Here is a 55,601-nt window from a genome sequence, read left to right as displayed (position 1 = left end):
GCCCAGCATCGGGGCGGTCTGGAAGGGCTGAAAAAGCTCGACCAACTGATGCAGGGATAGCAACAACAGCCCCAGGCCGATGAATACCCGGCCCAGGTCGCGGGTGCGTCCAGGCGGATAGCGGCGGAACAGCCAGACGCCGGCAAGAATAAGAATGGGGGCAAGCGAGGTCAGGTCGAACGACAGCAGTTGCACGATCAGCGTGGTGCCAACGTTGGCGCCCAGCATCGCGGCCAAGGCCGGCACCAGGCCGACCACGCCGCCCGCGGCGAAACCGGTGATCATCAGGCCCGTGGCCGTGCTGCTTTGCAAGGCGGCAGTAATGCCCAGGCCTGCCGCGAAAGCGCGCAAGCGTGTGCCCAGGGCTCGGCCCAGCGCCGCACCCAGAGCCGCGCCGAAGGCACGCTGGACACCGGTTTGGACCATGTGCACGCCCCACAGGAGCAGGGCGACGTAGCCGGCGAAGTCAAGCAGGGTGATAAGACCAGACATCCAGGGGTGTTCCCGTTCTTTTTATGACAAGTAATAATTTTGTAATGATCGCATGCTTGCCGGGGTGGCGAAACCCGCGGCAGCGATACAGCATACGCTGGCCAGGTTTCCTGCGCGCGGTGTTGCCAGCGCGTATCATTGCCTGACTATTCGTTGATGTATTGGAGTGTGTGGCGTGGCCGTTTCCGTATTTGATCTGTTCAAGATTGGCATAGGCCCGTCTAGTTCCCATACGGTGGGGCCGATGCGGGCCGCCTTGCTGTTCGCGCAGGGCCTGGAACGCGACGGCCTGATTCCCCGGGTTGCGCATGTGCGCGCCGAACTCTACGGTTCGCTGGGCGCCACGGGCAAGGGGCACGGCACCGACAAGGGCGTGCTGCTGGGGTTGATGGGCGAAGCCCCCGACACGGTAGACCCGGCCGCCATTGAAGGCATGATCGCGTCGGTGCGCGCCAGCCGCCAACTGCCGCTGCTGGGCCGCTACCCCGTGGCTTTCGTCGAAAAGGAACACATGGTGTTCTATCGGCGCGAAGCCATGGCCGAGCACCCCAACGGCATGAAATTCCACGCGATCGACGCTAACGGCGAGTCGTTGCGTGAATCGCGCTACCTGTCGGTCGGGGGCGGTTTCGTGGTGACGGCGGGGGCTTCCAACAGCCAGGTGATCGCCGCCCACAACCAACTGCCCTATCCGTTTCGCTCGGGCCGCGAACTGCTGACCATGTGCCGCGAGAACGGTCTGACGGTGGCGCAGTTGATGATGCAGAACGAGCTCACCTGGCGCGAGGCATCGGACACGCACAGCGGGCTGGACCGTATCTGGCAAGTGATGCAGGACTGCGTGGCCCGCGGTTGCGGCATCAACTACCCCGAAGCCGACGGCGAACTGCCCGGCCCGTTGCGGGTACGCCGCCGGGCGCCCGAGCTTTATCGCAACCTGACCCAGCGCGCCGAGCGCACCCTGTCGGATCCGCTGTCGGTCATGGACTGGGTCAACCTTTACGCCATGGCGGTCAACGAAGAGAACGCCGCCGGTGGCCGGGTCGTCACGGCGCCCACCAACGGCGCGGCGGGCATCATTCCCGCGGTGCTGCACTATTACGACCGCTTCGTTCCCGGCGCCAACCACGACGGCGTGCGGGAATTCCTGCTGACCGCCGCGGCGATAGGCTTGCTGTACAAGTACAACGCGTCGCTGTCGGGCGCCGAAGTGGGCTGTCAGGGCGAAGTGGGCGTGGCCTGTTCGATGGCCGCTGGCGGTTTGGCCGCGGCGCTGGGCGGCTCGGTCGAGCAAGTTGAGAACGCCGCCGAAATCGGCATGGAACACAACCTGGGCCTGACCTGCGACCCCGTGGGCGGGCTGGTGCAAATCCCCTGTATCGAGCGCAACGCCATGGCGTCCATCAAAGCCGTGAACGCGGCCCGGATGGCGCTGCGTGGCGACGGTCAGCACTATGTGTCGCTGGATTCGGTCATCAAGACCATGCGCGAAACCGGGGCCGACATGAAGACGAAGTACAAGGAAACCGCGCGCGGCGGCCTAGCGGTGAACATCGTCGAGTGCTGATGGCAGGGGGGATGCTCCCTGCGGAACCTGCAAAAGAAAAGTCCCTCGGCTGAGGGACTTTTTTCTGCCTGCCAACCGGGTGGTGTCAGACCACGCGGGCGTTCTGCAACGCGGCGATGCGCGACGGAATCGGCGGGTGCGAGGCGAACATGGCCGCCAGGCCGCCACGGCCGGTGATGCCCGAGGCTTCAAAGGACTTGGGCAGATCGCCCGGCTCCAGGCCGCCCAGGCGGGCCAGCGCGCGGATCATCGGTTCGCGCGCGCCCATCAACTGGGCCGAACCGGCGTCGGCGCGGTATTCGCGTTGGCGAGAGAACCAGGCCACGATGATCGAGGCCAGCACGCCGAAGATGATTTCACAGACCAGCACGGTGATGTAGTAGCCCGGGCCGATGCCGCGTTCATTCTTGAACACCACGCGGTCGATGAAGTAGCCGACCACGCGGGCCAGGAACACGACGAACGTGTTCACCACGCCCTGGATCAAGGTCAGCGTGACCATGTCGCCGTTGGCGATGTGGGCCACTTCGTGCGCCAGCACGGCAGCCACTTCCTCTTCGCTCATGCTTTCCAGCAGGCCGGTCGACACGGCGACCAGCGAGTCGTTCTTGAACGCGCCGGTGGCGAACGCATTGGGCGCGCCTTCGTAGATGGCGACTTCCGGGCGGCCGATGCCGGCGCGGTCGGCCAGTTGGTGCACGGTGTCGAGCAGCCAGGCTTCGCGCTGGCTGCGCGGCGCATTCGGGTCCAGCACTTGAGCGCCGGTGCTCCACTTAGCCATCGGCTTGCTGATCAGGAGCGAGATGATCGCGCCTGTGAAACCCACCACCACCGAGAAGATCAGCAGCGCGTTCAGGTTCAGGCCGTTGGCCGTGATGTAGCGGTCTACGCCCAGGATGCGCAGCGTGGCCGACAGCACGAGCATGACGGCCAGGTTGGTGACGACGAACAAGACAATGCGTTTCATGTTTTTTGTGTTCCTCTGCGAGCGGGAAATCCCCGGGTTCGACATGACGGCGGCCCGCCAGTTCCCCGACTCGCCGGCACCGCTCCCGATGGCGAAGAGTATAGTATCGCTTTCCCCTAGTTCCCCCCACTTTTCCCTTAGCGCAGAACCCCAATGCAGGCTCTCTGGATGTTGTTGGCGTCCGCCATGTTCGCCATCATGGGGTCGTTCGTGAAGTTCGGCACCGAACACGGCGCCTCGTTGCCGCAGATCGTGCTTTTTCGTGGGCTGCCTTCCGTTCTTCTCTTGCTGCTGTGGGCGCGCGCCGGCCGCCAATCCATCGTTCCGACCAGTTGGAAGCTGCACTTGTGGCGCAACTTGTCCGGCGTGACGTCGATGTGGCTGGGGTTCTTCGCCATCTCGCACCTGCCGCTGGCCACCGCGACCAGCCTGAACTACACCGCACCGCTGTTCATTGCCTGTTGGATGTTGGGCTGGGGCGGTGCGCAGCGCGACCCCGTCCGCATCATTGCCGTGGCCTTGGGTTTCCTGGGTGTGATCGCCGTGTTGCGGCCGAGCATCACCGACGACCAATGGCTGGCGGCGCTGATGGGGATGGGGGCGGGCGCCATGTCGGCGGTCGCCATGATGCAGATTCGCCAACTGGGTCGGATCGGCGAACCCGAATGGCGCACCGTGCTGTTCTTTTCCGTGGCGGTCTGCGTGTCCAGCGTCGTCGGGCTGTGGTTCGAAGGTTGGGGCGTGGCGGACTGGCAGGGCTATGCGTCGCTGGTGGGCGTGGGCGTAGCGGGCATGTTCGGCCAGCTTGCCATGACGCGGGCCTTTGGCGTGGGCTCGGCGCTGCTGACGGCGGCGCTGCAATACAGCACCATTATTTTCGCGGCCTTGCTGGGCATGGGCTTTTGGGGCGACCACCTGGATGGTCTGGCCTGGGCCGGCATGGGCTTGATCATTTCCGCGGGCCTGTTGTCGGTATGGCGCACCATGCGCGATCCCAAGCCGGCCTGACGGGCAAACCCGCTAGACAGGAGCACACCGAATGACGATGACACTGATTTCCGCCGCCGATCTGGCGGGCCGGCTTGACGCCTCAGGGCCTGGCGCTTCCGACATCCGCGTCTTCGACGTGCGTCACGACCTGACCAACCACGCGGCGGGCCGCCAGGCATACGATGCCGGCCACATCCCCGGCGCGCGTTACCTGGACCACGAAACCGAGCTGGCCGCGCCGAGCACCGGCAAGAATGGTCGTCATCCGCTACCCACGCGCGCGGAGCTTGGCGCGCTGATGGCCGCCCATGGCGTGACGCCGCAAACGCTGGTGGTGGCTTATGACGCCAGCGGCGGCATGTACGCGGCGCACCTGTGGTGGATGCTGCGCTGGCTGGGCCACGCGCGCGTGGTGGTGCTGGACGGCGGCTGGCAGGCCTGGGTGGCGGCCGGGCTGCCGACCACAACCGATGCCGCCCCGGCCGTGCGTGCCGGCCAGCCCGTTGAGCCCGGCGCGCCGCTGGTCGCTTCGGTTGACGCGCAGGCCGTGCTGGACAATATCGACCGGCCCGCCTTTACCGTGATTGACGCGCGCGCCGCCAACCGCTATCGCGGCGAAGTCGAACCCATGGATCCGGTGGCCGGCCACATTCCCGGCGCGCTCAACCGGCCCAACGGCGAAAACCTGCAAGCCGACGGTAGCTTCAAGTCCGCCGAGCAACTGCGCGCGGAATTCGCTGGCCTGCTTGGCGGCCGCGACCCTGGCGCCATCGTGCACCAATGCGGCTCGGGCATTACCGCCTGCCACAATCTGCTGGCCATGGAAATCGCCGGCCTGTCGGGTTCGCGGCTGTACCCCGGCTCGTGGAGCGAGTGGTGTAGCGACCCGTCGCGCCCGGTGGCCAAGGGCGCCTGAGGCGCGCGGCGCCACAAAGCCAGGGCTTGCACCCTGGCTTTTTTTCGTCTTGACCGTGCCGTGCCAGGTTGCCCGCGCTACCAGATCGCCGCCAGCTTGATCCGCCCGGACACGCTTTCCGCGATTTCAAGAAAGTGGTCCAACGGGGGCGTTGCCAGCCCCGGAACCTTGGCCATATCGTCCCAGCGGCGCAGGCGGATCGCATCGGGCGCGCCCGGCATGCTGGCGAAATCCACCGCCTGGCCCGCATCGAAGCTGCCCCCTTGCAGCGCCAGGCTGCGCTTGGAATCCTCCGACAGTGACGCTTCGTATTGCGGCTCGACATAGCAAAGGTAGCGCTTGGCCTCCACATGCAGGCGGATCGGATCCAGCACGGCCGAGCTGAACAGCCCGCGCAGAAACGGCAGCACGAAATACTGGTGCTTGTCGTCGACGCCGCGCAGGGTGGGGGTGCCGGGGCGGTCGGCGATCAGGTGGCCCAGGTCATGCAGCAGGCAGGCGGTAATCAGCGAAGCGTTGGCGCCATGGCGTTCCGCCAGCGATGCCGTTTGCAGCGCATGCCGCAAATGGCTGACGGACTCGCCATGGTAGGAACGGTGTCCACGTTCCAGGAAAATCTGTTCGATGTCTTGCAAGGTCAAGGCCATGGTTGTCTCCTGAGTGGCCGCAAGGGGGAGGGGGCGGGCAGTGAGCCGTAACGGTCAGCCGGCTGCCGGCGCCATCTCCAGAAAGCGCGCGATCAACTGCACCGGTTGGCGCTCGCGCAGGCAGTACAGGTATTCGTGCATCACGATCTCGGCGCCCTGGATGTCCAGGGCCGCCAGATCGGGGTGGGACGGGATTTCACGCGAGGGGATCAGGCTGATCCCCAAACCGCACAGAATGGCTTGCCGGATGGATTCCCGGCTGCCGATCTCCAGCGTGCGGCGCACGCTGACGCCGGCTGCCGCCAGCGCGTCCTCGGTCAACTGGCGCGTCATGGAGCCGGGTTCGCGCAGCAGCAGGGCGTGCTCGGCCAGATCGGCCAGCCGAACCTGCCCGCGCCGCGCCAGCGGATGGTCCCGATGGGTGACCACGCGGATCGGATCAGCCGCGATCATCCTGCGGTACAGGTGTTTGTCATCCATCAGAAAGGAAGACGTGGCAATCTCGATGCGGTAGTCGTGCAGCGCTTGCAGCATCGACTGCGAATTCCCGATGGTGACCGCCAGGTCGATCCCCGGGTAGCGCTGGTTGTAGCGGCGCACCGTATCCATGATGTAGAAGGGGCCGGTGGCGCCAATGCGCAGATTGCCTTCGCGCAGGTCGCTGGCGTCGCGCAGGCGGAAATCGATCTCGGTTTCCTGTTGCACCAGCTTTTCCACCATGGGCATCAGGCTTTGCCCCGCGTCCGACAGCCGCATGCCGCGGCCCTGCCGGTGGAACAGTTCAATGCCATAGCGCGATTCCAGCTGACGCAACTGCCCCGTCACGGTCGGTTGGCTGACACCCAGTTGGGCGGCGGCCTTGGTGACGGTGCCGCAGCGGGCCACGGCGTAGAAGGATTTGAGTTCGGCGACAAGCACGATGAGGCGGGCGGGAAAGGGACGCAATGCGCAAGACCGCCAGTACACCAAAATAATTTGATGTTTTTATTACTGCATTTGCGCGAAGTGTCATAAACGCTCAATACGCGCCTTCCATACTGGCTTCGTTCCCAGTCCGGAGGCAGCATGCCCCAACCCGATCGCGCCTTCCTCACAGTTAGAAATCTGGTCAAGCGTTTTGGCAGCCACACCGCGCTGGCCGACGTCTCGCTGGATATCCGCGCCGGAGAACTGGTGTGCCTGCTGGGCCCTTCCGGCTGCGGCAAGACCACGCTGCTACGCGCCATCGCCGGCCTGGAACGCCAGGACAGCGGTGCAATCGTGTTGTCGGGCCGCGATATTTCCCACGCCGAACCGCAAGAACGCGACTACGGCATCCTGTTTCAGTCCTACGCGCTGTTTCCCAACCTGACCGTGGCCCAGAACGTAGCCTATGGTTTGAGCGGCAAGCGCGCCCACCGCAACCACGTCGCCAATCGCGTCGAGGAAATGCTGAGCCTGGTGGGCCTGGCGGGCGCGGCGGACAAATACCCCGGACAGATCTCCGGCGGCCAGCAGCAGCGCGTGGCTTTGGCACGCGCGTTGGCGCCGTCGCCGTCCCTGTTATTGCTGGACGAACCCATGTCGGCGCTGGATGCCCGGGTGCGCGAGCACCTGCGGATTGAATTGCGCGCGCTGCAAAAGCGTTTGTCGATCACGACGCTGATGGTGACGCATGACCAGGAAGAGGCCATGGTGATGGCCGACCGCATTGCGGTCATGAACGGTGGCGTCATTGAACAATTCGGAACGCCGCGTGAACTCTACCGCCAGCCGGCATCGGCCTTTATCGCGGATTTCGTGGGCGAGGCGAACTGGCTGCCGTTCGAACGCATTGATACCCATCGCGCCCGCGTCGGCCGCCAGGAACTGGCCGTGGACGAGGCGCTGGACGGCAAGTCCGGCAAGTTGTTCGTGCGCCCGGAAGCGGTGCGCGTCAGCATGGCGCGCTCGGAAGAACCCAACTCGATGCTGGCCGATGTGCTGGACGGCGTATTCCTGGGCCGGGGCTATCGCCTGGCCTTGCGCCTGGAAGGCGTGCCCGGCTCCACCGTGCATTCCATCGTGTCCCCTGAAATCGGAGACGCCCTGTTGGGCCCTCACGCCGCCAGCCGTTGCTGGGTGGAGCTGCCGCGCCATGCGATTCGCGCCTACGCTTGATTCCACCGTGACCGGATCGCCTTCCGTGGCCGAACTGACCCCTACCCCCTCCGCCGCTTCGGCCTCCGCGCCGGCCGTGCCCGCTTTGGGCCGCCGTCCCATGCCCGCCTGGATAGGCTCGCTGGGCCTGACGGCGGGGCAGGGTGCGCTGGTGTTGTTTCTGGTGCTGTTCCTGGCGCTGCCGCTACTGGCCATCCTGGCCAAGTCCGTGACCGACAGCGAAGGCGCCTGGGCCGGCCTGTCGGTGGTGTCCGGCATCATCGGCGCGGATGGCTTTCTTGCCATGGTCGGGCGCAGCCTGACCGTGGGCGTGGTGACGATGCTGCTGGTGGTGCCGTGCGCCTATGGTTTCGCCTACGGCCTGACCCGCACGCGCTTGCCGGGCAAGGGCCTGCTGCGCACCATCGCCTTGCTGCCCTTGCTGGCGCCCTCGCTGTTGCCCGGCATTGCGCTGATCTATCTGCTGGGCAATCAGGGCCTGCTCAAGGGCCTGACAGGCGGCGCCACCATCTACGGCTTCTGGGGCATTGTGGTGGGCGAGGCCTTCTACACGTTTCCGCATGCGCTGATGATTCTGCTGACCGGTCTGACGCTGGCCGACGGCCGGCTGTACGACGCGGCGCGGGCCATGGGCGCGGGCCCGTGGCGCACCTTCCTGACCGTGACCTTGCCCGGCACACGCTATGCCGTGTTCTCGGCCTGCTGCGTGGTGTTCACGCTGACCGTTACCGATTTCGGCGTTCCCAAAGTGGTGGGCGGCGACTACAACGTGCTGGCCATGGAAGCCTACAAGGCCGTCGTCGGACAGCAGAACTTTCCCAAGGGCGCGGCCATCGGCATTTTGCTCTTGCTGCCCGCCTTGCTGACCTTTGTGCTGGACCGTCGCCTGCGTGCCCGTCAAGGCGCGCAGATGAGCGGGCGCGCCCAGCCCTACGCAGCAGGCGCCAACCGACGCCGCGATGCCGCGTTCCTGCTGCTGACCGGCGTGCTGGCCGCCTTCCTGCTGCTGATCATCGGCGTGGCCGTCTGGGCCTCGTTCGTGAAGATGTGGCCGTACAACCTGTCGATGTCGCTGCGTTCCTATGACTTCGACAACATGGACGGGGGCGGCTGGCTGGCCTGGCGCAACAGCCTGCAACTGGCGCTTTGGACCGCCTTGATCGGCACGGCCGTGGTGTTTGTGGGTGCCTGGATGATGGAAAAAGTGCCGGCGCGCGGCTCGGTGGCGCGCGGCCTGCGCGCCACGGTTAGCATGCTGGCCTTGATGCCGATGGCCGTGCCGGGCCTGGTGCTGGGGTTGGGCTACATCTTCTTCTTCAACAGCCTGATGAACCCGCTGAACCTGCTGTACGGCACGATGCCGCTGCTGGTCTTGTGCACGGTGGTCCACTTCTACACCAGCGCGCATCTGACGGCGGCCACCGCGTTGAACGCCCTGGATCCCGAGTTCGAAGCCGCGTCCGCGTCGTTGAAGGTGCCGCGCATGACGACGTTCCTGCGGGTCACGCTGCCCATGTGCCTGCCCGCCGCGCTGGACGTTGCCCGCTACCTGTTTGTTTCCGCCATGACGACCGTGTCGGCCGTGGTGTTCCTGTACAGCCCGTCCACGGTGCTGGCCGCCGTCGCCGTGCTCAACATGGACGACGCCGGCTTCATCGGCCCGGCCGCCGCCATGTGCACGGTGATCATGGCCAGTTCCGCCACGGCGGCCCTGTTGCTGCATCTGGCAAGCCGCGCGCTGGTCGCGCGCAGCCAGGCATGGCGCCGGCCCGTGGCCCTTTGAACGCTTATTTCTAGGATGACCCTCATGACTGTTTCAACCTTGCCCGTCCAACTGGAAGCCGTCATCTTTGACTGGGCCGGCACGCTGGTCGATTTCGGTTCGTTTGCGCCCACCAAGGTGTTTGTGGACGCCTTCTCGCAGTTCGGCATGGAGGTGTCGCTGAAGGAAGCCCGCGGCCCCATGGGCATGGGCAAGTGGGACCATATCCGCGCCCTGTGCGACCAGCCCGCCATCGCCAGCCAGTACCAGGCCCAGTTCGGCCGCCTGCCTTCCGATGACGACGTGACCGCCATCTACGATCGCTTCCTGCCGATGCAACTGGAAAAGGTGGCGCAGTATTCAGCGGCCATTCCGGGCGCGGCGGAATTGCTGCGCGCCCTGCGCCAACGCGGCTTGAAGATCGGCTCGTGCTCGGGCTACCCCGGCAGCGTCATGCGCCGCGTGGTTGAACGGGCCGCCTCCGAGGGCCTGGAGCCGGACTGCATCGTGGCCAGCGACGATGTGCCGCGCGCGCGCCCGGCGCCTGCGATGGCCTTGAAAAACGTGGTCGAGCTGGGGCTGTCGGACGTGGCCGGCTGCATCAAGGTTGACGACACCGCCCCTGGTATCGAGGAAGGGCGCCGCGCCGGCATGTGGACGGTGGGGCTCCTGCTGTCCGGCAATGCCGCCGGCCTTACCTTGGATGAATACCTGAGCCTGGATGAGAACGACCGCGAGCGCGCCCGGGTTGAGGCTCGCGCTGAGCTGTCGTCCGCGCACCCCCATTACCTGATCGACACGGTGGCCGACCTGCCCGCCGTGATCACCGATATCGAAGCCCGACTGGCGCGAGGCGATCGACCCTGAGCGCAAACCCTCTGCCCTGGCCATCCGCCCGGCGTAGCCGGACGTAGTTCCACTTTTCGTTTTACCGCGACCGCGGTCGGCAATGTCCGACCGTGGCGGCGACCTTCACCCTTTTTTTCCGCCAATACACGGAGTTACTCATGAATCGCTACAAGCTGCTTGCCCTGGCCGCCGCCCTGACGGGTGTAATGGGCGCCGCCTCCGCCGAGACCACGTTGACGGTCTACACCGCGCTCGAAGCCGACCAGATCAAGGTCTACCAAGCCGCGTTCGAAAAGGCCAATCCCGACATCAAGATTCAATGGGTCCGCGATTCCACGGGCATCATCGCCGCCAAGCTGCTGGCCGAAAAAAGCAACCCCAAGGCGGACGTGATCTGGGGCCTGGCCGGCACGGCGCTGGGCCTGATGGACAAGGAAGGCATGCTGCAACCCTACGCCCCGAAGGGCCTGGACCAGATCGCCGCCAACATGCGCGACGCCAAGGCGGAGCCGTCGTGGGTCGGCATGGACGGCTATGCCGCCGCCGTCTGCTTCAACACCATCGAAGCCGAAAAGCAAAAGCTGCCCAAGCCGACCTCGTGGCAAGACCTGACCAAGCCGGTCTACGCGGGCAAGATCGTCATGCCGAACCCGGCGTCCTCGGGCACGGGCTTTCTGGACGTCAGCGCCTGGCTGCAGATTTTTGGCGAAGAGAAGGGCTGGGCCTATATGGACGCCCTGCACAAGAACATTGGTTCGTACACGCACTCGGGCTCCAAGCCGTGCAACATGGCGGCCGCGGGGGAATTCCCGATCGGCGTGTCGTTCGACTACCGCGCGGCCAAGCTGAAGGCCGACGGCGCGCCGGTCGAAGCCGTATTCCCGTCGGAAGGCCTGGGCTGGGAAGTGGAAGCCACCGCCATCATGAAGGGCACGAAGAACCTGGAAGCCGCCCGCAAGCTGGCCGACTTCTCGGCCAGCCGCGAAGCCAACGAGCTGTACAAGGCGAACTTCGCGGTGCTGGCGATTCCGTCCATCGCCACGGCCAACCCGAACCTGCCGGCCGACCTGACCAAGCGCATGATCAAGAACGACTTCGTGTGGGCCGCCACGAACCGCGAACGCATCATCGCCGAGTGGACCCGCCGCTACGACGGCAAGTCCGAGCCGAAGAAGAAGTAAGGCGCTGCCCGCGATGAAAACTTACGACGTGATCGTGGTGGGCGCGGGCATGCTTGGCATCGCCCACGCCTGGGCGGCTGCCAAGCGCGGCCTGTCGGTGGCGGTCATTGAGCGCAGCCGCCAGGCGCACGGCGCCACCATCCGCAACTTCGGCCAGGTCATCGTGACGGGCCAGCCGCCCGGCATGATGCTGTCGCACGCGCAACAGGCACGCGAGCTGTGGCTGGAGCTGGCCGCCAAGGCGGGCTTTCATGTGCGGGCCAACGGCGCGCTGGTGCTGGCGCGCAACGCCGACGAGGCCAGTGTGCTGCAGGAATTCGCCGACATGCGCCTGGCGCAGGAAGGCTATCGCGCCAACCTGCTGTCGGCGCGCGAGGTGGCCGGCCTGTACGGCGGCCAGCTTGCGCACCACTGTCTGGCGCTGCAGGGGCATGACGACCTGCAGATCTATTCGCGCGAGGCCTTGCCGGCCATGACCCGCTACCTGGCCGAGTCGCTGGGCGTGACCTTCATTACCGGCACGCTGGCACGCGCCGTGGAAAACGGCCTGGTAGGCACCACGGCCGGCGACTTCCAGGGCAAGCATGTCTTCGTGTGCCCCGGGCATGATTACCTGACGCTGCTGCCTGAACGCTTCGCGCCGCTGAACCTGGAAGTCTCGCGTTTGCAGATGCTGCGCGCGGCGTTCGAGACCAACGCCATCGCCTTGGACCGCCCGGTGCTGACTGGCCTGTCGTGCGTGCATTACGGCGCCTTCTCGGACCTGCCCACGGCGCAAGCGCTGCGCCAGGTGATCCAGGAACGCACGCCGATGCTGGTTGAAAACGGTATCCACCTGCTGATCAGCCCCACGCCGAATGGCGAGCTGATCATCGGCGATTCGCATCACTACGGGCAGGATGCGTTCCCGTTCAACGATGAGGCGGTCGACAACGCCATGCTGGACCTGGCGTCGCAGGCCTTGGGCGCGCGCTTGCGTGTGCTGGAGCGTTGGCAGGGCGTGTACGGCGCACACGGCCCGGCGCCGTTCTCGGTGATGCCGGTGGACGCGGCCACGACGGTGGCGGTCATGCATTCCGGCGTTGGCATGACGGTGGGGCTGGCGATCGGTGAACGCACGGTGGCGGGCGTGATGGGACATTGACCGGCGACGGGCGACCGGCGACCGGCACCGGCACCGGCAAGCATTTGCCGCGTGCAATGAAAAGGGCCTCGCGAAAAATTCGCGAGGCCCTTTGCTTTACGGATGCAAGCCCGGGTTCAGAGGTCTTGCATGATGCGTCGATACCATTCATGGAAGTGCTGCATGCCGTCTTCCATCGGCGACTGATAAGGACCGGCTTCATTCACGCCGCGCAACATCAGGGCTTTGCGGCCGGCGTCCATGCGTTCGGCGATCTCATCGTCTTCGATGGCCGTCTCCATGTAGGCGGCACGCTGGGCCTCGACGAATTCGCGTTCGAACGCCGAGATTTCCTCGGGGTAGTAGAACTCGACGACGTTCATCGTTTCTTGCGGGCTCTTCGGGTACAGCGTGGACAGCACCAGCACGTGCGGGTAGAGCTCGATCATGTGGGTCGGAAAATACGTGACCCAGACCGCGCCGAAATCGGGCGCATCGCCTTCGCGGAACGACAGCAGGCGGTCGTGCCATTGCTTGTACACGTCTGAACCCGGTTGGGCCAACGCATTGTGCACGCCTACTTTTTGCAGGCTGTACCAGTCGTTGAATTCCCAGGTCAGGTCGTCGCAGGTAACGAAACGGCCCAGGCCCGGGTGGAACGGCCCAACGTGGTAGTCCTCAAGGTAGACCTCGATGAAGGTCTTCCAGTTGTAGTTGCACTGATGCACTTCAACGTGGTCGAGCACGTAGTCGCCGAAGTTGAACTCGGGGCGCGAGAACAAGGGGGCCATGTCCGATGCCGGATCGCGCGGGCCTTCAAACAGCAGGCCGTGGCAATCGCGCAGGCGAAACTTCTGCAAATTCATGCAGGGTGTGGTCTCGAACTGAGGCGCGCCCAACAACTCGCCCTGGTTGTTGTACGTCCAACGGTGCAGCGGGCAGACAATATTGCCGCCGGTTGCCTTCAGATTGCCTTGCGTATTGCAGTTGCCGGCCACATTGCCGGCTTCGCCGCCCAGCATCAATGCCTGACGGTGGCGGCAGACATTTGAGATGAGTTCAACGCCTTGCTGGTTACGAACCAGCACGCGCCCTCCGTTCTCTTGGACCAACGACCGCCAATCCCCAATCTCGGGCACTAATTTCTGGTGTCCGACATACTGCGAGGATTGCTTGAAAATGAGTTCTTGCTCGCGGGCAAAGAGGGCTTCGTCAAAGTAAGCGCTGACGGGTAGCTGGGTGCGAGCTGGCACGACATGTGCCATCCGACCGATGTCGGTCATGATTCCCTCCGCTCGGATAAAAAAGCCAGGACGGTTTGAGCTCTGCCTAGCGTTTTTGTTCAAGCCCAGCGTTTTCAGGAAATTGTTCTGAAAACTGCTTGGAGCTCAACGATGAGCTTGGCTACATACGTGCTGGCGCGAAGAAAAATCGGTGTCTGGCCGATCAAATAAGCCGTGAATTGTACCCCAAGGGCCTCCCTCACGCCCGCGAAGATGGACGAGGGTTCGTCCAGTGTTCACGGGGCTTGCCAGCCTGCTGCCAACGTCCGATTAACCCTTCTCGCCGTAGGTCTTTCAGACGAGCTTGCGGGTAGCGGGATGACGCCTCAGCAGCCAGCAACTGGCGGCCGACAAGGCAAAGACCGCAAGGGTCAGCAAGGGCACTGTCCAGGCGTCGCGCGGGTTGCCCGAAATGGCGCCCGCCCGGCGTGCCACATCCAGGAACACGGGGTGGATCAGGTAGATGCCGAAGGTCAGGGGCGCCAGGGCGGCCAGGCGCGGCAGCCGGGGCGTGTCCACGATCCACTGGAACGCGGCCAGTGACATGAACGGCACGGTCAGGCTGAAGTAGTCGTAGAAGTACGTGTCCAGCTTATGGCCATCGGACATCAGGTTCACGCCCAGGGCGGTGGCGGCCACGCTGGCCAGCAGCACCAGACCCGGCCGGGGAACGCGCATGTCGCCGTCGAAAATCAAGCGGCCGGCCACGAAGTAGCCCAGATATGGCAGGAACCACGTCAGGAAGAATCCGTGCGGCGCGCCCAGCGCGCGCCGGTACAGCGCGTCCAGGATCGCCACGCCCAGAATGCCCACCACCCACAGCGCGCGTCCGCGCGGCGTGCTGCGCGCATACAGCATGCGGGCCAGCGGGGCGAACAGGTACAGGCCCACAATCATGTACAGGTACCAAAGGTGGTAATACGGTTCACCTTGCGCCACCTTGCGCGGCCAGAACGAAAAATCGATACGGCCGTCGTCCCACCAGTCCAGACCGGTGCGCCAGGCCAGGTAGAACAACGTCCAGAACAATAGCGGCGCGCAAATACGTGCCATGCGCCGGCTGTAGAACTGGCGGGCATCCTGCGGCTTGTTCGGGTCCAGCAGCAGAGCGCCGCTGACCATCACGAACACGGGCACGCACCACCGCGCCGCCGAGTCGTAAAGATTGGCGGCCAGCCACGCGCCCTTGCCGTAGGCAGCCGGGTCACTGACGATCAACGCCGCGCTGTGCAACAGGACGACGGCCACGGCCGCCAACCAGCGGGCGGCATCCAGGCGGGCATAACGGTCTTCGGTCAAAGGCATCGGGCTCCCGCTGGGTGTTTGCTGCTTTTCACCTTAGCAGTCGAGCAGGTACGGCTTCTGTATCCAGCGGTTAGGCAAGGCGTAAAAAACCGACAGGCCCCGGGGGGTGCTGTCGGTGTAAAAAGTGGCAGGCGCTTGGCCCGCCGCCGTCTCGCGGGCCGGCGGGGCCGCGAGACGATTTGTCACGAAACCAGTTGCGCGTGTCGTATCGACTTACTGCACGACGATATTGGCTTGCTTGACCAGTTGAGACACGATGGGTTGTTCGGCCTTGATCTGTTTGTCGAGCTCGGCGGCCGTACCCGAACGCGGGTCGATGCCCATGTCCAGCATGCGCTTCTTCACGCCTTCATCCTTCAGCGTTTCGGTCAACGCGGCCTGCAGCTTTTCCAGCACCGGAGCCGGCGTGCCCTTCGGCGCAACAAAGCTGAACCATGCCGTCATGTCGAAGCCTTGATAGCCCTCTTCGGACAAGGTCTTCAGCTTGGGCAGCGTGGCCAGGCGCGACGGGCTGGTAATGGCGAACACCTTGACCTTGCCTGCGTCCGCCTGCGGAATGCCGGTGGCGACCATGTCGAAGAACAGGTCCACGTCGCCGCTGATCAGGGCCGGCAGGGCTTGCGTGGCGCCCTTGAAGGGTACGTGCAGGATGTCGATGCCCGCGCGCGACTTGAACAGTTCACCCGCCAGGTGCGACGAGGTGCCGGGGCCGAAGGTGGCGAACGTCAGCTTGCCCGGGTTCTGCTTGGCATAGGCCACCACGTCCTGCGTGCTGTTGAAGGGCTGCTTGGGGCTGGACAGCAGCACCAGGGGGCCGACGCCCACCATGCCGATACGCGCGAAGCTGTCCGGATCGTAAGGCAGGTCCTTGTACAGATAGCGGTTCGTGACGAGTGTGGAGTTGGTGGCCATCAGGATGGTGTAGCCGTCCGGCTGCTCGCGCGACACATAGGCCGCGCCAATGGACGTGCCGGCGCCCGCCTTGTTTTCCACGATCATGGACTGGCCCAGGGTCTTGGCCATGCGTTCAGCCAGGATGCGGGTCAGCACATCGGTGGCGCCACCGGCCGGGAAGGGCGAGATGATCTTGATGGGTCGGGCCGGATAGGTCTCGGCTTGCGCGCCCAGCGCGGCCGCGCCCAGAACCAAGGTAGCCAGTAGTTTGATGCTCGTGCGAATCATGTTTTCCCCTTGAAATCGCGTGCGTGAGTGGATCGCCGGGCCTGGCTTGGCGGCTGCGCGGTGAAGCGCCTTGTGCTGCTTGCCAGGTCTCCTTGGATGCTTTAAATTCCGATAAATGGAATTTAGTTTTGTCATTCGAAATAAACTATAAAAACGAAGCGTAGTGAAATGCAATCTTTTTCTGACTCCAAGCGCGTCGTCCATGCCGCCGCCAAACCGGATGAACGGCTGGAATTGAGCCAGCCTGCTCGTCGTAAACGCGCGGCCGGCGTGGGCGAGGGCGCAAGTTCGCCGGATTTCATTACGGCCCTGGCGCGTGGCCTGGATGTATTGCGTTGTTTTCGTCATGGCGTGACGGCGCTGGGCAATCTGGACCTGGCGCGCTTGACCGGGCTACCCAAGCCCACCATCAGCCGCATCACGTACACACTGACCGAGCTGGGCTACTTGCGCTATCACCCCGACACCGGCAAGTATTCGCCGGGCTATGGCGTGCTGGCGCTGGGCTTCGGCCTGTTGGCCGGGCTGGAAGTGCGCGAACTGGCCAAGGCGTCGATGAGCGACCTGGCCCGCGACACGGGGGGCGCGGTTGCGCTTGGCGCCTTTGATGGCGACGCCATGACTTACGTCGAAGCGATCCACGGCTCGTCGGCCTTGTACCTGCGCCTGCCCGTGGGCTATCGCGCCAGCCTGGACAGCGCCATGGGCCGGGCGTATCTGGCCAGCCTGCCCGAAGGCGCTTGTGATGACGTGATGGCGCGCCTGGGCCAGGCGGCGCCGCCTGTCGATGCGATTTTGCGCGCGCGTGCCGAACTCCAGGAATCGGGCTGCTGTTTCGCGCTGGGTGAATGGCAGTCGGGCATCAACGCCGTGGCGGTGCCGTTCACCTCGATTACCGGCGAAGGCGTCTTCGTGATGAGTTGCGGCGGCCCGGTCAGCCTGCTGCCGGAGCCGGATTTGCGCGCGCGTGTGGGGCCGGCATTGCGGGCCGCGATCGCTGGCTTGGCGGGGGCGCCGGCCTGATCCTTCCCGTGCGTCAGGGTCTGGTTTGGCTATCTCGTACAATTCACAAATTGATCCACCCCTAGCGCCCTCGGAGACCCGTTTGGCCAAGTCCGCACAAGCCGATCCGCAGATTGATGACCGCCCCCTGCCTCAAGATTTCGAAACGGCCCTGGCCGAGTTGGAGTCCTTGGTGGCGGCCATGGAAGACGGCTCGTTGCCGCTTGAGCAATCACTGACCGCCTACCGGCGCGGTGTGGCGCTGACGCGGGTTTGCCAGGAACGCCTGGCGCAGGCCGAACAGCAGGTCAAGGTTCTGGAAGGCGACCTGCTGCGCCCGCTGGACCCGGCGGCGCTGGATGACGAATAAGAATCAGATGAAGCAAACTCAACTCCCCTTTGCGGAGTGGTTGCAGGGTCGCGTGCGGCACGTCGAAGACGTCCTGGACGACCTGATGCCCCCCGCGGACGTGCTGCCTGTCCGCCTGCATGAAGCCATGCGCTACGCCGTGCTGGGCGGTGGCAAGCGGGTACGCGCCGCCATGGTCTACGCCGCTGGGCAGGCCTGCCCGGTCAGCGGCAGCGTGCTGGCCATCGAGGCATCGCTGGACCGCGCCGCGGCCGCCGTTGAATTGATCCACGCCTATTCGCTGGTGCATGACGACCTGCCCTGCATGGACGACGACACCTTGCGTCGTGGCCGGCCCACCACGCATGTGCAGTTCGACGAAGCCACCGCCATGCTGGCGGGCGACGCCTTGCAGCCGCTGGCTTTCGACTTGCTGGCCTCGATGCCCATTGCGCCCGCGCTGATCGTGCAGGCGACCCAGTCGTTGGCGCGTGCCGCCGGCAGCCAGGGCATGGCGGGTGGTCAGGCCATTGATCTGCTCAGCGTTGGCCATTCGCTGTCGCGCGACGAACTCCAGACCATGCACAGCATGAAGACGGGCGCCATGCTGGCGTGCAGCGTGGCCTTGGGTGGCATCGTGGCGGGCGCCAGTTCGGCCTCGCGCCAGGCGCTGGACGCCTATGCGCAAGCCATGGGCCTGGCGTTCCAGGTGGTGGACGATATTCTGGACGTCACCGCCGACACGGCCAGCCTGGGCAAGACGCCCGGCAAGGACGCGGCGGAAAACAAACCCACCTACGTATCACTGCTGGGCCTGTCCGAGGCGCGCGCGTTTGCCGAGGAATTGCGCGTGGCCGCGCAGGCGGCGCTGGAGCCTTTGGGCGACGCGGGCTTGCGTTTGGCGCAATTGGCTGATTTCATCGTCCTTCGAGACCGCTGATCCGTGATAAGCCCGGCCTGGGTTCAGGCCGGGGCAACGAACCCCATACAAGCATGACGACTGATTTATTGGACCGCATTCAATCCCCGGCCGACCTCAAGCGCCTGGATCGCCGCGAGCTGAAAAAGCTTGCCGACGAACTGCGCGGCTTTGTGCTGGAGTCGGTATCCAAAACGGGCGGACACCTGTCGTCCAACCTGGGCACGGTCGAGCTCACGCTGGCCCTGCATCAGGTGTTCGACACGCCGCATGACCGCATCGTCTGGGACGTGGGGCACCAGTCTTATCCGCACAAGATCCTGACCGGCCGCCGCGCCGGCATGGCCAAGTTGCGGCAGCAGGGCGGCATTTCGGGCTTTCCCAAGCGCAGCGAATCCGAATACGACGCCTTTGGCACCGCGCACTCGTCCACGTCCATCTCGGCGGCGCTGGGCATGGCGGTGGCCTCGCGCAATGCGGGCGTGCAACGCCAGCACATTGCCGTCATCGGCGACGGCGCCATGTCCGCGGGCATGGCGTTCGAAGCCATGAACAACGCGGGTGTCACGCCCAACATCAACCTGCTGGTGATCCTGAACGACAACGACATGTCGATCTCGCCGCCGGTGGGGGCGCTGAACCGCTACCTGGCGCGCCTGATGTCGGGCCGCTTCTATGCCACCGCCAAGAACGTGGGCCGCGCGGTCTTGCAACACGTGCCGCCCGTGCTGGAACTGGCGCGCCGGTTTGAAGAACATGCCAAGGGCATGGTCACGCCGGCCACGCTGTTCGAAGAATTCGGCTTCAACTACGTCGGCCCCATCGATGGGCACGATCTGGACGCGCTGGTGCCCACCTTGCAGAACCTGAAGGCGCTGCAAGGCCTGCAATTCCTGCATGTGGTCACCAAGAAGGGGCAGGGCTACAAGCTGGCCGAGGCCGACCCGGTGCTGTATCACGGCCCGGGCAAGTTCGACCCCGCGGTCGGCATCCAGCAATCCAAGGCGCCCGGCAAGCGCACGTTCACGCAGGTGTTCGGCCAGTGGCTGTGCGACATGGCCGAGCAAGACCCGCATCTGGTCGCCGTCACGCCCGCCATGCGCGAAGGCAGCGGCCTGGTGGAATTCGAAAAGCGCTTTCCGCTGCGCTATTTCGACGTGGGCATCGCTGAGCAGCACGCCGTGACGTTCGCGGCGGGCGTGGCCTGCGAAGGGCAAAAGCCCGTCGTGGCGATCTACTCCACGTTCATGCAGCGCGGCTACGACCAGTTCATCCACGACGTCGCGCTGCAAAACCTGGACGTGACGTTCGCGCTGGACCGCGCCGGCATCGTCGGCGCCGACGGCGCGACCCACGCCGGCAATTACGACATCGCTTTTCTGCGCTGCGTGCCGAACATGGTGGTGGCCACGCCTTCCGACGAAAGCGAAACCCGCCTGCTGCTGTCGACCTGTTATCAGCATCCGGGCCCGGCCTCGGTGCGCTATCCGCGTGGCGCTGGCTGTGGCGCCCCGGAAGGCGCGGGCTTGGACACGGTGCAAGTGGGCCGAGGCGTGGTGCGGCGCGAAGGCAAGAAGATCGCCATCCTGGGCTTTGGCACGCTGGTGCAAGCGGCGCTTGCCGCTGCCGACAAGCTGGACGCCACCGTGGCCGACATGCGTTTCGTCAAGCCGATCGACCTGGACCTGATCCTGGACCTGGCGCGCCGCCACGACGCACTGGTCACGATCGAAGATGCCTCCATCATGGGCGGCGCCGGCAGCGCGGTGCTGGAAGCGCTGAGCGCCGCGGGCGTGCAGATTCCGGTGCTGCAACTGGGTTTGCCGGATGTCTTCATCGACCATGGCGACCAGTCTGCCTTGCTGGCGGGCATCGGACTGGATGCCGCTGGCATCGAGCAGTCGATCCGCAATCGCTACGCCGATCTGCTGGCTTGAAGCTGGCACGGCATCCGGTCGGGGGCGGCGCCCTCGTTCGGATTTGCAACACACTGTTCTACCCCAAGCGACCTACGGAGAGAAGGGTTTTCCCTGGCGGTCCCGGGGCTTTGGGCGATAATGGCCCCCTCTTAAAGTTTCCTAGGCCTTGCGCGAGCGACTGGTTGCCTAGACAGGTAAGCTGAAATGAATTCTCCGATCGACCCCGCCATCGTGATGCCCGACGTCCAGAGCTCGGCGGACACCCGGCACATCCCGATCCAGCGCGTGGGTATCCGTGGCGTGCGCCACCCCATGCTGATTGAAAGCGGCGATGGTTCGCCCCAGGGCACCGTCGCCAACTGGACCTTGACCGTGGCGCTGCCGCCCGAAGAAAAGGGGACGCATATGTCCCGCTTTGTGGCGCTGTTGGAAAAATATCGCAGCACGCCCATGACGCCGGCCTTGTTCCGCGCCATGGCGGCAGACATGCTGCCGCTGCTGCACGCAGAGCGCGGTGACATCACCGCGGCGTTCCCGTACTTCATCAACAAGTCGGCCCCCATTTCCGGCGTGCAAAGCCTGCTGGACTACGAAGTCCAGTGGATCGCGCGCGCCCAGGGCGACAGCGTTGAATTCGAGCTCGTCGTGCAGGTGCCGGTAACCAGCCTGTGCCCGTGTTCGAAGGCCATTTCGGAATACGGCGCGCACAACCAGCGTTCGCACGTGACCGTGTCGGCCATCTTGAACGGCGACATCAGCATGGACGGTGTCATCCGCCTGATCGAAGAAGAAGGCTCGTGCGAACTCTGGGGCCTGCTCAAGCGCCCCGACGAAAAGTACGTGACCGAACGCGCCTACGACAACCCCAAGTTCGTCGAAGACCTGGTGCGTGACGTGGCCGCGCGCCTGACCGCGCACCCCGGCATCGCCCGCTACCGCGTTGAAGCCGAGAACTTTGAATCGATCCACAACCACTCGGCCTACGCCGTCGTGGAAGGCTGAGCGTCCCGTGCACCATCCGGCGGCCAACGACTGGCCGCTCATCGCGGGGCTGCAAGCCTGGGAATCGCGGCTGGCCAATAACTTGGCCGGCCGCGGTCGTTTGGGCGTGGCGCTCTACGAGTTCTTCCGCTTTGGCGTCAAGCAAGCCTGGGCCTGCCTGTTCGGTGGGCTGATGTGCGCGCTGCTGCTGGGCACGCACTGGTGGTATCCCAAGGACGCGCTGCTGGCGCGCTACGACTTTCTGACCATCGCCGCGCTGGGCATCCAGGTCTTGTTGCTGGCCTTGCGTATGGAGACCTGGAGCGAGGCCCGCGTGATCCTGATGTTCCATGTGGTTGGCACCGGCATGGAAATCTTCAAGACGGCGGCGGGGTCATGGATCTACCCCGAGGCCAGCGTGCTGCGCATCGGCGGGGTGCCTCTGTTTACCGGCTTCATGTATGCGGCAGTGGGCAGCTATCTGGCGCGGGTGTGGCGGCTGTTCGATTTCCGGTTTCGCGCCCATCCTCCCATGGTCGCCACGGTGGCCTTGTCGGTGCTGATCTACCTGAACTTCTTCGCGCACCACTTCATCATGGATTTCCGGTGGTTGCTGTTCGCGCTGACGGCCGTGCTGTTCGCGAGAACCTGGGTGTATTTCCGCATATGGCGCGTCTACCGTCGCATGCCCTTGCTGCTGGGCTTCGTGCTGGTGGCCTTGTTCATCTGGTTCGCCGAAAACATCGGCACCTTCGCCAACGCCTGGCGCTATCCCAACCAGTCGCACGCCTGGCAATGGGTGTCCATCGCCAAGCTGGGCTCGTGGTTCCTCTTGATGATCATCAGCTACGTGATGGTCAGCGTGGTCAATCGGCCGCGTGAAATCGCTGTTGCCGATTTGCCGCAAGGGGTCGAGACGGGCGGTGTGAAAGCCCCGTCCCTGATTTCCTGACACCCCAGCCGCTTGCGAAGCGATGCTCAATCGGTAATAATCGAGGGCTTTCTTGCTCGACCGCCCATGGTTTTTGGGTAGCGGGCTGCCCCTTGCGGGCTAGTTGTCTTTTGCGTGTGCGGCTGAAATGTAGCCATGCATGCAACCACCCATGATGGAAAGCGCGGGTGCAAGACGCTTGGCCAGCAAGACATCCTCAAGGAGTTTTACTCATGCGTCACTACGAAGTAGTGTTTATTGTTCACCCCGACCAAAGCGAGCAAGTGCCCGCCATGGTCGAGCGTTACCAAGCGCTGGTCACGGGCCAAGGCGGCTCGGTTCACCGCCTGGAAGACTGGGGTCGCCGTCAACTGGCCTACCCGATCCAGAAGCTCGTCAAGGCTCACTACGTTTGCCTGAACATCGAGTGCGGCCAAGCCACGCTGGATGAGCTGGAACACTCGTTCCGCTACAACGACGCCGTTCTGCGCCACCTGGTCATCAAGACCAAGAAGGCCCAGACCACGCCCTCGATCATGATGAAGTCGGTTGAGCGCGAAGAAGCCCGTAAGGCTTCGGCTGAAGCTGTCGCGGTTCAGCCCGAGTAAGCAGGGCTCACGCAGAGCTCAACTCATGAAGTCCCCTCGGTGCCTGGCAGGATGAATAAGCTGGAACTCAGCGCCCGCGTTCTTGAATGCGAGCCTTTGCGCCACACTCCCGCCGGTCTGCCCGCACTGGAAATGGTGCTGGCGCACGAGTCCGAAGTCATCGAAGCCGGCCACCCGCGCCGTGTTGAATTGACGATCACGGCCGTGGCATTGGGCGATCTGGCGTTGCTGTTGAAAAACACCGCGTTAGGGTCTGAATTGCTGGTGCAGGGGTTTTTGGCTCCCGTCCGCAAAGACTCGGTGAAGATCAAGCTGCATCTGCAGCAGGCGCGCAAGATCAGCGGTAGCGCAGGACGCGATCCGCAGGTGGCTTGAAAGGGTTGAGCAAGAGGTGCGAGAGCGCCTTCTGAATACGGATAGGTTATGGGGTGCTGGGCCCGGTTTTCAAAAAACCCCGGGTAAAACCCGCCCCCTCAAACATAGAGGCACATATCATGGCTTTCTTCGGAAAACGCAAAGAAAAACGCAAATTCACGCAGCAGAACCCGCTCTTCAAGCGTCGTAAGTTCTGCCGCTTTACCGCAGCCGGCGTCGAAGAGATCGACTACAAGGATCTGGACACCCTGCGCGACTTCGTGCAAGAAAACGGCAAGATCATCCCGGCTCGCTTGACCGGCACCAAGGCAATCTACCAGCGCCAGCTGGACACCGCCATCAAGCGCGCGCGCTTCCTGGCCCTGTTGCCTTACACCGACAACCACAACTAATCCGGGGCACTGAAATGCAAGTTATTCTGCTCGAAAAAGTCCTCAACCTGGGCAACCTGGGTGAAGTCGTCCGCGTGCGTGACGGTTACGCCCGCAACTTCCTGATTCCCCAGCGCAAGGCCCGTCGTGCTACCGACGCCGCCCTGAAGGAATTCGAAGCTCGCCGCGCCGAGCTGGAAAAGGCCCAGGCTGAAAAGCTGGCCGCCTCCCAGGCTCTGGGTGAGCGCATTGCCGGCTTCCAACTGAAGATCGCTCAGAAGGCCGGCGTTGACGGTCGTCTGTTCGGCTCGGTGACCAATGCCGACATCGCTGAAGCGCTGAAGAAGGCTGGTTTTGAAGGCGTTGAAAAGGGCCAAGTGCGCCTGCCCAACGGCCAACTGAAGTCGGTTGGCGAGTTCCCGATCCAGGTCGCCCTGCACGCCGACGTGGTTGTCGACGTCACGGTTCAGGTCGAAGGCGAACTGTCCTAAGCCGGTACCCGCAGTAAAAAGAAGCCGGCCCGCGTGCCGGCTTTTTTCTTGTTGTCTGGCTGTCCTATGCTTGTCGTCTTGTCGGCGTCACGCATCAGACGCCACCTTGCTTCGCACAGAGGACCCCTTGACTCAGCCGCCCGTCCATCGCAACGCGCCGCCCGGCCTGCGCGCCTGGCTCGACAGTGTTGACGCCCTGCGTGAACCGTCGGTGCGCGACGTGACAATCGACGGCGTGCGCTGCATCGTCAAGCGCCGACGTCCGAGTTTTGGCCGCGGTGTCAGCTACGCGCTGCGCTATGTGCGCGCGCTTTTCCTGGGCATGGGCTGCAAGGTGTTTCTGGGCGAGTTTCCGCGCCCTGGCGTGCTGCTGCGTAACGGTCTTACGCACGAGGCTCAGCGATTGTCGATGCTGCTGGAGGCAGGCTGCCGCGTGCCGGAGGTGTGGTGGCAGGAGCAGGGCCTGCTGGTGCTGGAATATGTGGGCGACGATCTGGCCGACCTGATCCGCAACGAAGACGCCACCTCGCAGCTTTGGCTGACCCGCGCGGCAGCCGCCGATCTGGCGGCGTTTCACGCGCGTGGCATGTGGCATGGTGGCGCGCAGATCCGCAATGTCACGTTGCGTGATGGCGAGCTGTGGCGCATCGATTTCGAAGAGAACATCGGCGCAACTCTGTCCCGGCCGCTAGCTCAGGCCTACGACCTTTTCCAGATGTTGTCGTCGCTGGTGTCTTTGCGTAAATTGCCCGACGATGTAGCCGTTACGCTGGGTACACTGGCGCTCGACGTGTATCTGGAAAGCAACCCGGACACGGCGGTCAAGGCCCGCCTGAAGCGCCTGGCCCGCGTGCTTTGTGGCGTTGCTGCGCCTTTGCGTCCCCTGTTGCGGCGCCTGCCGTCGCGCGATATCCAGGGTTTTTTCCGCGTTGCCGCTATTTTGCAGCCGTTACTATTGAAGCCATGAACACACCTGCCGATCCCCAGCTTGAATACCTGCGCGTTCCTCCCCATTCCATCGAGGCGGAGCAGTCGGTGCTGGGCGGCCTGTTGCTGGACAACACCGCGTGGGACCGTATTGCCGACGTGCTGGTCGAAGAAGATTTCTACCGCCACGACCACCGGCTGATCTGGCACCACATCGCTCGCCTGATCGGCTTGGCGCGGCCCGCCGACGTCATCACCGTCAATGAATCGCTGATCAGCGCCGGCAAGGCCGAAGACTCGGGCGGCCTGGCGTATCTGAACGCGCTGGCGCACAACACGCCGTCGGCCGCCAACATCCGCCGCTACGCTGAAATCGTGCGCGAGCGCGCCATGCTGCGCAAGCTGGTGTCGATTGCCGACGAGATCTCATCGGCCGCCTTGAACCCGCAGGGCAAGGAAGCGCGCCAACTGCTGGATGAAGCGGAATCCAAGGTCTTCAAGATCGCTCAGGAAGGCTCGCGCGGCGCCGCCGGTTTCCAGGAGATCCAGCCGCTGTTGACCCAGGTGGTCGAACGCATTGACGAGCTCTACCACCGCGAAGGCAGTTCCGACGTTACCGGTGTGCCCACCGGCTTTACCGACCTGGACAAGATGACGTCCGGCATGCAGGGCGGTGACTTGATCATCGTGGCCGGTCGCCCGTCCATGGGCAAGACCTCGTTCTCGATGAACATCGGCGAACACGTGGCCATCGAGCAGGGCCTGCCCGTGGCGGTGTTCTCCATGGAAATGGGCGCCGTGCAGTTGGCGATGCGTATGTTGGGCTCGGTCGGCTTGCTGGACCAGCATCGCATGCGTACCGGCAAGCTCATCGCCGATGACTGGCCGCGCGTGACGCACGCCGTGCAACTGATGCAGGATGCGCAGGTCTACATCGATGAAACCCCGGCCCTGAGCCCGATGGAAGTGCGTGCGCGCACGCGCCGCCTGGCGCGCCAGTGCGGTCAGCTTGGCCTGATCATCATTGACTACCTGCAACTGATGTCGGGTAACGGCTCCGGCGAAAACCGGGCTACCGAAGTGTCGGAAATCAGCCGGTCGCTGAAAGGCCTGGCCAAGGAACTGAACTGCCCGCTGATCGCGCTGTCGCAGTTGAACCGAAGCCTGGAACAGCGCCCCAACAAGCGCCCCGTGATGAGCGATTTGCGCGAATCCGGCGCTATCGAACAGGACGCCGACGTGATCCTGTTCATCTACCGCGATGAAGTCTACAACCCGGATTCGCCCGACAAGGGCACGGCCGAGATCATCATCGGCAAGCAGCGTAACGGCCCCATCGGCACCGTGCGCCTGACGTTCCAGGGTTCCAGCACGCGCTTCCTGAACTTCTCTGGTGCGCAGCCGCGCGACATGTACTGACCCGTCGTCGGCATCGCAAAAAAAACCGCGTCACATCGAATGTGCGCGGTTTTTTTTGTGTGGAAGGGTTCAGTCTTTGACGTCCGGACGCTTGCCGTAGCGCGCGGCCAGCACGCCGCAGACCATCAACTGAATCTGGTGAAACAGCATCAAGGGCAGCACGATGGCGCCCACGGCGTGGCCGGCGAACAGCACCTGCGCCATCGGAATACCGCTGGCCAGGCTCTTCTTCGAACCGCAGAAAAGCAGGGTGATGCGGTCTTCCACGTTGAATCCGAACACCTTGCCCGCCAAGGCCGACAAGCCCAGTGCAAGCGCCAGGATGACCGCGCAGCAAACCACCAGGCCGACCAGCGCGGGGATGGGTGTGGTGCTCCACAGACCTTCGTTGATGGCTTCTGAAAAGGCGGTGTACACGACCAGCAGGATCGAACCCTGGTCAACGAACTTCAGCATGGCCTTGTGCTTGTGGACCCAGGCGCCGATCCAGCGGCGCGCGACCTGGCCCAGCACGAAGGGCAGCAGCAGTTGCAGCATGATCTTGCCGACCGCGTCGAACGAAATCGGTGCGCTGCCGGCGTTGGCCACGACCGTGCCCACCAGCAGCGGGGTCAGGAAAATGCCCAGCAGGCTGGAGGCCGACGCGCTGCATACCGCGGCTGGCACGTTGCCGCGCGCCATGGAGGTGAAGGCAATGGCTGATTGCACCGTGGCGGGCAGGCAGCAAAGGAACAGAATGCCCAGGTACAGCTCAGGCGTGACCAGCGGTTCCAGCACAGGCTTGAGCGCCAGGCCCAGCAAGGGAAACATCAGGAACGTGGCCGAGAAGATCGTCAGGTGCAGTTTCCAGTGCGTCAGGCCGGCGATGATGGCCTCGCGCGACAGGCGCGCACCGTGCAGGAAGAACAGCAGGCCCACCGCAATGTTGGTGATCCAGCCGAAGACCACCACGCCTTGTCCGTGCGCGGGCACGATGCTGGCGATGATGACGGTGCAGATCAGGTAGAGGGTGAAGCGGTCGGGCAGAAGGCGGACTAGGCGTGACATGGACGAACCAAAGGGCGGGCTGAAAGCGGGGATGGCAAACGGGGATGAAAACGGGAATGAAAACGGGAACGGCAGAGGCGGCGGCGCGGCAGCCACGCCTGAAACGGGGCGTATTGTAGTCCTCGTGGGGCGCTTGCCGCGCTAGGGCGTCATTGCCAGGGCCAGATCGAACGCGGCCACCAGCGAAGCGTGGTCGGCCACGCCACGGCCGGCGATGTCGAAGGCGGTGCCGTGGTCGACGCTGGTACGCACGAAAGGCAGGCCCACCGTGACGTTCACGCCGTGGTCCAGCCCCAGGTACTTCACCGGAATCAGTCCCTGGTCGTGGTACTGGGCCACGACGATGTCGAATTCGCCACGGCGCGCGCGCATGAAGATGGTGTCGCCGGGCCAGGGGCCGCTGGCGTCGATGCCTTCGGCGCGTGCGCGGGCGATGGCCGGCTCGATGATGTCGATGTCTTCGCGGCCGAACTTTCCGCCTTCACCGGCGTGGGGGTTCAGGCCCGCCACGGCCACGCGCGGGGCGGCGATGCCCATTTGCCGACAGGCCCGGTCGGCCAGCCGCATGGCAGTGAGTTCGGCTTCGGGCGTGATGCGCGCGATCACGTCCGCCAAGGCCACATGAATGGTCACCAGCAGCACGCGCAATTCGTCGTTGGCCAGCATCATGGCGAAGTCTTGCGTGGCGGAGCGGTCGGCCAGGATCTCGGTGTGTCCGGGGTAGTCGATACCCGCTTCGTGCATGGACTTCTTGTTCAGCGGCGCGGTGACGATGGCGCGGATGCGGCCGGCCTGCGCGTCATCAATGGCGGCGCAGACATAGTCGTAGGCGCCGCGTCCGGCTGCTGCGCTGATCTGGCCGAGTGGCAGATCGGCAGGCAGGGCGGGGCTGCAGGAGATGACATGAATGCGCCCCGCAGTGGGGCTGGCCTGGGTGACGTCGCGGATTTCCACGACCTCCAGGCGCGCGCCCAATTGCGTCACGGCGCGGCGCAGCGCGCCCGCATCACCATAGACCACACAGGGGGCGCTCAAGCCTTGCGCAATCGCCTTGACGACGATTTCAGGGCCGATGCCGGCGGCATCGCCCATGGTGATGCCCACCGGCAATGACGCGTTCACGATGCCTTGTCCTTGGGCGGTTCAATGACGCCGCATTCGAACGTGACCGTGGCGCGCTTGGAACCCAGCCCCGTCGCGTGATTGGAAGTCACTTGCGGCTTTTGCAGCTTGCGACCGATCTCCTGACAATACTGGTCGGCGCGTTGCAGCGTCTGATTCTTCAGTTCAACCCACGTCAGCAATTGCGTGCCCGAACTGTAGGTGACGCTGTAGGTGTCTTTACCGACGGACGTGACCTCGCTCATGCTGGAGCAGGCGGAGAGCAGGGTCAGCAAGGCGGCGGCGGGGGCAAGGCGTGCAAACATGGGTCATCCAGAAATCGCGATATCCGCCATTACAACACCATGTCGGTGCACGAGAAAAGACGCTGGGGTTGCTCGCGCGGCCCTTGGGTGGGCCTCAGGGGGCCGCCACGGCGCTGCGCCGATCCACCTTGCGGCTCAACACGATAGAGGTCTGCGTCTGCTTGACCCCGTCGATCAGGCCGATGCGGTCCAGCAGGTCGTCCAGTTGCTCGTGGGTTTCACAGCGCAGGAAGATCAGGTAGTCGTACGGTCCGCTGACCGATGACACCTCTTCCACCTCCGGCATGCGTTCCAGTTCGCGGATGACGGCGGCCGGCGTCTTGGGCAGCACGCTGATGAAGCAATACGCCCGCACCGCGGCTTCTTCCAGGCGGCGGCCCAGGCGCACGCCATAGCCCGACACGATGTGCTCGCGTTCCAGCCGCGCGATGCGTGCGACAACGGTCGTGCGCGCCAGCCCCAATTTGCGCGCCAGGATGGCCGCGGGTTCACGCGCGTTGGCCGAAAGCAGGCTGAGCAGTTGCCGGTCGATGTCGTCGAGTCGTTCGTTCATGCTGAAAACGTGCGCCAAGTAGCGGAGTGCCGACGGTACAGGCGCGCAGCGGCTTGCGTCAATGCGGGCGAGCCGGGCTAACCGTCTGATTCAGGCGGAATGCCGCCGTGATAGATGCGACCGTCGAACTCGAATCGTGTGATGGTCTTGTGCGCGGCATCGAAAATGCGGTCGCGGCTGGCGTCATCCAAGCCGTCGTGGTCGGCGAAGTGGAAGCGACAAAGGTCGATGTCGCTGTCGTAGAACACGGAATTCACAAAGCGGCTGACGTCGGCTTCATGCGCGAAATGTGCGAATTCCCGCAACTGCTCCATCTCGTGGAAGGCGCCGTTGCGGCTGACCAGCAGCATGCCGAATTTGCGTTCTTCGTCGGCCACCAGTTCCGGCGCTGCTGGCGCGCTGATGGCCAAGGGATCTTCATAGTCGAAGCGGGCGCCCGCTTCATGCATGGCGTCCAACACGGTTTGCCACTGGCGTTCGTCCAGCGCCAGGCGGGCCATCATGTAGAACAGGCGCTGCCGGCCCAGTGTGCGCGGCTCGGGGCCGCCGACGTAGCTGGGCCATGGCGTCGCGGCGTCCAATCCGGCCAGTTCGGCCATGCGTGCATCGCTGAAGCCCAGCTTGTCCTGCAAGCGTTGCAGCGCCTGAGCATTCGGGGGGGCATAGTTCTGGATCGTCTTCATGAGCGCGCTCCCGTGGCCCCGGATGCCGCGGATGGCGCCGGTGGCGTGCGCCGCGCTGGCTCAGCGGCTACGCTTTATGCTAGCGCGGCGCCTGGCGCTTGCCTAGCGCCCGCGCGGCAAGGCGGGCAGGGGCAGGGGGGGGCGGGCGCCATGCTAGGATTTGCGCCGATCATCACTGCCAGGAGGCTTACGCCATGGATATCCAAGAACAAATTGCCGTTATCGTCCACACCATTTCGCACCAGGGCGGCCGCATCGACGCGCTGAATTCGACCTTGTTGTCGATGCTGCACCTGGTCAAGGCATCGCCGGGCCTGCGGGAAGCGATCGAGGCGCAGTTGGAGCAGAACTATTCCAGCCTGTTGGCGCGCTCCGAAAACCCGCAGTACGTGGCGGGCTTCGAAAGCGTGCGTGACATGATCATTGCCGCCCTGAAGTAGGCGTTGCGCGGGCGCTGCACATCAGAAAGTTACCCACATCTTCTGTGGACAAGCCTTGGGATAGTGCGGGCATAGATCTGCATTGTCCTTTAATTACAAGGGCTTGAGGCCGGCGGTCAAAGGTGGCTCCATTTGGGCGTTTCAGACACGCAATTGTGTAATCTCCACAAGCGCGCCAAGCCGGGTAATATGCGGCCCCATGCGGAATCAGTATCGATTGGAACACCCGGGCACCGCCATGTTGGCGCGCGTTTCGGAAGCGGCAAAGCTGGCGGCGTTCGACCCCGGCAAACTCTCGCCTCAAGCGCGCGAAAGCTGGGAGCGCATGGGGCATGGCTTCAAGGCGTGGCACGACTTCGACCAGCGCCACCCCATCCTGCGCCGCTTGGCGTTGTTACCCCTGGTTGGCGGCTGGTATCGCAAGGCGCGACGGCGCCATGTATTGCGCGCCAGTGGCCGCATCGTCTGTTGATGGCGGCTTAGCGCCGCCGTCGGCGGGCAAGCAGGTGATAGGCCAGCCCAATCGCCAAGCCGATCGCCGCGGCGACGGCCAGCTTGGTTTCCACGCCGTGCAGGCGGCCGAGCAGGGTCTCGATGGTTTGGCCAAACGCATAGCCCACCACGCTGAAGCACACGGCCCAGATGACGGCGGCGATGGCGTTGAGCACCAGGAAGCGCAACGGTGGCACGCGCGACATCCCTAGCGCTACGGGCCCCACGGTACGCAGACCATACAGGAATCGCAGGCTGAGGATGAAGCCGTGCGGATAGCGGTCGATGGCGGCCAGCGCTTTTTCAAATGCCGGTTTTTCGCGGATGCGCCGCACGAAGCGGTGGTCGCGATAGCGCCGGCCCAGAAAGAACAGCAGTTGGTCGGCCCCGAAGGAACCGGCGAAGGCGCACAACATCACATACGGCAAGTGCAGAAGATGCTGGTGCGCCAGAAAGCCCGCGAACACCACCACGCTTTCGCCTTCCAGAAAGGTGCCGGCCAGCACCGCCCACAGGCCGTAATCAACGATGAATTGATGTAGCGGTGTGCTCATCCCGCGCGCTCGCCCACGATGCGCGCCAGGGTCAACAAGGCGCGCGAGATCTCCGGGGTGGTGCGCTGGCCGCAACTGATGCGCAGGAAGTGGTTGTAGCGCGTGCCGTTCGAAAACATGGCGCCGGGGGCAACGCGGATGCCTTGCCGCAACGCCGCTTCAAACACGTCCATGCCCGAACGACCATCGGGCATTTCCACCCACAACAGCATTCCGCCTTGCGGCACGCTCAAGCGCGTACCCTGCGGAAAGTGCGCGGCGATGGCCTCGGCCGTTTGGTCGCGCTGTTGCTTCAGGTGCCTGCGCAAGCGCGTCAGGTGGCGGTCGTAGGCGCGTGACCCCATGTACTCGGCCACGGCGATCTGCGCTAAGGGTTCATTCGGCCGGCTTTGTGCGTACTTCAGCATGGCAATGCGCGCCTTCCAGCGCCCGCCCAGCAGCCAACCCAGGCGCATGCCCGGGGCCAGCGTCTTGTGCATGGAAGAACAATAGATCACGTTGCCGGTTGCATCCCAGGACTTGGCCGCGACCAAGGGCGTGTCGTCATCGGTCAGGGCGCCGTAGGTGTCATCTTCAATCAGCGGCACCTGCTGGCGTTCGCACAGCGCCACAAGCCGTGCTTTCTCGGCATCCGGCATGACGCAACCCAGCGGATTCTGGAAGTTCGGCACGACGACCACGGCGCGAATATTGCCGTGCGTCTGGAAGGCCAGGTCCAGCGCCTCGATCGACAAGCCGTGCTGCGGGCTGGTCGGAATTTCCAGCGCGCGCATGCCCAGGCTTTCCAGAATCTGCAGCAGCCCGAAGTAAGTGGGCGACTCGACGGCGATAGTGTCCCCCGGTCGTGCCACGGCGCGCAGCGCCAGATTCAGGGCTTCGATGCAGCCATGCGTGACGATCACGTCATCCGGCGTGGCGTTGATGCCATTGGCCAGCGCCCGGCGCGCCAGCACCGTCCGTAGCTCGGGGTGTCCTTGCGGCGGTACCGGACTCACCAGCACATGGGGCGACGTGCGCAGCGCGCGCGTCATCGCCTGCTTCAGCGCATCCATCGGATAGGCTTCGGGCACTGCCGCCGCCAGGGCGAAATTGGCGCTTACCGGGTGCGCTTCGCATTTGGCGATGAAGTCCGACACGCGATCATGGATGCCGACGTACTGCGCGGCGCCCAGCGTCTGCCGGATGTCTGGCTCATTGACGGGCGGGATTGTGTTGCGGCGGGCCTGCAAAACGAAATAACCCGACCGTGGCCGGGCTTCGATCAAGCCGTCGTCTTCCAGTTGGCGGCAGGCTTGCAACGCGGTAGACAGGCTGACATGGTGCGTGCGCACCAGTGTGCGTACGGAAGGCATGCGCTGGGCGGGCGCCAGGACGCCCGTCTGGATGGCGCGCCGATAGTGGTTCGCCAAGCGTAGGTACAGCGGTTGTGGGTCCATGCGCCGATCATGCTCCCCGAGCTTGGAATGTAGGAAGGCACAGATTGAAGAAAAGTACACCATAACAGCGGCAAAATCGAGCATCTGCATCGGTACAGAAAGCCGGGGATTGTGGCTGTTGCGCAAAGCAGCGCCCGCGTAGCCTGTCAGTGTCCGATTGGAGATCATCATGCATGCCGATAGTTACCCCGAAGGCCCCTCCCGCCGCCTGCAAATCGCGCCTGGCGCCTCTCACACCTTTGTGCTGCGTGCCGGCGCAACCATCATCTGCATGGCCGGCAGCTTGCGCCTGGAAGAAGCGGCGGCAGGCACGGAAGCCACGGGCCGCCTGCCTTTGCCGGTTTCCGTGCGCGTGCATGCAAGCGAGGCGCATGCGGTCGTAGAGGGGGGCGTGGTGCGCGTCACGGCTATCGACGCCGCCGACATCATTTGCCTGGATGTTCCGGACCCAATTAGTCGTATCTTGAGGGCGGCCGCAAAAATATTTCGCCTGAAATCGCCTAAATCTTCGAATAAAAGCCTGGGTGCGCTGCACAAGATTTCATAATGGTGTATGATTCATCACATCAGACGCGGGGTGGAGCAGTCTGGCAGCTCGTCGGGCTCATAACCCGAAGGTCGTAGGTTCAAATCCTGCCCCCGCAACCAGTTTCAAGAAAAGCCGCGATTTCATATCGCGGCTTTTTTTCGTCCGGCGTTTCCTTTTTTTGCCTGGACTTGCCCTGGGTCAACCCAATGTTCCAGCCCGGAGTTTCCCGGATGTTCGTGCCTGCACAGCGCCCCAACCCTGAGCTACCATGGGCCACGCGCGCTAGGTTGCCGCACAGAAGGAGGGGTCATGGGTACAGCAAAATACGATCATCCCGGTTTTGTCGCCGATACCGGCGCTGAAGGCAAGTACCACGTCGGCATCTGGTGCCCGCACGGCTACCCCGCCCACATCCATATCGGCCGGCCCGCGGAACGCGGTGATCCCCAGGCGCTGCTGCGCTTGCGCATTCCGGATGGGGTTTTCCAGTCTTTGCCGGATGATCCCGAAACCCTGTGCCGTCGCGCGCTGGGCCAAGCCATGGGTGCGGGCTTGCTGCGTTCGGTGGCCGTGGATGGCGAGTATCAAGAGTTGCGCTTTGAATTGGACGCGGAGCCTTGGTCTGGGCCCATGCAGGCCGCCGGTAACGCCTGAGCCTGGGAGTTCGGCCGGAAGTTACGGCTGAGAGTTACCCACAGCGACTGTGGACAAGCCTTGGGATAGGCTCTGTGCATGTTGGAATTATTCTTGCAAAACAAAGGCTTGGCGCCTGCGGTCAAACATTGGCCGGCGCCAGGCCTTTTTCATGCCGGCAGGCGGGGCTGGCGCGGATCCCGAGCCCCCGTCCGCCGGGCCCGTGCGACAATCCTCCCCCGACGCCGCATGCCGTTTCGGTAGCCGCCGTCCCCGACGTGCCGCAGCGCTTTTTATCGCTTCGGATCAAACCGAATTGTTCCTCATGTACTGTCCCAAGCCCTTGTACCCGCCCGTCATGACGGAGTTGCCGCGATGACCGCCGCAACGCCGCGCGATGTTCCGTGTGTTGCCGTCATTGGCGGCGGCCCGGCTGGCCTGATGGCAGCTGAGCGCCTGGCCGCGCAAGGCGTGCAGGTTGACGTGTTCGACGCCATGCCGTCGGTAGGCCGAAAATTCCTGATGGCGGGTCGGGGTGGGTTGAACCTGACGCACAGCGAGGCCGCGGCACCGTTCCTGGCACGCTACGGCGCGCGGGCCGCGCAGCTTGCCCCATGGTTGCAAGTGATGGACGCGACCGCGCTGCGGGAATGGGCGCATCAGTTGGGCATCGAGACATTTGTGGGATCGTCGGGCCGCGTCTTTCCGCAGGAAATGAAAGCCGCCCCCTTGTTGCGCGCCTGGCTCGCAAGATTGCGCGCCAGCGGCGTCCGGTTCCACATGCGGCACCGTTGGCTGGGGTGGCCGCAAGGCACGGCCGTGTCGGTAGCTGCGCTGCGCTTCGAGACGCCGGAAGGCGTGCACACGAAGACGGCGGATGCCGTGGTGCTGGCCTTGGGCGGCGGCAGTTGGGCCAAGCTGGGGTCCGATGGCGCGTGGGTCGCGGGGCTGCAGGCGCACGGTATTGACGTGGCGCCGCTACGGCCTGCCAATTGCGGATTTGATGTCGCGTGGTCGCGGCATTTTTCCGAGCGTTACGCGGGTCAGCCGGTCAAGTCCGTCGCCATGTCCTGTGCGGGCGAAACTGGCGACGCTCGAGCTCGCCAGGGCGAATTCGTTGTGTCGGAATCGGGTATCGAGGGTAGCCTGGTGTACGCCTTGTCCGCGTTGTTGCGGGACCGGATTGACGCGGAAGGGCACGCGGTTGCGATGTTGGACCTGGCGCCAGACTGGACGCTGGACAAGGTTATCGCGGCGGTCACGCATCCGCGCGGCGCACGTTCCATGTCCAGCCATTTGCAGAGCCGAATGGGGCTGACGGGGGTCAAGGCGGGGCTGCTACGCGAATGCGCGCCCGCGGAAGACTTCAAGGATCTGGCGCGCCTGGCCTTGCGGATCAAGGCCTTGCCTTTGACGCTGCTGCGCGCGCGGCCGATGGACGAAGCCATCAGCACGGCGGGCGGTGTGTCGTTCAAGTCCGTCACGGACGGGCTGATGCTGCGATCAGCCCCCGGCGTATTCTGCGCCGGCGAGATGCTGGATTGGGAGGCGCCTACGGGCGGCTATTTGCTCACGGCCTGCATGGCCAGCGGTGTGGTGGCGGCTAAGGGCGTGCTGGACTATGTGGCCGGCCAGCGCCAAGGTCGGCCACGATAGTGACGCTCAGGATCCAGACGGGTAGGGCGCCATGCCCAGCGGCGGGCGCGGCGCAAGGTCGCCCACCACATGGCCCACCACGGGGGCGGCGCCAGCCTCTGGCTGAGTAATGATACCGATCACGCGGGTGATGGCGCTGGCGGGAATGCCAGTGCCGTTGGCAGGATCCTGTACCAGTTGCCAAATGGTGGCGTCGGCCGGGCCGGCGTCCGTTAAGGTGACGGAGGAAGAATCCAGGCAACCGCGGGCAAAGCAAGACCAGTCCGAGGCGCTGCAAGGCAAGCCGTGTGCCGTGGCCAAGCGAGCCAGGGCGAGAGGCGCATCCGCTTGGCCCGCGGCATGTTGGGCAGCCGCGCCCAGCGATACGTCCAGGGACAGCAAACGGAGAAACTCTACGACGTTGTCTGAATTCATTGTGGGTCTCCTAAGAGCTGGTCTGGTTCTTGATCGGCCTTCAGCCACGCTGCAGGATCGCGTCAGCCAGGGCTCTGGCCCAGCATCGACACTAGCGATTGCTTGAGGCGGGCGGAAAAGATGGGCACCGTATGGGACACCCCATTGCGGTCTACGCCCTCTTTCAATTCAACCGTCTGGCCCAGGAAAATCTCGGGGGCGGCATTGATCTCGTTATAGCGGGCAAGCAATTCGTCCACCTGCGCTTGGGCGTCAACCAGCGTGCTGCTGTCCGCAAGTCTGCCGGCGGCATGGGCTTGCAGGATTCGGTGCAGATCGTCGATAAACAATGCCAAAGCGGCCTGCCCACGGCATTGTGGCTGCTCCCAGCCCCAGCCCTCAACGGCGGCGCCAGCATGGTGTGATGCGGGTTTTCTGTTCATTTGCGAATCCTAATCCATTGGCGGCAATTACGCGACAGCCCGCGCGGGCTGGGGATGTCACGGTCGTGTAAAGACGGTTACGGGTTTGTGTTTCGGGGTGATGCGCGATCAGCATCCTTTGCGGTATGCTGGCTTCGGTTTCCACGCCCAGACAGGAGATGTTTATGAAAAACAAGGTTGTTTTCGTCATGCTGCTTTCGATCGCCGCGCTTTCGGCGGGCTGCAATACTGTTGCGGGCGCCGGCAAGGACATCCAACGCGGCGGTGAGAAGATCGAAGGCGCTGCGAAGTAAGGCGGCGGCACGCTGATCCGGTCAGCCCGCCTGAGGCCACGCATGAAATGCCCTGGCATTTCATGCGTGGCCTTTTTGCCGCCGCTGGCATAATCGCAGAAGTCTGAATTTCAATGCGGGAAGAATCATGCGCAAGTCAGTATGGGTGGGTGTAACGCTGCTGGGATTGTTGGCCGGCTGCGCGAGCACCGGGGTCTACGAATCCGAGACGGTGCAGAAAGAGACTTTCAGCGTCGATACCCACTATCAAGCCGCCTTCCGCCGTGGTGGTGAATACGTGCGCACCTGCCACGTGAACGTGAAGCATCCCTATGGCGTTGCTTACGCCTGGCGCCACACCTTGGGCGAGAAGGGCGCGCCCGATGAAATCAAGGTCTACAAGGTGGGCCAGCCCGCCACGGTGCTTGAATTGATTTCAGCCGAGCCCGATGGCCCGGCCAAGTCCAAGGTAACGGTGACGGTGCTGGGCGAGGGGCGCTGGGATAAGGCCGAGCTCGCTGCGGCGCGCGCCTCGATCCAAAGCGCAACTCCCACGTGCCGCGCTGGCAACGAAGGCTGATCGCATGGACCCCCGCGCCCAGCAGACCCGGTCGTCGGGGATGTCTTTTGCACCGCTGGTGGGCGGGTTCCGGTTGTTTGCCTGGCTGAATGGGGGCGCCGCGCTGATGCTGGTGGCCTTCTCGCTGGGCATTGTGGGTGGGGATATCGCCGCGCCCGACCTGCAATTGCCGCTAGCCATGTTTCTGGCCGGCTTGCTGTTGTCAGGCCTCGGCTTGCTGTTTGCCTATCTGGCGCAGGTCAGCTTGTTGCGGCAGGGCTACACGGGCCATATGACGCGCGGGCATTGGCCCGCCCAATTGCTGGCCATGATCTGTTATCTGTTAAGCGCCTTGGCGTTTTGCGCTGCATGTTGGTGCACGCTAGGGCAAGCGGTGCCCGAGGCGCAGCAAACCACCTCCTACGCCAGTCGTTAGCGTAAATACCACGGGTAAACCCGTGTACGCAAAAAAGTTGGACTTGAGATTGCGTTGGGAATAATATGCGCCGTGCGTATATAAATCCTCTTTCTCTGAGGCCTGTCATGACCATTTCCCAGCAAGCTTTCCTGCGCGACGCCATGCGCCGCCTGAACCTGACGCGCGACGTGTTCGCCACCCGGATCGGCGTGAAACGCAGGGCGTTGGACACCTGGTTGTTGCCCGAAGGCTCGCAGGAATTCCGCGCCATGCCGGAAGTCGTGCAGCGTTTCGTCAGCGAAATCGTGCAAAACGGTGTGTTGCTGGAAAAATATACGCAAAGCGTACAAGATGGCCCGCTGCGTGAACGTATTGCGGTGGAAGGCAAGAATCAACTGTTGTCGGTGGATCAGTTCACCCGCGAATCGGTCGAAGACCTGTTCCGCGTTGCCGACATGATGCAGCCTATCGCGCGCCGCCAGAAAGTGTCGCGGGTGCTGGAAGGCGCCGTGCTGGGTAACCTGTTCTTCGAAGCCAGCACTCGCACTCGGGTCAGCTTCGGTTCGGCGTTCTGCCGCCTGGGTGGTTCGGTGTGCGACACGACCGGCTTCACGTTTTCGTCCATGGCCAAGGGCGAATCCATCTACGACACCAGCCGCGTCATGAGCGGCTACGTGGACGCCATGGTGATTCGCCACCCCGAGCAGGGCTCGGTTGCGGAATTCGCGCGTGCCACGAATATCCCGGTGGTCAACGGCGGCGACGGCCCGGGTGAGCACCCCAGCCAGGCCTTGCTGGATCTGTACACGATCCTGACCGAGTTTTCGCGCTTGGGCAAATTGCTGGATGGTGCGCACATTGCCATGGTCGGCGACTTGAAATACGGCCGCACCGTGCACTCGCTGATCAAGCTGATGGCGCTGTACAAGAACGTGAAGTTCTCGCTTGTGTCGCCCAAGGGGCTGGAGATGCCCAGTTACATCATTGAGCAGGCAAGCCGCAACGGCAACATCATTGAACAGAAGACATCGCTGGCGGAAGGCCTGGCGGGCGCGGACGTGATCTACGCGACGCGCGTGCAGAAAGAGCGCTTCGCCAACGAAGAAAACGAAGGCTACACGCCCGACTTCCAGATCAACCGCGCCATCATCGACGCGTACTGCAGCCCCGAAACCATCGTGATGCACCCGCTGCCGCGCGACAGCCGCCCGGGCGCCAACGACCTGAGCGTGGACCTGAACCACGATCCACGCCTGGCCATCTTCCGCCAGACCGATAACGGCATTCCGATTCGCATGGCGATCTTTGCCGTGCTTCTGGGCGTTGAAGGCCTGGTGCAGCATTCGCTGCGCGATGTGACCTGGCAACATCCATCGCACGTGGGCCCCGATGACTCGGTGTTTCACGGCCTGGAATAGGCGGCGTTGTTCCCATGCGCGTGGGCCCCGGTAGGGGCCCACATTCTTTTAGCGCATAATCCGCGCTGGTTTTTCCAGCGCGTGCCGTTCCGAGACACGCGCGGCGTCTTTGGGGCGGATGATCTTATGTCTTCAAACAAGAGCGCGTTGCCAGTGTGGGCAAGCCGCGCCGACCAAGCGTGCTACCTCAGCGCATCAAACGCGCAGGCCTGGGAAGCGGTCTATCAATCAGTGGATGCCTATACGCGCGGCCAGGTGGCAGCCGTGGTGGGTGATAGCGCCAAGGAGCTGGTGGATGCCTTCTATTCCACCTTGCTGGCGGACGCTGAAGCCGGGCCGCGACTGTCGCATGAGATCGTGTCGACGCGACTGCACAAGGGCATGAAACACTGGCTTCTGGGTTTGCTTTGCGTGCGTGACCAGGGCGACATCGTGGCCTTGATGGCCACGCAGAAAAAGGTGGGCGAAGTGCACGCTCGCGTCCATATCCCGATTCATCTGGTGATGGCGGGGGCGCGCGTCCTGAAGAATGAAATTGCCGAACGCCTGCGCGCAAGCGATCTGGATGGCACGTCCGCATCCATCGCCACGCAGTACGTCTGTAATCTCTTTGATCTGGCCATCGAGCAGATGAGCCGCGCCTTCATGCGCGACATCAATCGCGGCGCGCGCAACGACGAGGCTTACCGCTTGTTCGCGCTGGGGCAGAACATTTCGACCGAACGTGAACGCCAGCGCGCCGCGCTGCTGGAATGGAGTCAGGCGGTCTTGATTGGGCTGCATTACCGCGCACCCGAACAGGCCTTGCCCAGGCTGGCGGCATCGGAGTTCGGCTTGTGGCTGCAGCACAAGGGCGGCGTGCTGTTCGAGAGCGCGCCCGCGTTGGGCCAGATTACCGAGGCCGTCATGCGGCTGGATGACGTGGTGTTGCCGCGGCTGATGATGGACGATCGCGAACGCCAGCTTTCCATGCCTGACCAGGTGCGCGAACTGCAGGAACTGGTGGCGCGCATCAAGCATCTGCTCAATGGCCTGTTCGACATGGTGGCTGAGATAGAAAGCGGCAGCGACCCGCTGACCAATGTGCTGAACCGGCGGTTTCTACCCTCGGTGATCGGACGCGAGATCTCCATATCCAGCCGGCAGGGCAGCCGCTTTTCGGTGCTGTTGCTGGATATCGATCATTTCAAGGCCATCAACGACGCGCACGGGCACTCCGGTGGCGATCACGTATTGCGCCAGTTTGCCGAAGTGGTGCACCAATCGTGTCGGTCCAGCGACTTCGTGTTCCGCTATGGCGGCGAAGAATTTCTGGTGGTGCTGGTGGATACGGGCGAAGAGGCCGCGCTGGCCGCCGCCCAGAAATTGGGCGCCGAGATCCGCCGCCATGATTTCACGATTCCGGAGGTTGGCGCCCTGCGCATCACGGCCAGCATCGGCGTGGCCACCTTTGATGGCCATCCCGACTATGCCTATCTGATCGACCGCGCCGACAAGGCCCTGTACCAAGCCAAACTAGCCGGCCGCGACCGCAGCGTGCTCGCCTGACAGGCAGCACGCCCGAAGGAGCGTAGGGTGGGTGAAGCGCGCGACACCCACAGCAAGAATGCCAACGCTCCAACGCGCGCAACCCGTCAATCAACCGCCCCCATCAAATCTTCTTCTCGCCCCCCAGCGCGTCCACCAACTCGGCCATCATCTTGGCCAGTTCGCCCGTCATCAGCATCATGTCGGAATCGAACTTTTCATCGTCGTTGGCGGCTACGCCTTCGTTGCCTTCCTTCAGCACGTCCAGCGGCGATACGCGCTTGACGTCCAGGCCTTCGGTCAGCACGAACGAAATGCGGTCAGCCCACGTCATGGCCAGGCGGGTGCATTGCTTGCCCGACTGGATGTGGCGGCGTACGTCGTCGGCGTCGATGGAGTGCTTCACGTAGCGGATGGCCGCGCCGCTTTCGCCCGACGAACGCAATTCGGTGTCTTGGTCGATGCTGAAGTTCGACGGCGCTTCGTCTTCGGCCAGCCAGCCCGTCATGGCGGAGGCGGGCGACTGCGCCACGTACAGGTTTTCAAGCGGGAACGGGTCTACGCATTTGGCCAGCAGGCCGATGACTTCGTCCGCCTTCGCCGACGCCGCGGCGTCGATCACCAGCCAGTGGTTTTGCGGGTCGATCCAGACGCGCGTGTCGCGGTAGACGCTGAAGGCGCGCGGCAGCAGTTCGTCGGTAACGCGTTCCTTGATTTCCTTCATCTGCTTGCGGCCCGGCTTGTAGCCTTGCTGCTCTTCGATTTCCTGGGCACGCGCCTTGGCGACCTGGTTCACGACGGTGCCCGGCAGCAGCTTCTTTTCGGCGCGCAGGCTAAGCAGGATCTGGCCATTCACCACATGGGCCAGGCCGCCGTTTTCGCGCGGCGGCACCCAGCCCAGGCTTTGCATTTCAAGGTTGTTGCCCGCTTGGTAGGCGTGGCGCGCAAGCGTTTCTTCAAGCTGGTCGCCAACGAGAGTCCACGGCGAGGAAAGGCGGTAAATCTTGAGGTTTTTGAACCACATGAGCGTCGGCCAAAAGGGTTGATTCTATACGACGCGGACGGTTTGCCGAAGCGGTGCAATACGCTTGCGACAGGCGACACGTTCTGTCACTGACAGGGGGCGGTCCATGCGTTAACTTCCGCGCACCGACTTAGAACCGGAGAGGAAAAACATGAAAATCATTGGCGCCATCCTGATCGTCCTGGGCATTGCCGCTTTGGCCTACAAAGGCTTTAACTACAAGTCCGAAGAGACCGTTTTACAGATAGGTTCGGTCAAGGCCACGGCTGAAACCGAGAAGTCGGTGCCGATCCCGACCTGGGCCGGCATCGCCGCCATTGTGGCGGGCGTGCTGGTCATCGGCGTGGGCATGCGTCGTTAAGCGCACAAAAAAAAGCGGCCCGGCTCAATAAAGGCCGGGCCGGTACGGGAGCACACAATACCGCGTCATAAAAGGCTCGCGGGGAACGCGGTATCGGTGTCAGAACACTAGCCCTGCAATCGTCTGACAGGGGGATCAATCGTCAGTCGATCTACCGCAAGGCCGTAATCTGAAGCGCCAGTCTAAGCGTGAGGGTCTGACATCGTCCTGAAAGCGGCCGCGCCCGCCGGCTCAGGGCAAAAAAAAAGCTCCATAAGGAGCTTTCAAGGCCGGGCAGGCGCAGCAGTCCCGCCCGGCGGGGGATGGTCGTTTATGCGTTGATGTCGTTGTCCTTGGATTCGCGCACGAACAGCGTGCCGATGACCAGGGTCATGACTGCAATGATGATCGGATACCACAGGCCGTCGTAGATGTTGCCCGTGGCGGCCACTACCGCGAAGGCGACCGGAGGCAGGAAGCCGCCGAACCAGCCGTTGCCGATGTGGTACGGCAAGCTCATCGAGGTGTAGCGGATGCGGGTCGGGAACATTTCAACCAGCATGGCCGCGATCGGGCCGTAGACCATGGTCACGTACAGCACCAGGATCGTCAGCAGCACCACCACCATGACGTAGTTGATTTGCGCTGGATCCGCCTTGGCCGGGTAGCCGTGGCCGCGGATTGCCGTGGTCAGCGCCTTGTCCAGTTCCGCCGCCCGGGCCTTGAAGTCGGCGGGAGCCATGGCCTTGCCGTCGAACGATTGGAACTCGTCGTTGCCGATCTTGACCTTGGCCACCGAACCAGCCGGCGCGGCTTCGTTCTGGTAGTTCACCGAGTTGCGGGCCATGAATGACTTCACGATGTCGCAAGAGCTGGTGAACGCCGAGGTACCCACCGGATTGAACTGGAACGAGCAGGTGCTGGGGTCGGCAATCACCGTGACCGGGGCCGTGGCCTGGGCCTTCTCCAGCGCCGGGTTGGCGAAGTGCGTAAGGCCTTGGAAGATCGGGAAGTACGTCGCCGCGGCGATCAGGCAGCCCGCCATGATGATGGGCTTGCGGCCGATCTTGTCGGACAGCCCGCCGAAAATCACGAAGAACGGTGTGCCGATCAAGAGCGCGATGGCGATCATGATGTTGGCCGTGTTGGCGTCGACCTTCAGCGTTTGCGTCAGGAAGAACAGGGCGTAGAACTGGCCCGTGTACCAGACCACGGCCTGGCCGGCGGTCAGGCCCAGCAGCGCCAGGATCACGACCTTCAGGTTCTTCCATTGACCGAACGATTCAGCGATCGGCGCCTTCGAGCCCTTGCCTTCTTCCTTCATGCGCTTGAAGGTGGGCGATTCGCTCAGTTGCAGACGGATCCACACCGAGATGCCCAGCAGCACCACCGAGATCAGGAACGGAATGCGCCAGCCCTAGGCTTTGAAGTCGTCTTCGCCCATGACCGTGCGGATGCCCAGGATGACCAGCAGCGACAGGAACAGGCCCAGCGTAGCGGTCGTCTGAATCCACGATGTGTAGAAGCCGCGGCGGCCGTGCGGGGCGTGTTCGGCAACGTAGGTTGCCGCGCCGCCGTACTCGCCACCCAGCGCCAGGCCTTGCAGCAGGCGCAGCACGATCAGGATGGCCGGAGCGGCCAGGCCGATGCTGGAGTAGCTGGGCAGCACGCCCACCAGGAACGTGGACAAGCCCATGATCACGATCGTGACCAGGAAGGTGTACTTACGTCCGACCAGGTCGCCTAGCCGACCGAACACCAGTGCGCCGAATGGGCGCACGGCAAAACCGGCGGCGAACGCCAGCAGGGCGAAGATGAAGCCCGCGGTGGGATTCACGCCCGAGAAAAAGTGCAATGCGATGATGGCCGCGAGCGAGCCGTAGAGATAGAAGTCGTACCACTCGAAAACCGTGCCCAAGGATGACGCGAAGATGACGCGGCGTTCTTCCTTGGTCATCGGGCGCGGTTCCGCGGAAGGGCCGCGGCCTGCCATGGTTGTTGTGCTCATGATGTCTCCTCGTTTTATGGCCGGCGGTTTTCCGCCGTGCTTAGCTCTTTGCCGACGCACCGACACCGAGCCTTACGCAACATTGAGGCGCAACCCTGACGAGGTTCTGACGTAACCCTTACTCGAATCTTAAAATTGAAACTAATAGTAACTGTTGCGTGCGCGGCTAGGGATAGTCCCTATCGGGCTGAAGTGCGTAGCAGACCTAGCTTTCGTACGAATCCGGCGCGTCCATGTAAAGCGGGAACACCACGCTGATGCGTGTGCCCGGCAGGTCCGAGTGCGGGTTGGGGTGGTCGTTGATGAGCACGCTGGCCCCGTGCTTTTGCGCAATCTCGCGCACGATCGCCAGCCCCAGGCCGCTACCGTCGGATGCCGTACCCAGCACACGGTAGAAGCGGTCGAATACGCGTTCCCGTTCGTCTGGCGGGATGCCCGGGCCTGAATCCTCCACTTCCAGCAGCGCCTGGTCGCCATGGCGCATCACACGCACGGTGATGTGGCCGCCGAGCGGTGTGTAGCGCAGCGCGTTGTCCACCAGATTGTTCAGCAGCTCGGCAAGCAGCAGGGGGTTGCCGTTGATGTTGACGGGTTCGTCGGATCCTTCAAACCCCAGGTCGGTACTCAGCGACAGCGCCTGCGGCACCCAGTGCATGGCCTGCTCGTAGGCAATGGCGTTGAGGTCCGTGCGCGTCAGCCCGATCGCGCTGGGGTTTTCAGCGCGGGCCAGCAGCAGCAACTGGTTGACCAGTCGGGTAGCGCGTTCGGATCCCGTCACCAACTGCCGCAGGCTCGACTGCATTTCTTCGGGGCTGGCGTCGCGCAAGGCCAGTTCGGCCTGCGTGCGCAGGCCGGCAAGCGGTGTCTTCAACTGGTGCGCGGCGTCCGCCACGAAACGGCGTTGGGCCTGGACGTTGGCCGACAGCCGGTCCAGCAGGTCATTCATGGCGGCCACCAACGGCGCGATTTCGGACGGCGCCGCCCGCTCGTCAATGGGCGACAGGTCGTCGGGCCGGCGCGCGCGCAACCGTTGCTGCAGCGCGTTCAGTGGAGCCACCCCACGCGACAGGCCGAACCACACCAGCAGCACCGCGATCGGCAGCACCACGAACTGCGGAATGATCACGCCCTTGATGATGTCGTTGGCCAACTGCGTGCGCTTTTCCACGGTCTCGGCCACGAGCAGCAGCGCGGGCTGCGTGTTGGCCAGGTTCAGGTCCACCCACGTGAACGCCAGGCGGATGCCGAAGCCACGCAAGGTGTCGTCTTCGTACTGGACTTCGCCCGGGCGCGGTTGGCCCACGGTGGCCGGCAGCGGCAGGGCGCGGTCGCCCCCCAGGTATTCACCGCGGCTACCCAGCACCAGCCAGAACACGCTGTCGGTCTCGTCCGCGCGCAACACGTCACGCGCGGCGTCCGTCATCTTGAGCACCGCGCGGCCGTCCTGCGCATGGACCTGCCGGGTCAAGACATGCAGATTATTGGCCAAGGCGCGGTCATACGGCACGTTGGCGATATTCTGGGCAACCACATAAGTGATGGCGACGCTCATGGGCCACAGCAGGAACAGCGGCGCCAGCATCCAGTCCAGGATTTCGCCCAGCAGCGAGCGCTGCGGAGGTGCAAAGCTTGGGCCCTTGGACCCCGCTTGCATGATATCCAGCGCTTCCTGATTCAGTGGCTCTGGCCGGGCATCAACTGGCGAGGTACGCGGCACCCTGGTCCCGCTCCAGACAATAGCCCAGGCCGCGCACCGTCACGATCTTTACGCCGCTGGGCTCCAGCTTCTTGCGCAGGCGGTGCACGTAGACTTCGATGGCGTTGGTGCTGACTTCCTCGCCCCATTCGCACAGGTGGTCCACCAACTGCGTCTTGCTGACCATGCGACCGCTGCGCGTCAGCAGGATTTCCAGCAGGCTGACTTCGCGCGCGGACAGGTCCAGCGTCTGATCGTCGACGATGGCCACGCGACCGGTCTGGTCAAAAAGCAGCCGGCCGTGCTTGAGCATCGTGGCGCCGCCGCCCGCGCCGCGCCGGGTCAAGGCGCGCACCCGTGCCTCGAGTTCGGACAGGGCGAAGGGCTTGGCCATGTAGTCGTCCGCGCCCAGGTCCAGGCCCTTCACGCGCTGCTCGATGCTGTCGGCCGCCGTGAGGATCAGGACGGGCAGGGCAGAGTTGCGGGCGCGCAGGCGGCGCAGTACTTCCAGACCGGCCAACTGAGGCAGGCCCAAGTCAAGGATAAGCAGATCGAACGCTTGAGCGGCCAGCGCCGAATCGGCGGCAAGCCCGTCGCGCACGGCGTCAACGGCGTAGCCGTTGTGGCGCAGTGACCGGGATAGGCCATCGGCCAGAATGCTGTCGTCTTCGGCGATCAGGATACGCATGAGGCTGCAATGGGAAGCGGCAAGGGAAGCGGCAAAAGGGATCGCTGCAAAATGCAGAGGGGAACGCCGGGGTCGGCTTCGATTCTGTCATACGGGACTGGAGTTGCCCACTCAGGGAATACGTGAAAACTCTGGCACACTGGTTTTTTGTACAGTACAATCCGATGCAATAATCTGAACCTGATTCGAAACAGCACGCTGCGGTTCAAGTTTCAGGCTCTTGACGCCGCAACCACCAGATACGTTACAGACAGGACTCTACATGGACGACAAAACCACCAAGGCCGCCGCTTCGGAAAAGGCCAAGGCGCTTGCCGCCGCGCTTTCCCAGATCGAAAAGCAGTTCGGCAAGGGCTCGATCATGCGCTACGGCGATAACGAGGTCTCGCACGACATCCAGGTGGTTTCCACGGGCTCGTTGGGTCTGGATATCGCGCTGGGCGTCGGCGGCTTGCCGCGCGGCCGCGTGATTGAAATCTACGGCCCGGAATCGTCCGGTAAAACGACGCTGACCCTGCAAGTCATTGCCGAAATGCAGAAAATCGGCGGCACCTGCGCCTTTGTCGACGCCGAACACGCGCTTGACGTCCAATACGCCAACAAGCTGGGCGTGAACCTGACCGATCTGCTGATCTCGCAGCCGGACACGGGCGAACAGGCTCTGGAAATCACCGACGCGCTGGTGCGCTCGGGTTCGGTTGACCTGATCGTCATCGACTCGGTGGCGGCGCTGGTGCCCAAGGCTGAAATCGAAGGCGAAATGGGCGATTCCCTGCCGGGCCTGCAAGCCCGTCTGATGAGCCAGGCGCTGCGCAAACTGACGGCCACGATCAAGCGCACCAACTGCATGGTCATCTTCATCAACCAGATCCGCATGAAGATCGGCGTCATGTTCGGCAATCCCGAAACCACCACCGGCGGTAACGCGCTGAAGTTCTACGCCTCGGTGCGCCTGGACATCCGCCGCATTGGCTCCATCAAGAAGGGTGACGAGGTCGTCGGCAACGAAACCCGCGTCAAGGTCGTGAAGAACAAGGTTGCGCCGCCGTTCAAGCAGGCCGAATTCGACATCATGTATGGCGCCGGCATTTCGCGTGAAGGCGAAATCATTGATTTGGGCGTGGCTGCCAGCGTGGTCGACAAGTCCGGCGCCTGGTACAGCTACAACGGCAACCGCATCGGCCAGGGCAAGGACAATGTCCGCGAATACCTGAAAGAGCACCGCGACATGGCCATCGAAATCGAAAACCGGGTTCGCGAGAACCAGGGCATCGTCAGCCGTGCCGCCGAGTTCGTGCCCACGGCGGAAGACACCGCCGAATAAGCCAGCCTTCGTCCGCCAGCCAGGTTGTGCTGGCGGCTTTGGCAGCTTGGCAGCTTTGGCAGATTTTGTGCCGGCTAGCTAGCCGGCTACACGCGGCAGGCGCCATGATGGGCCTGCCGTTTTGCATAGCAGGAAGCGCATGAGCTGGAAACCGACCCCCGCGTCAGCCGACCGCCTTCGCGCCAAGTTGGATGACGAATTTGAAACCGTCGCCAAGCCGGAAGGTTTGCGGCGCAGCTCGGACGCGCGCCGCGAACGAGAGGCGGCGGCATCCTCGGTCGAGCCAGACACCTGGCAGCGCAGTTCCGAACAGCGGGGCAACGCGCGTGGCGGATCGCGTATGGGCTCCGCATCTGGTCGTGCATCTGGTCGTGCATCTGGGCGAGCCGCGGATCGTGCCTCTGGCAGTGCCTCCGGCGCGGAAGACGAAGCCGCCGCCCCTGAAGGCGGCAAGCCAGCCCGCAAAGGGCCATCGCTGAAGATGCGCGCCGTGGGCTTTCTGTCGCGGCGCGAGCACGCGCGCGAGGAATTGGCGCGCAAGTTGGCTGCCTACGCCGAAGACGCCGATGAAATTGAAGGCGTGCTGGATGCGCTGGAAAAAGAGGGTTGGCTGTCTACCGAACGGTTTGCGCAAAGTCTGGTGCATCGCCGCGCATCCCGCCAGGGCGCGGCGCGCATCGTGCAGGAATTGCGCCAGCATGGCGTGGACGACACGCAAGTCGCTGAACTACGAGAACAGCTGCGCGCCACGGAATACGACCGCGCGCTGGAAGTATGGAAAAAGCGCTTCGACGCCAAGCCGGAAGACCGCGCCATATACGCCAAGCAGGCGCGGTTTCTGGCCAGCCGGGGGTTCGCGCACGACGTGATCCGGCGCATTTTGGGCGAAGGCGAGGACGATTGATCCACTGCGCAATTGATCGACTGATCGGATCCTCCCGACCCCTGGCATACCCCGCCGCCCACCCAGGCGGCTTTTTTACGCCTTTGCCGACTTGATGCCCGACAGCGTCTTGAAGCAGACGTCTCGCGTGATGGTCAGGAATTCATCAATGTAGGAGGCGTCCGTGTCTTCGCTGCGCACGGTGGCGTACAGCGTGCGCCAGACGCCCTGCGGCCCTAGTCGGCACAGCCGCAACCACCCCTGATTCATGTATTCGGTCAGCGCCCAATTCGGTAGCGCCGCCACGCCACGGTTGCTGGCCACCAGTTGCGCAATGATGGGCGTCAATTCGGCCTTGCGGACGGCGGCCGGCTCAACGTCGGCGGGGTCCAGAAAGGCGGTGAATACGTCCAGCCGCTGCTTGTCCACTGGATAGGTGATGAGCGTCTGATCCGCCAACTGCTCGGGCGTGATGAATTTGTTGGCGGCCAAGGGGTTCGATTCCGACACGGCCAGCACCAGTTCGTACTTGAACAGCGGCAGGTACTCCACCGAGTCCAAAGGCTGCGGGTCGGATGTGATGACCAGATCCAGGTCGCCGCGCACCAAGGCGGGCAGGGGCGCGAACGAGAATGCCGCCGACAGATCCAGCGCCACGTCGGGCCACTGCATCCGAAAGGCATCCAGCGCCGGCATCAACCACTGAAAGCAGGAATGGCAGTCGATGGCCAGATGCAGCCGGCCGCTGCGGCCGGCCGCCAACCGTTGCAGATCGCGTTCGGTGGCGCGGATGCGGGGCAACACTTCATCGGCCAGCGCCAGTACGCGCAAGCCCGCCGTCGTCAGCCGGGCGGGGCGGGTGCGGCGGTTCAGCAAGGGCGTGCCCAGCCGCGTTTCCAGGTCACGCAACTGATGCGACAAGGCGGACTGGGTCAGGTGCAGCCGTTCGGCGGCTTCCTGCAGGCTGCCGCCGTCACGGATGGCGGTCAGCGTTTCAAGATGGCGGATTTCTAGCATGAGGCCCCAGCATGGCGGATACGAACGCGCATTATATGAAAAGTACTCATCTTATGAATGTAGAGATTGATTTTGATTCATTTAACTTTGCCTGCACAATAGCCGTCACTTGAACAAATTTTGTCTAACGGCGGTGTTCTCATGACTACTATTCATAATTTGGGGTTCCCCCGTATCGGTGCGCAGCGCGAATTGAAGCGTGCTGTCGAGGCTTATTGGGCGGGCAAGCAAACTGCCAAAGCGCTGGAAGAATCGGGTCGCGAACTGCGCGCCAAGCACTGGAAGCTGCAGGCGGCGGCCGGCCTGCAATTCGTGCCCGTGGGCGACTTCGCCTGGTATGACCAGATTCTGGAATGGAGCACGTTGCTGGGCGCCGTGCCCGCCCGCTTCGGCCAGAAAGACAACGAGCCGGTGACGCTGGACACGCTGTTCCGCATGGGGCGTGGCCGCGCGCCGTCGGGCAAGCCCGCCGCCGCTTGCGAAATGACCAAATGGTTCGATACCAACTACCACTACATCGTGCCGGAGCTGGTGCCGGGCCAGACCTTTCGTATTGCCCGCGAGTCCCTGTTCGAGCAGATCCAGGAAGCCCAGGCGCTGGGCCACGCTGTGAAGCCGGTGATCCCGGGTCCGCTGACCTGGCTGTATCTAGGCAAGGGCGACGCCTTTGCGGGTGGCCCGGCCGACGAAGGCAAGCTGCAACTGCTGGCCGCGTTGCTGCCGGTGTACCAAGAAGTGTTTGCCCGCTTTGCCAAGCAAGGCGTGCAATGGGTGCAGATTGATGAGCCGATCCTGGTGCTGGACCTGCCGCAAGCGTGGCGTGATGCATTCAAACAGGTGTATGACACGCTGGCTGCAAGCCCGGTCAAGCTGCTGGTCGCCACGTACTTCGACGGTTTGAAGGACAACCTGGCTACCGCGCAGGCGCTGTCCGTGGCCGGCCTGCATGTGGATCTGGTGCGCGCGCCGGAACAACTGGCCGACGTCGTGGCCGGCCTGCGAGCCGACCAGGTGCTGTCCGCGGGCGTCATCAACGGCCGCAATATCTGGCGCACCGATCTGGACGCGGCCATCGCGGCGCTGGTGCCCGTCAAGCAGCAATTGGGCGACCGCCTGTGGCTGGCCCCGTCGTGCTCGCTGTTGCACGTGCCGGTGGACCTGACCAACGAGACGGAACTGGACGCCGAGATCAAGAGCTGGCTGTCGTTTGCCGCGCAAAAGCTGCAAGAACTGAGCCTGTTGGGTCGCGCACTGGAAAACGCGACGGATGCGTCCGTGCAAGACGGCCTGATCAAGCAACGCGCCGCCCTGGCTGCCCGCCGCTCGTCGCCTCGCATCCATAACCCGGTGGTGGGCCAACGGATGGCCAGTGCCGCCGCCGTGTCGCGCGACCGCGCGCCGTTTGCCGGCCGCATCGCCCGCCAGCAAGAACACTTGGGCTTGCCCGCCTACCCGACGACCACGATCGGTTCCTTCCCGCAAACCGCCGAAATCCGTGCACTGCGCCGTGATTGGAAGGCGGGCGCGTTGACGGATTCCGGCTACGAAACCGCCATCCGCAAGGAAATCGAGGAAGTCATCCGCTTTCAGGAAAAGGTCGGCCTGGACGTCCTGGTGCACGGTGAGCCCGAACGCAACGACATGGTGGAATACTTCGGCGAACTGCTGGCCGGTTTTGCCTTCACCAAGAACGGCTGGGTGCAAAGCTACGGCTCGCGCTGCGTCAAGCCGCCGATCATTTTTGGCGACGTGGCGCGCCCCGCGCCGATGACGGTGGGCTGGTCGTCGTATGCGCAATCGCTGACCGACAAGCCCGTCAAGGGCATGTTGACGGGTCCGGTCACCATCCTGCAATGGTCGTTTGTGCGTGACGATCAGCCGCGCGAGCAGACCTGCCGTCAACTGGCGCTGGCCCTGCGCGACGAAGTCGTGGACCTGGAAGCGGCTGGCATCAGCGTCATCCAGATCGATGAGCCGGCCATCCGCGAAGGCCTGCCGCTGCGCCGCGCCGATTGGAAGACCTATCTGGACTGGGCGGTGGATTGCTTCCGCCTGTCGACGGCCGGCGTGCGCGACGAAACCCAGATTCATACGCACATGTGCTATTCGGAGTTCAACGACATCATTGAATCCATCGCAGCCATGGACGCGGACGTGATCACCATCGAAACGTCGCGCTCCAATATGGAATTGTTGAAGGCGTTTGAAGATTTCGACTATCCCAATGACATCGGTCCGGGCGTGTACGACATCCACTCGCCGAACGTGCCGGAGGTGGACTGGATGGTGGGCCTGATGGAAAAGGCGGCCGCCCGCCTGCCCAAGGAACGCCTGTGGGTGAACCCGGACTGCGGCCTGAAGACCCGCGCCTGGCCGGAAACCGAAGCCGCGCTGCTCGGCATGGTGCAAGCCGCTCGCGCACTGCGCCAGTCCGCCTGACGCCGCCGCGCTCAGGTCCGTCTGTGTAAACCCCATGGAAGGCGCCCGGCAGCGCCTTCCATGGGTTTTTTTCGTGCCCGCCGCCCCGGGGGCAGGGCAAAAGCCGGTGGTGGGCGTAGGCCCGGGCCGCAAACCCGGCATTTGATCCAAGGCCGGCTGCGCTATACTTTCAAGGTTTTGTTGCCGCGCACCATGCGCAGGCCATCTTCGCCCCGCAGGCCCCCAGCATGCCCTTGCCACCGCCGGATTACCCTCGCCAACCGCTGCACACGCGTTCCATACGTGTGCAGTCGTATGCGCGCGAGGACGGTAATTGGGACCTGGAAGCCGAACTGATCGACGTCAAGGCGTACGATTTCCCCAAGAGCGACGGCAAGATGTTCAAGGCCGGGCAGCCCATCCACCATATGCATCTGCGCATCACCATCGACGAGGAATACTCGATCCTGGACGCGCGGGCTGTCTATGATGCGGCTCCTTATGGCGGTCATTGCATGGCCATCGAGCCGGCTTACACTGATTTGATCGGCATGAATCTGCTCAAGGGATTCCGCCGCCAGGTCAAGGAGCGGTTCGGGCATGTAGAGGGCTGTACGCACATGACCGAGCTGTCGCAGGTGCTTCCCACCGCGGCGGTCCAGACCATGGCCAACCGCCGGCGGCAGGATCCCAACCCGAACCGGCGTCCTTTCCAATTGGACGGCTGTCATGCGTTGAGCACTGACGGTCCGGTGGTGGCTGAGCACTATCCCAAGTGGTACACGGGGGGCAGCGCTGAGGCATCGGCCGATTCGTCCTCCGATTCACCTTCTCTTTCTCATACGTCCTGACAGGTAACACATGAAAATCCACGAGTATCAAGGCAAGGAACTGCTGAAGCAATTTGGCATCCCGGTGCCGCGCGGGATCCCCGCTCTTTCCGTCGACGAGGCCGTGGCTGCCGCTGAAAAGCTGGGTGGACCGGTGTGGGTCGTCAAGGCACAAATTCACGCGGGCGGCCGCGGCAAGGGCGGTGGCGTCAAGCTGGCGCGCTCGCTGGACGACGTGCGCAAGCTGGCCTCGGAAATCCTGGGCATGCAGCTGATCACGCACCAGACCGGCCCGGAAGGCCAGAAGGTTCGTCGCCTGTACATCGAAGACGGCGCCGACATCCAGAAGGAATACTACGTGTCGCTGGTCACTGACCGCGCCACGCAGAAGGTTGCCTTCATTGCCTCCAGCGAAGGCGGCATGGACATCGAGGAAGTGGCTCACTCCACGCCCGAGAAGATCATCACCGAATACATCGACCCGCTGACCGGCTTGTCCGCCGAGCAAGCCACCAAGATCGCCAACGCGATCGGCCTGCCCGCCGACTCCACCGCCCAAGCCGTGGACGTGTTCCAGAAGCTGTATCAGTGCTACATGGACACCGACGCGTCGCTGGTTGAAATCAACCCGCTGAACCGCGACAGCAAGGGCAACATCATCGCCCTGGACGCCAAGTTCAACTTCGACTCCAACGCCCTGTTCCGCCATCCGGAAATCGTCGCCTACCGCGACCTGGACGAAGAAGATCCCGCTGAAATCGAAGCCAGCAAGTTCGACCTGGCCTACATCCAGCTCGACGGCAACATCGGCTGCCTGGTGAACGGCGCCGGTCTGGCCATGGCCACGATGGACACCATCAAGCTGTTCGGCGGCGAGCCGGCCAACTTCCTGGACGTCGGCGGCGGCGCAACGGCCGAGAAGGTCACCGAAGCGTTCAAGATCATGCTCGCGAACAAGAGCGTGAAGGCCATTCTGGTCAACATCTTTGGCGGCATCATGCGCTGCGACGTCATCGCCGAAGGCGTGATCGCGGCTTGCAAGGCCGTCAACCTGAACGTGCCGCTGGTCGTGCGCATGAAGGGTACCAACGAAGAACTCGGCAAGAAGATGCTGGCCGACTCCGGTCTGCCGATCATCAGCGCCGACACGATGGCCGAAGCGGCCACCCGCGTCGTAGCCGCCGTCAAGTAAATATGCCCCCTCGCCGCGCCCCTTCGTGGCTAGCTGCCCCCCAAGGGGGCGCTTTCCACCTAGGGTCGGCCCGGCGGTAAAAGAAATTGCCAAGGATTCACAAATGTCGATTCTGATCAACAAGGACACCAAAGTCATCACCCAGGGCATCACGGGCAAGACGGGCCAGTTCCACACCCGTATGTGCCGTGAGTATGCCAATGGCAAAGCCGCCTTCGTGGCCGGCGTGAACCCCAAGAAAGCGGGTGAAGACTTTGAAGGCGTGCCGATCTTCGCTTCGGTGAAGGAAGCCAAGGCCGACACCGGCGCAACCGTGTCCGTCATCTACGTGCCGCCCGCCGGCGCCGCCGCCGCCATCTGGGAAGCTGTCGAAGCCGAACTGGATCTGGTGATCTGCATCACCGAAGGCATCCCCGTTCGCGACATGCTGGACGTCAAGAACCGCATGAAGGCCAAGGGCAGCAAGACGCTGCTGCTGGGCCCGAACTGCCCCGGCCTGATCACGCCGGACGAAATCAAGATCGGCATCATGCCCGGTCACATCCACCGCAAGGGCCGCATCGGCATCGTCAGCCGTTCGGGCACCCTGACGTACGAAGCCGTGGCGCAAGTCACCGAACTGGGCCTGGGTCAATCCAGCGCCGTCGGTATCGGTGGCGACCCCATCAACGGCCTGAAGCACGTCGACGTTCTGAAGATGTTCAATGACGATCCCGACACCGACGCCGTCATCATGATTGGCGAAATCGGCGGCCCCGACGAAGTCAACGCCGCCGAATGGGCGAAGGACAACATGAAGAAGCCGGTCGTCGGCTTCATCGCTGGTGTCACCGCTCCTCCTGGAAAGCGCATGGGCCACGCTGGCGCCCTGATCTCCGGTGGCGCCGACACGGCCGACGCCAAGCTGGAAGTCATGGAAGCTTGCGGCATCCGCACCACGCGCAACCCCTCCGAAATGGGCAAGCTGCTCAAGTCGGTGCTGTAAGTCTTTCAGCATTGCGTTCGA

The 55,601-nt window shown here is 63.7% G+C and carries 57 protein-coding genes, 1 tRNA gene and 1 pseudogene (1 of these 59 cut by a window edge); 38 read left to right on the top strand and 21 right to left on the bottom strand.

The annotated features are described in order from the left end of the window. Positions 1-492 carry the 5' portion of a Na/Pi cotransporter family protein gene (locus WBR68_RS04415; RefSeq protein ID WP_050446066.1) on the bottom strand. 1,170 nt of this gene lie to the left of the window's left edge, so 492 of the gene's 1,662 nt are visible here — the first part of the coding sequence; the start codon lies at positions 490-492; its stop codon lies beyond the left edge, outside the window. A gap of 175 nt (positions 493-667) precedes the next feature. Here WBR68_RS04415 and WBR68_RS04410 point away from each other — a divergent pair, with 175 nt between their 5' ends. Continuing rightward, positions 668-2,059 (top strand): L-serine ammonia-lyase, encoded by a 1,392-nt coding sequence (locus WBR68_RS04410; RefSeq protein WP_050446065.1) that lies wholly within the window; start codon positions 668-670, stop codon positions 2,057-2,059. Positions 2,060-2,144: 85 nt separating this feature from the next. On the opposite strand, the gene htpX is transcribed toward WBR68_RS04410, so the two are convergent. Continuing rightward, positions 2,145-3,026 (bottom strand): protease HtpX, encoded by an 882-nt coding sequence (gene htpX / locus WBR68_RS04405; protein WP_230693605.1) that lies wholly within the window; start codon positions 3,024-3,026, stop codon positions 2,145-2,147. Positions 3,027-3,179: 153 nt separating this feature from the next. Between htpX and WBR68_RS04400 the strand changes: the two genes are divergently transcribed. Both WBR68_RS04400 and WBR68_RS04395 read left to right on the top strand, forming a co-directional pair. Continuing rightward, entirely contained in the window at positions 3,180-4,034 is an 855-nt protein-coding gene (locus tag WBR68_RS04400) for a DMT family transporter (protein ID WP_050446063.1), read from the top strand. Positions 4,035-4,065: 31 nt separating this feature from the next. After that, positions 4,066-4,932: a sulfurtransferase gene (locus WBR68_RS04395; protein ID WP_230693604.1), complete on the top strand. Its 867-nt coding sequence runs from the start codon at positions 4,066-4,068 to the stop codon at positions 4,930-4,932. A gap of 77 nt (positions 4,933-5,009) precedes the next feature. Here WBR68_RS04395 and WBR68_RS04390 read toward each other — a convergent pair whose 3' ends face one another. Together WBR68_RS04390 and WBR68_RS04385 are read right to left on the bottom strand one after the other, a co-directional pair. Further along, on the bottom strand, positions 5,010-5,579 hold the full coding sequence (locus WBR68_RS04390; protein WP_050446061.1) for a phosphonate degradation HD-domain oxygenase: 570 nt from the start codon (positions 5,577-5,579) through the stop codon (positions 5,010-5,012). 54 nt (positions 5,580-5,633) lie between these two features. Then, positions 5,634-6,497, bottom strand: coding sequence for a LysR family transcriptional regulator (locus WBR68_RS04385; RefSeq protein WP_127186276.1), 864 nt, complete (start codon positions 6,495-6,497; stop codon positions 5,634-5,636). 147 nt (positions 6,498-6,644) lie between these two features. On the opposite strand from WBR68_RS04385, the gene WBR68_RS04380 reads away from it, so the two are divergent. The 5 genes from WBR68_RS04380 (at position 6,645) to WBR68_RS04360 (ending at position 12,654) form a co-directional block, all read left to right on the top strand. Next, the gene (locus WBR68_RS04380; protein WP_230693603.1) at positions 6,645-7,718 is read left to right on the top strand and encodes a putative 2-aminoethylphosphonate ABC transporter ATP-binding protein; all 1,074 of its coding nucleotides are present in this window, start codon (positions 6,645-6,647) and stop codon (positions 7,716-7,718) included. Continuing rightward, on the top strand, positions 7,696-9,501 hold the full coding sequence (locus WBR68_RS04375; RefSeq protein WP_370641188.1) for a putative 2-aminoethylphosphonate ABC transporter permease subunit: 1,806 nt from the start codon (positions 7,696-7,698) through the stop codon (positions 9,499-9,501). Before WBR68_RS04380 ends, WBR68_RS04375 begins: the two co-directional genes overlap by 23 nt. A 15-nt stretch (positions 9,502-9,516) precedes the next feature. After that, positions 9,517-10,347, top strand: coding sequence for a phosphonoacetaldehyde hydrolase (phnX, locus tag WBR68_RS04370; RefSeq protein WP_127183837.1), 831 nt, complete (start codon positions 9,517-9,519; stop codon positions 10,345-10,347). A 140-nt stretch (positions 10,348-10,487) separates the two neighbouring features. Continuing rightward, positions 10,488-11,510 carry a putative 2-aminoethylphosphonate ABC transporter substrate-binding protein gene (locus WBR68_RS04365; RefSeq protein WP_050446057.1) on the top strand — a complete coding sequence of 341 codons (1,023 nt, stop codon included), beginning with the start codon at positions 10,488-10,490 and terminating at the stop codon, positions 11,508-11,510. Positions 11,511-11,523: 13 nt separating this feature from the next. After that, the gene (locus WBR68_RS04360; RefSeq protein ID WP_127183838.1) at positions 11,524-12,654 is read left to right on the top strand and encodes a TIGR03364 family FAD-dependent oxidoreductase; all 1,131 of its coding nucleotides are present in this window, start codon (positions 11,524-11,526) and stop codon (positions 12,652-12,654) included. Between the two features lie 116 nt (positions 12,655-12,770). Here the strand turns inward: WBR68_RS04360 and WBR68_RS04355 are convergent, their stop codons facing one another. From WBR68_RS04355 to WBR68_RS04345, 3 genes are all read right to left on the bottom strand, one after another. Further along, positions 12,771-13,916, bottom strand: coding sequence for an aromatic ring-hydroxylating oxygenase subunit alpha (locus WBR68_RS04355; protein ID WP_230693602.1), 1,146 nt, complete (start codon positions 13,914-13,916; stop codon positions 12,771-12,773). Positions 13,917-14,210: 294 nt separating this feature from the next. Then, a complete protein-coding gene (locus tag WBR68_RS04350; protein WP_050446053.1) occupies positions 14,211-15,221 on the bottom strand; it encodes an acyltransferase in 1,011 nt (336 codons plus the stop codon). 213 nt (positions 15,222-15,434) lie between these two features. Beyond that, positions 15,435-16,403 carry a Bug family tripartite tricarboxylate transporter substrate binding protein gene (locus tag WBR68_RS04345; RefSeq protein WP_127183839.1) on the bottom strand — a complete coding sequence of 323 codons (969 nt, stop codon included), beginning with the start codon at positions 16,401-16,403 and terminating at the stop codon, positions 15,435-15,437. 168 nt (positions 16,404-16,571) lie between these two features. Here WBR68_RS04345 and WBR68_RS04340 point away from each other — a divergent pair, with 168 nt between their 5' ends. The 12 genes from WBR68_RS04340 to WBR68_RS04285 all read left to right on the top strand — a co-directional run bounded on the left by WBR68_RS04340 (position 16,572) and on the right by WBR68_RS04285 (position 26,695). Next, positions 16,572-17,426, top strand: a complete 855-nt coding sequence (locus WBR68_RS04340) for an IclR family transcriptional regulator (protein WP_050446051.1) — start codon at positions 16,572-16,574, stop codon at positions 17,424-17,426. A gap of 82 nt (positions 17,427-17,508) precedes the next feature. Next, the gene (locus WBR68_RS04335) at positions 17,509-17,775 is read left to right on the top strand and encodes an exodeoxyribonuclease VII small subunit (RefSeq protein ID WP_127183840.1); all 267 of its coding nucleotides are present in this window, start codon (positions 17,509-17,511) and stop codon (positions 17,773-17,775) included. Positions 17,776-17,782: 7 nt separating this feature from the next. Next, complete coding sequence (locus tag WBR68_RS04330) at positions 17,783-18,694, top strand: polyprenyl synthetase family protein (RefSeq protein ID WP_050446091.1); 912 nt, start codon at positions 17,783-17,785, stop codon at positions 18,692-18,694. A gap of 53 nt (positions 18,695-18,747) precedes the next feature. Then, positions 18,748-20,610 (top strand): 1-deoxy-D-xylulose-5-phosphate synthase, encoded by a 1,863-nt coding sequence (gene dxs / locus WBR68_RS04325; RefSeq protein ID WP_050446048.1) that lies wholly within the window; start codon positions 18,748-18,750, stop codon positions 20,608-20,610. A 186-nt stretch (positions 20,611-20,796) separates the two neighbouring features. Then, positions 20,797-21,594 carry a GTP cyclohydrolase FolE2 gene (gene folE2 / locus WBR68_RS04320; RefSeq protein WP_050446047.1) on the top strand — a complete coding sequence of 266 codons (798 nt, stop codon included), beginning with the start codon at positions 20,797-20,799 and terminating at the stop codon, positions 21,592-21,594. A gap of 7 nt (positions 21,595-21,601) precedes the next feature. Beyond that, entirely contained in the window at positions 21,602-22,525 is a 924-nt protein-coding gene (locus WBR68_RS04315) for a DUF817 domain-containing protein (protein WP_050446045.1), read from the top strand. Positions 22,526-22,737: 212 nt separating this feature from the next. After that, complete coding sequence (rpsF, locus tag WBR68_RS04310) at positions 22,738-23,112, top strand: 30S ribosomal protein S6 (protein WP_006218306.1); 375 nt, start codon at positions 22,738-22,740, stop codon at positions 23,110-23,112. Between the two features lie 51 nt (positions 23,113-23,163). After that, positions 23,164-23,487, top strand: coding sequence for a primosomal replication protein N (priB, locus tag WBR68_RS04305; protein WP_050446043.1), 324 nt, complete (start codon positions 23,164-23,166; stop codon positions 23,485-23,487). A gap of 119 nt (positions 23,488-23,606) precedes the next feature. Then, the gene (rpsR, locus tag WBR68_RS04300) at positions 23,607-23,879 is read left to right on the top strand and encodes a 30S ribosomal protein S18 (RefSeq protein ID WP_006218308.1); all 273 of its coding nucleotides are present in this window, start codon (positions 23,607-23,609) and stop codon (positions 23,877-23,879) included. Positions 23,880-23,893: 14 nt separating this feature from the next. Beyond that, complete coding sequence (rplI, locus tag WBR68_RS04295) at positions 23,894-24,349, top strand: 50S ribosomal protein L9 (protein WP_050446042.1); 456 nt, start codon at positions 23,894-23,896, stop codon at positions 24,347-24,349. Positions 24,350-24,476: 127 nt separating this feature from the next. Beyond that, entirely contained in the window at positions 24,477-25,316 is an 840-nt protein-coding gene (locus tag WBR68_RS04290; RefSeq protein WP_050446041.1) for a hypothetical protein, read from the top strand. Beyond that, complete coding sequence (locus tag WBR68_RS04285) at positions 25,313-26,695, top strand: replicative DNA helicase (protein ID WP_006218311.1); 1,383 nt, start codon at positions 25,313-25,315, stop codon at positions 26,693-26,695. Before WBR68_RS04290 ends, WBR68_RS04285 begins: the two co-directional genes overlap by 4 nt. 69 nt (positions 26,696-26,764) lie before the next feature. Here WBR68_RS04285 and WBR68_RS04280 read toward each other — a convergent pair whose 3' ends face one another. The 5 genes from WBR68_RS04280 to WBR68_RS04260 form a co-directional block, all read right to left on the bottom strand. After that, positions 26,765-27,742: a bile acid:sodium symporter family protein gene (locus WBR68_RS04280; RefSeq protein ID WP_127183841.1), complete on the bottom strand. Its 978-nt coding sequence runs from the start codon at positions 27,740-27,742 to the stop codon at positions 26,765-26,767. A 141-nt stretch (positions 27,743-27,883) separates the two neighbouring features. Continuing rightward, complete coding sequence (gene pdxA / locus WBR68_RS04275) at positions 27,884-28,864, bottom strand: 4-hydroxythreonine-4-phosphate dehydrogenase PdxA (RefSeq protein WP_083447301.1); 981 nt, start codon at positions 28,862-28,864, stop codon at positions 27,884-27,886. Beyond that, on the bottom strand, positions 28,861-29,169 hold the full coding sequence (locus WBR68_RS04270) for a hypothetical protein (RefSeq protein WP_050446040.1): 309 nt from the start codon (positions 29,167-29,169) through the stop codon (positions 28,861-28,863). The genes pdxA and WBR68_RS04270 overlap by 4 nt, the downstream gene beginning before the upstream one ends. A 94-nt stretch (positions 29,170-29,263) precedes the next feature. Then, entirely contained in the window at positions 29,264-29,722 is a 459-nt protein-coding gene (locus WBR68_RS04265) for an Lrp/AsnC family transcriptional regulator (RefSeq protein WP_050446088.1), read from the bottom strand. A gap of 77 nt (positions 29,723-29,799) precedes the next feature. Continuing rightward, the gene (locus WBR68_RS04260) at positions 29,800-30,405 is read right to left on the bottom strand and encodes a hypothetical protein (protein ID WP_050446039.1); all 606 of its coding nucleotides are present in this window, start codon (positions 30,403-30,405) and stop codon (positions 29,800-29,802) included. Positions 30,406-30,599: 194 nt separating this feature from the next. Here WBR68_RS04260 and WBR68_RS04255 point away from each other — a divergent pair, with 194 nt between their 5' ends. Both WBR68_RS04255 and WBR68_RS04250 read left to right on the top strand, forming a co-directional pair. Further along, positions 30,600-30,845, top strand: coding sequence for a hypothetical protein (locus WBR68_RS04255; protein ID WP_050446038.1), 246 nt, complete (start codon positions 30,600-30,602; stop codon positions 30,843-30,845). Positions 30,846-31,044: 199 nt separating this feature from the next. Continuing rightward, on the top strand, positions 31,045-31,317 hold the full coding sequence (locus WBR68_RS04250) for a hypothetical protein (protein ID WP_230693601.1): 273 nt from the start codon (positions 31,045-31,047) through the stop codon (positions 31,315-31,317). Between the two features lie 7 nt (positions 31,318-31,324). On the opposite strand, the gene WBR68_RS04245 is transcribed toward WBR68_RS04250, so the two are convergent. Together WBR68_RS04245 and WBR68_RS04240 are read right to left on the bottom strand one after the other, a co-directional pair. Then, positions 31,325-31,891 (bottom strand): DedA family protein, encoded by a 567-nt coding sequence (locus WBR68_RS04245; protein WP_230693600.1) that lies wholly within the window; start codon positions 31,889-31,891, stop codon positions 31,325-31,327. Next, positions 31,888-33,327, bottom strand: coding sequence for an aminotransferase-like domain-containing protein (locus WBR68_RS04240; protein WP_050446036.1), 1,440 nt, complete (start codon positions 33,325-33,327; stop codon positions 31,888-31,890). The genes WBR68_RS04245 and WBR68_RS04240 overlap by 4 nt, the downstream gene beginning before the upstream one ends. A 169-nt stretch (positions 33,328-33,496) precedes the next feature. On the opposite strand from WBR68_RS04240, the gene WBR68_RS04235 reads away from it, so the two are divergent. The 4 genes from WBR68_RS04235 (at position 33,497) to WBR68_RS04220 (ending at position 36,145) form a co-directional block, all read left to right on the top strand. Next, positions 33,497-33,874 (top strand): hypothetical protein, encoded by a 378-nt coding sequence (locus tag WBR68_RS04235; protein ID WP_230693599.1) that lies wholly within the window; start codon positions 33,497-33,499, stop codon positions 33,872-33,874. Between the two features lie 24 nt (positions 33,875-33,898). Continuing rightward, positions 33,899-33,975, top strand: a tRNA-Met gene (locus WBR68_RS04230). A gap of 190 nt (positions 33,976-34,165) precedes the next feature. Further along, positions 34,166-34,510 (top strand): hypothetical protein, encoded by a 345-nt coding sequence (locus WBR68_RS04225; protein WP_050446034.1) that lies wholly within the window; start codon positions 34,166-34,168, stop codon positions 34,508-34,510. Positions 34,511-34,864: 354 nt separating this feature from the next. Further along, positions 34,865-36,145 (top strand): TIGR03862 family flavoprotein, encoded by a 1,281-nt coding sequence (locus tag WBR68_RS04220; RefSeq protein WP_127183845.1) that lies wholly within the window; start codon positions 34,865-34,867, stop codon positions 36,143-36,145. Positions 36,146-36,151: 6 nt separating this feature from the next. On the opposite strand, the gene WBR68_RS04215 is transcribed toward WBR68_RS04220, so the two are convergent. Beyond that, a complete protein-coding gene (locus WBR68_RS04215) occupies positions 36,152-36,559 on the bottom strand; it encodes a hypothetical protein (protein WP_050446032.1) in 408 nt (135 codons plus the stop codon). 62 nt (positions 36,560-36,621) lie between these two features. Continuing rightward, on the bottom strand, positions 36,622-36,981 hold the full coding sequence (locus WBR68_RS04210) for a hypothetical protein (RefSeq protein ID WP_050446031.1): 360 nt from the start codon (positions 36,979-36,981) through the stop codon (positions 36,622-36,624). Between the two features lie 164 nt (positions 36,982-37,145). Here WBR68_RS04210 and WBR68_RS04205 point away from each other — a divergent pair, with 164 nt between their 5' ends. The 5 genes from WBR68_RS04205 to WBR68_RS04185 all read left to right on the top strand — a co-directional run bounded on the left by WBR68_RS04205 (position 37,146) and on the right by WBR68_RS04185 (position 41,196). Continuing rightward, positions 37,146-37,274 (top strand): entericidin A/B family lipoprotein, encoded by a 129-nt coding sequence (locus WBR68_RS04205; protein ID WP_050446030.1) that lies wholly within the window; start codon positions 37,146-37,148, stop codon positions 37,272-37,274. Positions 37,275-37,401: 127 nt separating this feature from the next. Beyond that, entirely contained in the window at positions 37,402-37,833 is a 432-nt protein-coding gene (locus tag WBR68_RS04200; RefSeq protein ID WP_050446029.1) for a BPTD_2524 family lipoprotein, read from the top strand. 4 nt (positions 37,834-37,837) lie between these two features. Then, positions 37,838-38,248, top strand: coding sequence for a hypothetical protein (locus tag WBR68_RS04195; protein ID WP_127183846.1), 411 nt, complete (start codon positions 37,838-37,840; stop codon positions 38,246-38,248). Between the two features lie 107 nt (positions 38,249-38,355). Next, complete coding sequence (locus WBR68_RS04190) at positions 38,356-39,648, top strand: aspartate carbamoyltransferase (protein ID WP_046802818.1); 1,293 nt, start codon at positions 38,356-38,358, stop codon at positions 39,646-39,648. Positions 39,649-39,774: 126 nt separating this feature from the next. Then, positions 39,775-41,196, top strand: coding sequence for a diguanylate cyclase (locus WBR68_RS04185; protein ID WP_050446027.1), 1,422 nt, complete (start codon positions 39,775-39,777; stop codon positions 41,194-41,196). A gap of 103 nt (positions 41,197-41,299) precedes the next feature. On the opposite strand, the gene WBR68_RS04180 is transcribed toward WBR68_RS04185, so the two are convergent. Further along, a complete protein-coding gene (locus tag WBR68_RS04180) occupies positions 41,300-42,199 on the bottom strand; it encodes a recombination-associated protein RdgC (protein ID WP_050446026.1) in 900 nt (299 codons plus the stop codon). A 151-nt stretch (positions 42,200-42,350) separates the two neighbouring features. On the opposite strand from WBR68_RS04180, the gene WBR68_RS04175 reads away from it, so the two are divergent. Beyond that, entirely contained in the window at positions 42,351-42,560 is a 210-nt protein-coding gene (locus WBR68_RS04175; RefSeq protein WP_050446025.1) for a hypothetical protein, read from the top strand. A gap of 310 nt (positions 42,561-42,870) precedes the next feature. Here WBR68_RS04175 and WBR68_RS04170 read toward each other — a convergent pair. From WBR68_RS04170 to WBR68_RS04160, 3 genes and pseudogenes are all read right to left on the bottom strand, one after another. Further along, positions 42,871-44,532: pseudogene (locus WBR68_RS04170) on the bottom strand (MFS transporter). 220 nt (positions 44,533-44,752) lie between these two features. Next, positions 44,753-46,129 carry a sensor histidine kinase gene (locus WBR68_RS04165; RefSeq protein WP_127186278.1) on the bottom strand — a complete coding sequence of 459 codons (1,377 nt, stop codon included), beginning with the start codon at positions 46,127-46,129 and terminating at the stop codon, positions 44,753-44,755. 112 nt (positions 46,130-46,241) lie between these two features. Then, a complete protein-coding gene (locus tag WBR68_RS04160; protein ID WP_006218337.1) occupies positions 46,242-46,931 on the bottom strand; it encodes a response regulator transcription factor in 690 nt (229 codons plus the stop codon). Positions 46,932-47,193: 262 nt separating this feature from the next. On the opposite strand from WBR68_RS04160, the gene recA reads away from it, so the two are divergent. Beyond that, positions 47,194-48,255, top strand: a complete 1,062-nt coding sequence (recA, locus tag WBR68_RS04155) for a recombinase RecA (protein ID WP_050446021.1) — start codon at positions 47,194-47,196, stop codon at positions 48,253-48,255. A 139-nt stretch (positions 48,256-48,394) separates the two neighbouring features. Beyond that, on the top strand, positions 48,395-49,159 hold the full coding sequence (gene recX, locus WBR68_RS04150) for a recombination regulator RecX (protein WP_230693598.1): 765 nt from the start codon (positions 48,395-48,397) through the stop codon (positions 49,157-49,159). Between the two features lie 75 nt (positions 49,160-49,234). On the opposite strand, the gene WBR68_RS04145 is transcribed toward recX, so the two are convergent. After that, the gene (locus tag WBR68_RS04145) at positions 49,235-50,155 is read right to left on the bottom strand and encodes a LysR family transcriptional regulator (RefSeq protein ID WP_050446019.1); all 921 of its coding nucleotides are present in this window, start codon (positions 50,153-50,155) and stop codon (positions 49,235-49,237) included. A 141-nt stretch (positions 50,156-50,296) separates the two neighbouring features. Here WBR68_RS04145 and metE point away from each other — a divergent pair, with 141 nt between their 5' ends. From metE to sucD, 4 genes are all read left to right on the top strand, one after another. Beyond that, positions 50,297-52,594, top strand: a complete 2,298-nt coding sequence (gene metE / locus WBR68_RS04140) for a 5-methyltetrahydropteroyltriglutamate--homocysteine S-methyltransferase (protein ID WP_230693597.1) — start codon at positions 50,297-50,299, stop codon at positions 52,592-52,594. 227 nt (positions 52,595-52,821) lie between these two features. After that, complete coding sequence (locus WBR68_RS04135) at positions 52,822-53,424, top strand: DUF2889 domain-containing protein (RefSeq protein WP_050446017.1); 603 nt, start codon at positions 52,822-52,824, stop codon at positions 53,422-53,424. A gap of 10 nt (positions 53,425-53,434) precedes the next feature. Then, positions 53,435-54,595, top strand: coding sequence for an ADP-forming succinate--CoA ligase subunit beta (gene sucC, locus WBR68_RS04130; RefSeq protein WP_050446016.1), 1,161 nt, complete (start codon positions 53,435-53,437; stop codon positions 54,593-54,595). A 103-nt stretch (positions 54,596-54,698) separates the two neighbouring features. Next, the gene (sucD, locus tag WBR68_RS04125) at positions 54,699-55,580 is read left to right on the top strand and encodes a succinate--CoA ligase subunit alpha (RefSeq protein WP_050446014.1); all 882 of its coding nucleotides are present in this window, start codon (positions 54,699-54,701) and stop codon (positions 55,578-55,580) included. Positions 55,581-55,601 lie beyond the last annotated feature (21 nt).

Origin of the sequence: Achromobacter sp. JD-1 (genome assembly GCF_038594925.1) — a bacterium.
GTDB classification, from domain to species: Bacteria; Pseudomonadota; Gammaproteobacteria; order Burkholderiales; family Burkholderiaceae_B; genus Achromobacter; species Achromobacter spanius_C.
This window is presented reverse-complemented; position numbering and strand designations above follow the sequence as displayed.

Coding starts and splice junctions, on each gene's coding strand:
- htpX (WP_230693605.1), bottom strand. CDS start 3,026: ATGAAACGCATTGTCTTGTTCGTCGTCACCAACCTGGCCGTCATGCTC.
- WBR68_RS04400 (WP_050446063.1), top strand. CDS start 3,180: ATGCAGGCTCTCTGGATGTTGTTGGCGTCCGCCATGTTCGCCATCATG.
- WBR68_RS04395 (WP_230693604.1), top strand. CDS start 4,066: ATGACGATGACACTGATTTCCGCCGCCGATCTGGCGGGCCGGCTTGAC.
- WBR68_RS04390 (WP_050446061.1), bottom strand. CDS start 5,579: ATGGCCTTGACCTTGCAAGACATCGAACAGATTTTCCTGGAACGTGGA.
- WBR68_RS04380 (WP_230693603.1), top strand. CDS start 6,645: ATGCCCCAACCCGATCGCGCCTTCCTCACAGTTAGAAATCTGGTCAAG.
- WBR68_RS04375 (WP_370641188.1), top strand. CDS start 7,696: ATGCGATTCGCGCCTACGCTTGATTCCACCGTGACCGGATCGCCTTCC.
- phnX (WP_127183837.1), top strand. CDS start 9,517: ATGACCCTCATGACTGTTTCAACCTTGCCCGTCCAACTGGAAGCCGTC.
- WBR68_RS04365 (WP_050446057.1), top strand. CDS start 10,488: ATGAATCGCTACAAGCTGCTTGCCCTGGCCGCCGCCCTGACGGGTGTA.
- WBR68_RS04360 (WP_127183838.1), top strand. CDS start 11,524: ATGAAAACTTACGACGTGATCGTGGTGGGCGCGGGCATGCTTGGCATC.
- WBR68_RS04355 (WP_230693602.1), bottom strand. CDS start 13,916: ATGACCGACATCGGTCGGATGGCACATGTCGTGCCAGCTCGCACCCAG.
- WBR68_RS04350 (WP_050446053.1), bottom strand. CDS start 15,221: ATGCCTTTGACCGAAGACCGTTATGCCCGCCTGGATGCCGCCCGCTGG.
- WBR68_RS04345 (WP_127183839.1), bottom strand. CDS start 16,403: ATGATTCGCACGAGCATCAAACTACTGGCTACCTTGGTTCTGGGCGCG.
- WBR68_RS04340 (WP_050446051.1), top strand. CDS start 16,572: ATGCAATCTTTTTCTGACTCCAAGCGCGTCGTCCATGCCGCCGCCAAA.
- WBR68_RS04330 (WP_050446091.1), top strand. CDS start 17,783: ATGAAGCAAACTCAACTCCCCTTTGCGGAGTGGTTGCAGGGTCGCGTG.
- dxs (WP_050446048.1), top strand. CDS start 18,748: ATGACGACTGATTTATTGGACCGCATTCAATCCCCGGCCGACCTCAAG.
- folE2 (WP_050446047.1), top strand. CDS start 20,797: ATGAATTCTCCGATCGACCCCGCCATCGTGATGCCCGACGTCCAGAGC.
- rpsF (WP_006218306.1), top strand. CDS start 22,738: ATGCGTCACTACGAAGTAGTGTTTATTGTTCACCCCGACCAAAGCGAG.
- priB (WP_050446043.1), top strand. CDS start 23,164: ATGAATAAGCTGGAACTCAGCGCCCGCGTTCTTGAATGCGAGCCTTTG.
- rpsR (WP_006218308.1), top strand. CDS start 23,607: ATGGCTTTCTTCGGAAAACGCAAAGAAAAACGCAAATTCACGCAGCAG.
- rplI (WP_050446042.1), top strand. CDS start 23,894: ATGCAAGTTATTCTGCTCGAAAAAGTCCTCAACCTGGGCAACCTGGGT.
- WBR68_RS04285 (WP_006218311.1), top strand. CDS start 25,313: ATGAACACACCTGCCGATCCCCAGCTTGAATACCTGCGCGTTCCTCCC.
- WBR68_RS04280 (WP_127183841.1), bottom strand. CDS start 27,742: ATGTCACGCCTAGTCCGCCTTCTGCCCGACCGCTTCACCCTCTACCTG.
- WBR68_RS04270 (WP_050446040.1), bottom strand. CDS start 29,169: ATGTTTGCACGCCTTGCCCCCGCCGCCGCCTTGCTGACCCTGCTCTCC.
- WBR68_RS04265 (WP_050446088.1), bottom strand. CDS start 29,722: ATGAACGAACGACTCGACGACATCGACCGGCAACTGCTCAGCCTGCTT.
- WBR68_RS04260 (WP_050446039.1), bottom strand. CDS start 30,405: ATGAAGACGATCCAGAACTATGCCCCCCCGAATGCTCAGGCGCTGCAA.
- WBR68_RS04255 (WP_050446038.1), top strand. CDS start 30,600: ATGGATATCCAAGAACAAATTGCCGTTATCGTCCACACCATTTCGCAC.
- WBR68_RS04250 (WP_230693601.1), top strand. CDS start 31,045: ATGCGGAATCAGTATCGATTGGAACACCCGGGCACCGCCATGTTGGCG.
- WBR68_RS04245 (WP_230693600.1), bottom strand. CDS start 31,891: ATGAGCACACCGCTACATCAATTCATCGTTGATTACGGCCTGTGGGCG.
- WBR68_RS04240 (WP_050446036.1), bottom strand. CDS start 33,327: ATGGACCCACAACCGCTGTACCTACGCTTGGCGAACCACTATCGGCGC.
- WBR68_RS04235 (WP_230693599.1), top strand. CDS start 33,497: ATGCATGCCGATAGTTACCCCGAAGGCCCCTCCCGCCGCCTGCAAATC.
- WBR68_RS04225 (WP_050446034.1), top strand. CDS start 34,166: ATGGGTACAGCAAAATACGATCATCCCGGTTTTGTCGCCGATACCGGC.
- WBR68_RS04220 (WP_127183845.1), top strand. CDS start 34,865: ATGACCGCCGCAACGCCGCGCGATGTTCCGTGTGTTGCCGTCATTGGC.
- WBR68_RS04215 (WP_050446032.1), bottom strand. CDS start 36,559: ATGAATTCAGACAACGTCGTAGAGTTTCTCCGTTTGCTGTCCCTGGAC.
- WBR68_RS04210 (WP_050446031.1), bottom strand. CDS start 36,981: ATGAACAGAAAACCCGCATCACACCATGCTGGCGCCGCCGTTGAGGGC.
- WBR68_RS04205 (WP_050446030.1), top strand. CDS start 37,146: ATGAAAAACAAGGTTGTTTTCGTCATGCTGCTTTCGATCGCCGCGCTT.
- WBR68_RS04200 (WP_050446029.1), top strand. CDS start 37,402: ATGCGCAAGTCAGTATGGGTGGGTGTAACGCTGCTGGGATTGTTGGCC.
- WBR68_RS04195 (WP_127183846.1), top strand. CDS start 37,838: ATGGACCCCCGCGCCCAGCAGACCCGGTCGTCGGGGATGTCTTTTGCA.
- WBR68_RS04190 (WP_046802818.1), top strand. CDS start 38,356: ATGACCATTTCCCAGCAAGCTTTCCTGCGCGACGCCATGCGCCGCCTG.
- WBR68_RS04185 (WP_050446027.1), top strand. CDS start 39,775: ATGTCTTCAAACAAGAGCGCGTTGCCAGTGTGGGCAAGCCGCGCCGAC.
- WBR68_RS04180 (WP_050446026.1), bottom strand. CDS start 42,199: ATGTGGTTCAAAAACCTCAAGATTTACCGCCTTTCCTCGCCGTGGACT.
- WBR68_RS04175 (WP_050446025.1), top strand. CDS start 42,351: ATGAAAATCATTGGCGCCATCCTGATCGTCCTGGGCATTGCCGCTTTG.
- WBR68_RS04165 (WP_127186278.1), bottom strand. CDS start 46,129: ATGCTGGCGCCGCTGTTCCTGCTGTGGCCCATGAGCGTCGCCATCACT.
- WBR68_RS04160 (WP_006218337.1), bottom strand. CDS start 46,931: ATGCGTATCCTGATCGCCGAAGACGACAGCATTCTGGCCGATGGCCTA.
- recA (WP_050446021.1), top strand. CDS start 47,194: ATGGACGACAAAACCACCAAGGCCGCCGCTTCGGAAAAGGCCAAGGCG.
- recX (WP_230693598.1), top strand. CDS start 48,395: ATGAGCTGGAAACCGACCCCCGCGTCAGCCGACCGCCTTCGCGCCAAG.
- WBR68_RS04145 (WP_050446019.1), bottom strand. CDS start 50,155: ATGCTAGAAATCCGCCATCTTGAAACGCTGACCGCCATCCGTGACGGC.
- metE (WP_230693597.1), top strand. CDS start 50,297: ATGACTACTATTCATAATTTGGGGTTCCCCCGTATCGGTGCGCAGCGC.
- WBR68_RS04135 (WP_050446017.1), top strand. CDS start 52,822: ATGCCCTTGCCACCGCCGGATTACCCTCGCCAACCGCTGCACACGCGT.
- sucC (WP_050446016.1), top strand. CDS start 53,435: ATGAAAATCCACGAGTATCAAGGCAAGGAACTGCTGAAGCAATTTGGC.
- sucD (WP_050446014.1), top strand. CDS start 54,699: ATGTCGATTCTGATCAACAAGGACACCAAAGTCATCACCCAGGGCATC.